Source organism: Lapidilactobacillus gannanensis, from assembly GCF_003946675.1.
GTDB lineage: Bacteria > Bacillota > Bacilli > Lactobacillales > Lactobacillaceae > Lapidilactobacillus > Lapidilactobacillus gannanensis.
In genome coordinates, this window is sequence record NZ_RHOT01000020.1 from 1 (window position 1) to 43,461 (window position 43,461).

General features: G+C 41.1%; 47 protein-coding genes and 1 other annotated feature. Of the genes, 2 read left to right on the top strand and 45 right to left on the bottom strand.

Features of this window, described 5'->3' with window-relative positions; all coding sequences use genetic code 11:
- Positions 1-318: 318 nt before the first annotated feature.
- The 13 genes from EKM81_RS06575 to EKM81_RS06635 all read right to left on the bottom strand — a co-directional run bounded on the left by EKM81_RS06575 (position 319) and on the right by EKM81_RS06635 (position 12,707).
- Positions 319-627 carry a HesB/YadR/YfhF family protein gene (locus tag EKM81_RS06575; RefSeq protein ID WP_125650080.1) on the bottom strand — a complete coding sequence of 103 codons (309 nt, stop codon included), beginning with the start codon at positions 625-627 and terminating at the stop codon, positions 319-321.
- Positions 628-662: 35 nt separating this feature from the next.
- Complete coding sequence (locus EKM81_RS06580) at positions 663-1,295, bottom strand: response regulator transcription factor (protein WP_125650082.1); 633 nt, start codon at positions 1,293-1,295, stop codon at positions 663-665.
- The gene (locus EKM81_RS06585; RefSeq protein ID WP_125650084.1) at positions 1,288-2,352 is read right to left on the bottom strand and encodes a sensor histidine kinase; all 1,065 of its coding nucleotides are present in this window, start codon (positions 2,350-2,352) and stop codon (positions 1,288-1,290) included. The genes EKM81_RS06580 and EKM81_RS06585 overlap by 8 nt, the downstream gene beginning before the upstream one ends.
- Positions 2,349-3,086: a cell wall-active antibiotics response protein LiaF gene (liaF, locus tag EKM81_RS06590; protein ID WP_125650086.1), complete on the bottom strand. Its 738-nt coding sequence runs from the start codon at positions 3,084-3,086 to the stop codon at positions 2,349-2,351. Before liaF ends, EKM81_RS06585 begins: the two co-directional genes overlap by 4 nt.
- A 216-nt stretch (positions 3,087-3,302) precedes the next feature.
- The gene (gene greA, locus EKM81_RS06595) at positions 3,303-3,776 is read right to left on the bottom strand and encodes a transcription elongation factor GreA (protein ID WP_125650087.1); all 474 of its coding nucleotides are present in this window, start codon (positions 3,774-3,776) and stop codon (positions 3,303-3,305) included.
- Positions 3,777-3,996: 220 nt separating this feature from the next.
- Entirely contained in the window at positions 3,997-4,629 is a 633-nt protein-coding gene (udk, locus tag EKM81_RS06600) for a uridine kinase (protein WP_379880851.1), read from the bottom strand.
- Positions 4,630-4,645: 16 nt separating this feature from the next.
- Positions 4,646-5,743, bottom strand: a complete 1,098-nt coding sequence (gene mltG / locus EKM81_RS06605) for an endolytic transglycosylase MltG (protein ID WP_125650135.1) — start codon at positions 5,741-5,743, stop codon at positions 4,646-4,648.
- A 669-nt stretch (positions 5,744-6,412) separates the two neighbouring features.
- Positions 6,413-6,865, bottom strand: a complete 453-nt coding sequence (locus EKM81_RS06610) for a GNAT family N-acetyltransferase (protein WP_125650091.1) — start codon at positions 6,863-6,865, stop codon at positions 6,413-6,415.
- Positions 6,866-6,915: 50 nt separating this feature from the next.
- Entirely contained in the window at positions 6,916-9,330 is a 2,415-nt protein-coding gene (pheT, locus tag EKM81_RS06615; RefSeq protein ID WP_125650093.1) for a phenylalanine--tRNA ligase subunit beta, read from the bottom strand.
- A gap of 2 nt (positions 9,331-9,332) precedes the next feature.
- A complete protein-coding gene (gene pheS, locus EKM81_RS06620) occupies positions 9,333-10,382 on the bottom strand; it encodes a phenylalanine--tRNA ligase subunit alpha (RefSeq protein ID WP_164509238.1) in 1,050 nt (349 codons plus the stop codon).
- 51 nt (positions 10,383-10,433) lie between these two features.
- Positions 10,434-10,657 (bottom strand) — a binding site (T-box leader).
- A 264-nt stretch (positions 10,658-10,921) separates the two neighbouring features.
- On the bottom strand, positions 10,922-11,269 hold the full coding sequence (locus EKM81_RS06625) for a winged helix-turn-helix transcriptional regulator (RefSeq protein WP_125650095.1): 348 nt from the start codon (positions 11,267-11,269) through the stop codon (positions 10,922-10,924).
- 40 nt (positions 11,270-11,309) lie between these two features.
- Positions 11,310-11,822 carry an HD domain-containing protein gene (locus tag EKM81_RS06630; protein ID WP_125650097.1) on the bottom strand — a complete coding sequence of 171 codons (513 nt, stop codon included), beginning with the start codon at positions 11,820-11,822 and terminating at the stop codon, positions 11,310-11,312.
- 102 nt (positions 11,823-11,924) lie between these two features.
- Positions 11,925-12,707: a TrmH family RNA methyltransferase gene (locus EKM81_RS06635; RefSeq protein WP_125650099.1), complete on the bottom strand. Its 783-nt coding sequence runs from the start codon at positions 12,705-12,707 to the stop codon at positions 11,925-11,927.
- Positions 12,708-13,072: 365 nt separating this feature from the next.
- Here EKM81_RS06635 and EKM81_RS06640 point away from each other — a divergent pair, with 365 nt between their 5' ends.
- Positions 13,073-13,351: an acylphosphatase gene (locus EKM81_RS06640; protein ID WP_125650101.1), complete on the top strand. Its 279-nt coding sequence runs from the start codon at positions 13,073-13,075 to the stop codon at positions 13,349-13,351.
- 175 nt (positions 13,352-13,526) lie between these two features.
- A complete protein-coding gene (gene yidC, locus EKM81_RS06645; protein ID WP_125650103.1) occupies positions 13,527-14,504 on the top strand; it encodes a membrane protein insertase YidC in 978 nt (325 codons plus the stop codon).
- A gap of 320 nt (positions 14,505-14,824) precedes the next feature.
- Here the strand turns inward: yidC and EKM81_RS06650 are convergent, their stop codons facing one another.
- From EKM81_RS06650 to EKM81_RS06805, 32 genes are all read right to left on the bottom strand, one after another.
- A complete protein-coding gene (locus EKM81_RS06650; protein WP_125650105.1) occupies positions 14,825-16,399 on the bottom strand; it encodes a HAMP domain-containing sensor histidine kinase in 1,575 nt (524 codons plus the stop codon).
- A gap of 12 nt (positions 16,400-16,411) precedes the next feature.
- A complete protein-coding gene (locus tag EKM81_RS06655; RefSeq protein ID WP_125650106.1) occupies positions 16,412-17,116 on the bottom strand; it encodes a response regulator transcription factor in 705 nt (234 codons plus the stop codon).
- A 641-nt stretch (positions 17,117-17,757) separates the two neighbouring features.
- Positions 17,758-19,050 carry a LysM peptidoglycan-binding domain-containing protein gene (locus tag EKM81_RS06660; protein WP_125650108.1) on the bottom strand — a complete coding sequence of 431 codons (1,293 nt, stop codon included), beginning with the start codon at positions 19,048-19,050 and terminating at the stop codon, positions 17,758-17,760.
- Positions 19,051-19,059: 9 nt separating this feature from the next.
- Complete coding sequence (locus tag EKM81_RS06665; protein ID WP_125650110.1) at positions 19,060-19,491, bottom strand: phage holin; 432 nt, start codon at positions 19,489-19,491, stop codon at positions 19,060-19,062.
- Positions 19,492-19,502: 11 nt separating this feature from the next.
- The gene (locus tag EKM81_RS06670) at positions 19,503-19,829 is read right to left on the bottom strand and encodes a hypothetical protein (RefSeq protein ID WP_125598240.1); all 327 of its coding nucleotides are present in this window, start codon (positions 19,827-19,829) and stop codon (positions 19,503-19,505) included.
- 33 nt (positions 19,830-19,862) lie between these two features.
- Positions 19,863-20,111 (bottom strand): hypothetical protein, encoded by a 249-nt coding sequence (locus EKM81_RS06675; RefSeq protein ID WP_125650112.1) that lies wholly within the window; start codon positions 20,109-20,111, stop codon positions 19,863-19,865.
- The gene (locus tag EKM81_RS06680) at positions 20,112-20,387 is read right to left on the bottom strand and encodes a DUF6275 family protein (protein ID WP_125598234.1); all 276 of its coding nucleotides are present in this window, start codon (positions 20,385-20,387) and stop codon (positions 20,112-20,114) included. It lies immediately after the preceding gene.
- On the bottom strand, positions 20,387-20,842 hold the full coding sequence (locus EKM81_RS06685) for a DUF1617 family protein (RefSeq protein ID WP_125598231.1): 456 nt from the start codon (positions 20,840-20,842) through the stop codon (positions 20,387-20,389). The genes EKM81_RS06680 and EKM81_RS06685 overlap by 1 nt, the downstream gene beginning before the upstream one ends.
- Positions 20,843-20,853: 11 nt before the next feature.
- The gene (locus EKM81_RS06690) at positions 20,854-24,294 is read right to left on the bottom strand and encodes a hypothetical protein (RefSeq protein WP_125650113.1); all 3,441 of its coding nucleotides are present in this window, start codon (positions 24,292-24,294) and stop codon (positions 20,854-20,856) included.
- A 13-nt stretch (positions 24,295-24,307) separates the two neighbouring features.
- The gene (locus tag EKM81_RS06695) at positions 24,308-24,667 is read right to left on the bottom strand and encodes a DUF6711 family protein (RefSeq protein ID WP_125598225.1); all 360 of its coding nucleotides are present in this window, start codon (positions 24,665-24,667) and stop codon (positions 24,308-24,310) included.
- A gap of 15 nt (positions 24,668-24,682) precedes the next feature.
- Positions 24,683-29,797 carry a phage tail protein gene (locus EKM81_RS06700; protein ID WP_125650115.1) on the bottom strand — a complete coding sequence of 1,705 codons (5,115 nt, stop codon included), beginning with the start codon at positions 29,795-29,797 and terminating at the stop codon, positions 24,683-24,685.
- 31 nt (positions 29,798-29,828) lie between these two features.
- Positions 29,829-30,179, bottom strand: coding sequence for a hypothetical protein (locus tag EKM81_RS06705; RefSeq protein WP_125598220.1), 351 nt, complete (start codon positions 30,177-30,179; stop codon positions 29,829-29,831).
- Between the two features lie 14 nt (positions 30,180-30,193).
- Positions 30,194-30,598, bottom strand: coding sequence for a DUF6096 family protein (locus EKM81_RS06710; protein WP_125650117.1), 405 nt, complete (start codon positions 30,596-30,598; stop codon positions 30,194-30,196).
- Positions 30,599-30,676: 78 nt separating this feature from the next.
- The gene (locus EKM81_RS06715) at positions 30,677-31,135 is read right to left on the bottom strand and encodes a phage tail tube protein (protein ID WP_125650119.1); all 459 of its coding nucleotides are present in this window, start codon (positions 31,133-31,135) and stop codon (positions 30,677-30,679) included.
- A 6-nt stretch (positions 31,136-31,141) separates the two neighbouring features.
- Positions 31,142-31,504 carry a hypothetical protein gene (locus EKM81_RS06720; RefSeq protein WP_125650121.1) on the bottom strand — a complete coding sequence of 121 codons (363 nt, stop codon included), beginning with the start codon at positions 31,502-31,504 and terminating at the stop codon, positions 31,142-31,144.
- Positions 31,505-32,047 (bottom strand): HK97 gp10 family phage protein, encoded by a 543-nt coding sequence (locus EKM81_RS06725; protein ID WP_125650123.1) that lies wholly within the window; start codon positions 32,045-32,047, stop codon positions 31,505-31,507.
- Entirely contained in the window at positions 32,047-32,388 is a 342-nt protein-coding gene (locus EKM81_RS06730; RefSeq protein ID WP_125598208.1) for a hypothetical protein, read from the bottom strand. The genes EKM81_RS06725 and EKM81_RS06730 overlap by 1 nt, the downstream gene beginning before the upstream one ends.
- 8 nt (positions 32,389-32,396) lie before the next feature.
- On the bottom strand, positions 32,397-32,741 hold the full coding sequence (locus EKM81_RS06735) for a phage head-tail connector protein (RefSeq protein WP_125598205.1): 345 nt from the start codon (positions 32,739-32,741) through the stop codon (positions 32,397-32,399).
- Positions 32,692-32,883, bottom strand: coding sequence for a conjugal transfer protein (locus EKM81_RS11260; protein WP_191987272.1), 192 nt, complete (start codon positions 32,881-32,883; stop codon positions 32,692-32,694). The genes EKM81_RS06735 and EKM81_RS11260 overlap by 50 nt, the downstream gene beginning before the upstream one ends.
- Positions 32,883-33,914 (bottom strand): major capsid protein, encoded by a 1,032-nt coding sequence (locus tag EKM81_RS06745; protein WP_125598201.1) that lies wholly within the window; start codon positions 33,912-33,914, stop codon positions 32,883-32,885. Before EKM81_RS06745 ends, EKM81_RS11260 begins: the two co-directional genes overlap by 1 nt.
- A 19-nt stretch (positions 33,915-33,933) precedes the next feature.
- Positions 33,934-34,272 (bottom strand): hypothetical protein, encoded by a 339-nt coding sequence (locus EKM81_RS06750; RefSeq protein WP_125598198.1) that lies wholly within the window; start codon positions 34,270-34,272, stop codon positions 33,934-33,936.
- Between the two features lie 19 nt (positions 34,273-34,291).
- Positions 34,292-34,963: a capsid assembly scaffolding protein Gp46 family protein gene (locus EKM81_RS06755; protein WP_125598195.1), complete on the bottom strand. Its 672-nt coding sequence runs from the start codon at positions 34,961-34,963 to the stop codon at positions 34,292-34,294.
- Between the two features lie 235 nt (positions 34,964-35,198).
- On the bottom strand, positions 35,199-35,507 hold the full coding sequence (locus tag EKM81_RS06760; RefSeq protein WP_125598192.1) for an ImmA/IrrE family metallo-endopeptidase: 309 nt from the start codon (positions 35,505-35,507) through the stop codon (positions 35,199-35,201).
- A 60-nt stretch (positions 35,508-35,567) separates the two neighbouring features.
- Positions 35,568-35,750 carry a hypothetical protein gene (locus EKM81_RS06765; protein WP_125598189.1) on the bottom strand — a complete coding sequence of 61 codons (183 nt, stop codon included), beginning with the start codon at positions 35,748-35,750 and terminating at the stop codon, positions 35,568-35,570.
- Positions 35,750-37,483: a minor capsid protein gene (locus EKM81_RS06770; RefSeq protein WP_125598186.1), complete on the bottom strand. Its 1,734-nt coding sequence runs from the start codon at positions 37,481-37,483 to the stop codon at positions 35,750-35,752. Before EKM81_RS06770 ends, EKM81_RS06765 begins: the two co-directional genes overlap by 1 nt.
- Positions 37,484-37,488: 5 nt before the next feature.
- Complete coding sequence (locus EKM81_RS06775) at positions 37,489-37,806, bottom strand: ribosomal-processing cysteine protease Prp (protein ID WP_125598183.1); 318 nt, start codon at positions 37,804-37,806, stop codon at positions 37,489-37,491.
- Positions 37,757-39,226 (bottom strand): phage portal protein, encoded by a 1,470-nt coding sequence (locus EKM81_RS06780; RefSeq protein ID WP_225420206.1) that lies wholly within the window; start codon positions 39,224-39,226, stop codon positions 37,757-37,759. The genes EKM81_RS06775 and EKM81_RS06780 overlap by 50 nt, the downstream gene beginning before the upstream one ends.
- A 16-nt stretch (positions 39,227-39,242) precedes the next feature.
- Entirely contained in the window at positions 39,243-40,535 is a 1,293-nt protein-coding gene (locus tag EKM81_RS06785; RefSeq protein ID WP_125650127.1) for a PBSX family phage terminase large subunit, read from the bottom strand.
- Positions 40,510-41,328 carry a terminase small subunit gene (locus EKM81_RS06790; RefSeq protein WP_125650129.1) on the bottom strand — a complete coding sequence of 273 codons (819 nt, stop codon included), beginning with the start codon at positions 41,326-41,328 and terminating at the stop codon, positions 40,510-40,512. Before EKM81_RS06790 ends, EKM81_RS06785 begins: the two co-directional genes overlap by 26 nt.
- A 209-nt stretch (positions 41,329-41,537) precedes the next feature.
- Positions 41,538-42,350, bottom strand: coding sequence for a hypothetical protein (locus EKM81_RS06795; protein ID WP_225420207.1), 813 nt, complete (start codon positions 42,348-42,350; stop codon positions 41,538-41,540).
- Positions 42,351-42,427: 77 nt separating this feature from the next.
- Positions 42,428-42,640, bottom strand: a complete 213-nt coding sequence (locus EKM81_RS06800) for a hypothetical protein (protein WP_125650131.1) — start codon at positions 42,638-42,640, stop codon at positions 42,428-42,430.
- A gap of 304 nt (positions 42,641-42,944) precedes the next feature.
- Positions 42,945-43,412, bottom strand: a complete 468-nt coding sequence (locus EKM81_RS06805; RefSeq protein WP_125650133.1) for an ArpU family phage packaging/lysis transcriptional regulator — start codon at positions 43,410-43,412, stop codon at positions 42,945-42,947.
- Positions 43,413-43,461: the final 49 nt, after the last annotated feature.

Below are 43,461 nucleotides of genomic sequence, written 5' to 3' on the forward strand. Positions count from 1 at the left end.
CATACAAAAATCCCTCCGTAATCATCAAATGAATTATTGTATTTCATCTGACAACCATAAAGGGATTATTGCATTCTAACGAATTGTTCGGCATTTTACGTTAATACTCACCGGCTGACCGCCTTTTGGCACACGCTCTATTTTACGTTAATGCTTAGCAACTGACTGACTTTTGGCAGATACTTTTTTAATATTTTACTGACGATTAAAGATCTGTTCTTGAATCGAGCAACTTTTGAATAATAGCAGTAAACAGGCAAATTCGTCATAATAAAAAACGGAATGCAATCAAATTGCCTAGCACCAGCCAGTGTTCAACTAAGCAACTTGTGTGATAAATTCATAGCTAGGTTCAGCTAAATCCTCATCAAACTGAATTTGCAAATCATAGCCATTAAAAAACCATTCATCATCCTTGGTAGCAAAAAATGTTAATTCATCTTGCTGAGTTAATCCTAAAGACTGTTCTCGATCAGGAAGTGGGGCCAGCTCAATCCCAACAGAAAAACCATCATGTACCGGCGTACTGCCATATACCTTACCAAATAAATGAATTCCCTGTTGTGCAGTTAAATTAAATTCTTGTTTAAACCAAGCGGTTGCCGCTGGTGAAATAGAAATCTTCATCAGAATATCCTCCAGTTATGTCAATTTAGTAACGGTTACTTAGCTAAATGATGTTGAAACGCATAAATGGCTGCTTGAGTCCGATCTTCAACTTGTAATTTTGCCAAAATATTAGAAACATGCGTCTTGACTGTTTTCAAAGTAATGAATAGTTCATCCGCAATTTCTTTGTTACTTTTGCCTTGAGCAATTAATGAGAGGACTTCACGTTCGCGAGCTGTTAAATCTTCATATAATTGCGGTTGATTTTTTTCGGCCATCCGATTCATCATTTTGGTTGTTACTTCCGGCTCTAGCACAGACTCACCCTTAGTTGTGGCGCGAATTGCTTGAGCTATTTCTGCAGCCGTTGAGGTTTTCAAAATATAACTTGCCGCACCAGCTTCAATCGCCGGGTAAACTTTTTCATCATCAATAAAACTAGTCAAAATAATAATTTTTGCTTGGGGCCATTTTTTCAAAATTTCTTTCGTCGCTTGAATGCCATCCATTACTGGCATCACGACATCCATTAGAATCGCATCGGGACGTACTTCTAGCGCCTTAGTCACACCCTCGACACCATTTTCTGCTTCTGCGACAACTTCCATATCAGGTTGGACTGACAAGTACGATGAAATACCTAGCCGCACCATTTCGTGATCATCAACAATCAAAACTTTAATCATGTTTTTCCTCCGTTACAATTGGCACGCGTATTTCTACACTTGTCCCTTCATTTTTGAAGCTAATCGTCCGCAAAGTACCCCCAATTGCTTCAGCACGTTCACGAATATTCGAAAGCCCATAACTACCAGCCTTCTCTTGCTGCTTCATATCAAAACCGACCCCATTATCCACAACCCTTAAAACAACCACTTGATCAACTTGTTTTAAGAAAACTTGCATTTGATCCGCATGCGCGTGTCGCAAGGTGTTCGACAATAATTCTTGCACGATGCGGAAAAGATTATCCTCCACTCCAGAATTCAAGCGAACATCGTCCATTTCCCAAGTAATCTTAATTTTAATCTTGGTTTGTAATTCTTGCAACAGTTGGATAATGCCCTCTTTAAGAGAACGCCCTTCCAGATTGGTTGGTCGTAGGTGTAATAATAAGGCCCGCATTTCAGATTGAGCCTCGTTGATCACCTTTTCAATTCGCGTAATCATTTTTTGATAATTAGGATCAAGATTTGTTTGTTGTGCAGTTTCACTCAGGGCCGACAACATCATCATGGCCGCAAATAATTGTTGTGAAACCGAATCATGAAGTTCACGTGCTAAACGATGACGTTCGCCTTCAAGAATTTGTTCACGTGTTTCTCCTTCAAATCGCAAAGGTTGATTAGAAAAAGTTTGTAGTTCCTGTTGTAGACTGGCAATTTTCTCATTAAGTTGAGTCAGCCGTTGATCAATTGCTTGGGAACGACTATCCTCACTTCCTAATTGCCATTGCTGTTCCACATAATGACCCTGAAGAATACTATCCAGAACTTTTAAATGATGGCGTTCAGTTTTACGACTTAAATAATTGATCAAGCTCATCATTAAGAGCCCAAACAATGCTGCTCCAATTACCAAATAACCAATTAGTGAAATCGACCAATAGGATTGGAACAACATGGTGCCTAAACTGGACCAATTACCACTAGTATAAGCAACCATTAACAACGGCACAATTGCAAATAATAAGGCGCCCAGCATGGTTAAGGCAAAGACCCAAAGATTACGAAAGTGGCTCATACATAAACCACCTCCAAATCACCTAGTAGGCAGCTCGTAACGATGCGAATCCGCCGCTCACTTTTTAAATACTCAGGACTCTTTAAACTAAATGTTTGATTTTTTAATTCATGCCGCTGACCGGAGATTCGCACTTCCCCCAAGAAGGTCGCATGTTCCAAGTAAACACCAGTGCCAAAAGGAACTAGAATCCGGGTGTCACCAAAACCTTTTTGAAGAATCACAACATTTTCACGGTCAACTGGTAATAACGTATTGCCAAGATCAATAATTGTATCGCCGCCAAGTTCTTTTAAATTAATATCTTGCCATTGATAGACTTGGTTGCCAATTGTTTGATCACCCCACCACTGATTCTTCTCAACCTGACAGTGCTGATTATTTTCAGCATCAGTTGTCACTTGCGGGGCTAAATATTTCTTTTTTTGCCAGAAGAAATGACCACCCTGCCCTAACGAGGTCGGCGCAAATAACACTAGACCTAATAAAATGACAAACAGAAATAGCCAAAACGAACCTTGACTGGCCAAAGAAATCACAATTGCGATAATCGCTACTAATTTAATAAAATTGCTAACACGTTTGCCTTGTTGACGGCGACGGTTTTGGAGCAACAAAATTAAAATTCCAAGAATTAAAAAAATCAACGCTGCTGGTGTACTGAATACTTGCCAACCCAGTAAGATTAGGCAGCCAATCAGGACAATACCAAAGAAGGGAAGAAATTTACGCATAGTAACCCTCACTCATTTCATAATTTAAACCAATTATAACAAAATCTAATCAAGACGCCATCTGTCTCAAGTCTGAACTCTTTTGATTTTTTTACCAAAATAAAGAACAAAAAAACAAGTTGATTCCAAGCAATCCTGGTCAACAAACGCTAACCGCTGATCACTTTGAACCAACTTGTTAAATCAAACCAGTTTAACTGGCCTTTTTATTGTTAATTAGGCAACTGAAACAATCACTACTTTGAAAGAACCACCGGGGGTTTCAATTTCAACATTGTCGCCCTTTTTATGGCCAATCAGGGCCTTGGCAATTGGTGAATCATTGCTAATTTTGCCAACGCTGGGATCTGATTCGGCAGCACCAACAATAGTATATGATTCTTCATCATCTTCGCCGTCTTCTTTGAAGGAAACTGTTTTGCCAATTGTCACTTCATCAGGATCCGTATTGCTAGCGTCAACGACGTCCGCATAACGTAGCATTTCCTCGATTTGGCTAATCCGCGTTTCAACAACACTTTGCTCATCTTTTGCAGATTCATATTCTGAATTTTCTGATAAGTCGCCAAAACCACGGGCAATCTTAATACGGGCAATTACTTCCTGACGCTTAACCGTTTTTAATCGTTCTAATTCGTTTTGTAATTTTTGTTGACCTTCAGCGGTCATTGGAAAAGATTTGTCAGCCATACTATCTAACACTCCTGATTCATTATTTCACTAATATTTTTGTATACAAGACAATATAATATGTTTTCTGATTTAGTTTGTCAATCATTGACCACTAAAACTTCTGTTAAAATAGCCTAAATCATTTTCAGAAAAGACGTTTAATAGGTGTATCTCTAAAACATGACAGTAAAAATCCGCAGAATTGAAATCAGTTCTACGGATTTTATTTAAAAATAACTTATTTATCAGCAGCTGCCTGTTTTAAAACTGAACGAACTTTGGTGACTAGTAAATCAATTGCCACACTATTTTGGCCACCTTCAGGAATAATCACGTCAGCATAACGTTTAGTGGGCTCCACAAACTGATGATAAGTTGGCTTGACTGTTTTAATGTATTGTTCAAAAACACTATCAACACTGCGACCACGCTCGTGAATATCCCGCTGAACTCGCCGTAGCAGCCGAATATCATCATCTGTATCAACATAAACCTTGATATCCATTAAATCTCGAATCCGTGGATCATCCAAAATGAGAATACCTTCAACAATAATCACATCACGTGGTTCCTGATGCCGTGTTCGCGTTGACGGATTATAAATTTCATAATCATACAGTGGCACATCAATTGCTTGATGCTGCAACAACGCCTGTAAATGAGCGAGTAATAAATCATTATCAAACGCTAACGGATGGTCAAAGTTGATTTGTTGGCGCTCTGCTAAGGGCAAAGGCGAATACTTATAATAAGCATCCTGTTGTAACATTGCCACTGAATGCCCAGAAACACTTTCGAAAATGCGCTGACTAACTGTCGTTTTTCCACTACCGGAGCCACCGGTAACACCGATAATTATTGGCTTTTGCAAAATAAGAGGCCTCACTTTACTGATCTAAACTTGCATTTGTTGCCAGATGTTCGTCATAAGTGTGTGAATAGTAAACTTTACCCGTCTTCAAATTAGCGACAAAGTAGAGATAATTCTGATCACGATCACTTGGCTCAAGAACTGCCAAAATTGATTGCATACTTGGTGAGTTAAACGGACCAGGACCATAACCAGCATTTTTGTATAAATTATATGGTGATTTAACGGCAGTATCCTTATTTGTCAAACTCTCTTTATGTGTATTTAACGCGTACATCACGGAAATATCAGATTGCAATGGCATCTCAATCGCCAAACGGTTAAAGAAGACACCGGCAATTTTTTTCCGATCACTTTCCTTGACCCCTTCACGTTCAACTAAGGAAGCTAGTGTCAACACTTGCTGAACAGTCAGCTTTTGTTCTTTGATTGTACTGTAAGAGCCACTTAATTTTTCATCAGTCGCTTTCACCATACTAGTGACTAAATCTTTCAATGTGTCACCATCATAAACACTATAAGTCAATGGGAACAAATAACCTTCTAAGCGATAACGAACATCTTTTGCTGCCATTGCTGAGGTAAGCAATTCAGGATACTTCTTAGCCAATGATTTCATGAAACTTTCATTCTTCATCAACGCCAGGAATTGTTTCTTCGACCATTTCGTGTTCTTGGCAACAACATCACCAATTTCCTCAACAGTCACCCCTTCTTTAACCAGCACTTTACCAGTAACTTTCCGGTCGGAGTAACCCTTTTGTAATTGGGTGACAATTTGATCTAAAGTCATTGAAGGGCTTAAATAATAATCCCCGGCTTGAAAATTAGTGTAATTATGCGTCTTAATATAATAACTAAAGACTGACGCACTTTTAATGATTTTACGATTTTGCAACTGCGCCGCAATTTCTTTATTGCTGGACCCAATTGGAATCTTAACCTCAACTTTAGTTTTATCACTCGTATTAAATGGTTCTAACGATGTGTGGACGTAACGATAAGTCATAAACCCAATTACTACGATTAAAATGGAGATGATACCCACAATCCAGTAAACAATTCGACTGGCTGCTTTTTTTTCCGCATTGTGACGTGCGTGCTTTTCCTCCATCTCACCAGCAATCTTAGTCTGTGTCTTTTGGTCTGGAGACTGATGATCTGCCAAAGTAAAAAGCCCTCCTCTAAAAATACTTTCGCATTATTATACCAAAAAGTGCCTCTAAACACTCCTATTTTCCTAAAAATTAACTAAACTGCAATAGTCGAGGCATTTTTAACAACTAAAATGAGCTAATTAGCGACTGATTTATTAGTTTACTTTGCATTTGCTAGTAGAACTTGCTGGAAAGTTCATGAACTTAAGATACGCTAAAAATATTCTGCCAGGGGGGGAGAGAACCCTGCGACCAATTGCAGCACTGTTTAAAGGCCAGCTGGACCACCAAGAAAAGGTTCATGATTGTCGTATAAAAAATAAACTGATTTTTAGCTACCAAAACGTGTGCTCAAATGGCAACCGGCGCCGCTTAACTCAAAATACCGCGCAATTCTGACGAATTGCGCGGTATTTTGAGTTAGTGTCCACCTTTTGTCATGCGCTATTGAGATGACGACTCCCTGGTTAAGCATTATTTATCATCCGCCGATTTATGTTATGAGGCCATATTTTCAACCGAAATAACAGTCGCACTGACCATTTTTTTTACAAAAGTACGGCTAAGTTAACACTGAAAATCACTTTTTCACTGCTTACTAACTAATTGAGTCAACTAGGACGCAATTATGACAAACGATGTTGATAATGGTACCAGCCCGTTTCGCGCTCTGCTAACTGATTGTATAGCTGTTGGGCACTAAGATTGCTAGTTCGTGTCATCCAATCAACGCTAACACAATCATGAGCTTGTGCCCAAGTAAACGTTGCCTGAATCAGCTGGCGAGCAATACCTTGGCGCCGCGCCTGCTGTTGGACAAACAAATCATTTAAAGTTAGTGTTCTTTGCAAGGCGCGCGTATCGAACCCGAAATAATTTAACGCGAACCCGACAATTTCTTGATTTTGCACCGCAACCAATAATCCACCGACCGAATTAGACTGGCTCAATCTAACTAAATGCGCCGCCATTGCCGTCTCTGAAAATTGATGTGGCACTGGGCTGTCCCCATAATAAAGCTGCATTAGTTTAACTAACGTTGGCGCATCTGCCGATGTTGCTTCACGAATAGTGACCATCCATAACCTCCATTAAATCAATCAACTTAGTGGGTATTACTTTCAGAAAATCAGCGAACTTGAGCCTTGAGATTTTCAGTTAAAGCTGATGTCACTTTCAACATCACCTTATTGATTTGTTCGTCTTGCAAAGTAGCTGCTGGATCTTGAAAATGCAGGCGATAAGCTAAGGAACGTTTATGATGACCAATTTTTTCACCAGCAAAGACGTCGAAAATGCTAACATCGGTTAAATACTTGCCACCATTTTCCTTAACTAGGGCCACAACCTGGGCATTACTAATATTCTGGTCTAGAATCAAAGCCACATCTCGCTCCACAGCCGGATACTTAGCCGCTGATTCTGAAACGATTGTTGGTAACTCAGTATTCAAAATAGCCAATAGATCTAATTGCATCACATAAGTGACTGGCAACGCTAACGCTTGTTGTTCATTAGGATGAATTTCGCCGACAAAGCCAATCACCTGATCTGCTAAGATAATTTTAGCTGTCCGACCAGGATGTAGTTGGGCAATCGTATCATCAGCGACGAACTGTACCTGATCAGCCACTCCTAAAACTGTTAATAAATTAACGACTTCACCTTTAGCATCATAGAAATCATACTGGCGAGTCTTAGTTAACCAACTAGTTGGCTTAACCTGACCACTCCACAAGGCAGCTACCATTGGCACTTCCTTAGGCTGATTTTGATTGTCAACGGTTTGGAAAACATTGCCTTGCTCAAAAATTGCCACGTCATTTTGTTGATGGGCCAAATTATATTGCAAATCCAACAATAAGCCACTAATCAAGTTTTGTCGTAAATAAGCATGATCTTGAGTCATCGGCCAAGCCAACTTAATTGCTGGTTTTGGTGTGTGAGTGAAGGCAACTGCTTGTGGCTCTGTCAATAATGAATAGCTAATGACTTCATCGAGACCATGCGCTAATAAATTCTTGCGTACTGTCCGAATTAATTGTTGCCGCCGATTGAAACTTCCTTTGGTTTGAATGCCAGTTGGGAGCGTGCTAGGCAACTTATCGTAACCATAAAGTCGCGCAATTTCTTCAATTAGGTCAGCTTCAATGCTAATATCCCAGCGACGTAACGGTACTGTGACTAAAATTTTATCAGCCTGATCTTGATAATCAAATTGTAAGTCTTGCAAAATTGCTAGCATTTCTTGGCGACTAATTTGTGTTCCCAAAACATGATTAACTCGTGCAGGGTCAAGTTGCACTTGCAACGGTTGCCGAACTTGTTGATTACCAATGGCAATCCCCTCGCAAACTTGACCACCTGCTAAATCAGCTAACAGTTGGCTCGCACGTCGAAGTGCAGTCTCAACATCTGCAGCATTAATACCTTTTTCAAAACGAGTCGAGGCTTCAGTGTGTAAATTCGTCCACTGAGCTGTTTTACGAATTGACGTTGGATCAAACACTGCAGCCTCTAAAACAACCGTTTGCGTTTGATCAGTAACTTCACTATTCAAGCCACCCATCACACCTGCAACGCCGACAGGTTTTGCCCCATCAGTAATAACTAAATCAGACGGACGTAAATGCCACTCTTCCCCATCTAAAGTTACAAATGGCTCGTCAGCTTGAGCTAAACGAACGCCAATTTGCTTACTTGATAGTTGGTCGTAGTCGTAAGCATGAAGTGGCTGTCCATATTCCAGCATGACATAATTCGTCACATCAACCACGTTATTAATTGGCCGGATACCATTATTCCATAAGCGAATTTGTAACCACAATGGGCTAGGCTTAATGGTAATATTTTCAACAACTTTCAATAAATATTGTGGGACTAATTCGGGTTCAGCTACGCTAACTTTAATTAAATCACTGGACTTTGCGCCACTTTCATTTAAGTTAACTTCTGGGAACCGTGGCTTTTCATGGATCATGGCACCAACTTCATAAGCGGCACCATGCATCCCCAAAGTATCCGCCCGATTAGGTGTAATATCAAAGTCAAGTAGACGATCGTCCATGCCTAAGAATGAGAAGACTGGTTGGCCAACTGGCTTAGCCTCAGGAAAAACATAAATACCATGCAAATATTCTTTAGGAACAACGCTATCGCTGAAACCAATTTCCTGTAAGGCACAAATCATACCTTCAGAGGCTTCACCACGCATTTTGCCGCGTTTGATTTTTTCATTATTAGCGATGCGTGAACCAGGTAAGGCAACAATGACATATTGATCTGCTGCTACATTAGGGGCCCCACAAACAATTTGAACTGGCTCTTCGGCACCAATATCAACTTGACATAAGGTTAAATGATCAGAGTTTGGATGTGGACGTGTTGCCAAAATATGACCGACAACAATTTTCTTTAGACCAGCATCTGGCGCAATCACACTGGCAACCTCAATCCCAGTCACAGATACTTGGTCGGCTAATTTTTGTGGTTCAATTTGCTTTAAGTCAACGAATTGGCTTAACCATTGGTATGAAATTTTCATAATTATTTAACCTCCCGTTGGAATTGATGTAAGAAACGTAAATCATTTTGATAAAATTCTCGAATATCATTAACACCATATTTCAACATGGCAAAGCGATCGGGCCCTAAGCCGAAAGCAAACCCACCATAAACTTGTGGATCGACCCCAGCTCGTGATAACACATTAGGATGAACCATTCCGGCTCCTAAAACCTCGATCCAACCCGTATACTTGCAAACACGACACCCCTTGCCACCACAGGCAAAGCAAGAAATATCCACTTCAATTGAAGGTTCCGTGAATGGGAAGTAGCTTGGGCGTAATCGAATTTCCCGTTCCTCACCGAAAACATGGCGAGCAACAACCTCAAGCGTCCCTTTCAAGTCAGCCATCGTGACATGCTTGTCAATCACTAGGCCTTCCAGCTGATTAAACTGATGTGAATGAGTGGCATCATCATTATCGCGACGATAAACACGCCCTGGGCTGATCATCTTCAAAGGCCCCTTAGAGAAATCATGCTTTTCCAAGCTACGAGCTTGATTAGGTGAAGTATGCGTCCGCATCAACAAATCATGCGTAATATAAAAAGTATCCTGCATATCGCGTGCCGGATGATTCCGAGGAATATTCATCATTTCAAAATTATAATGATCAGTTTCCACTTCAGGACCATCAATTACTTCATAACCTAAGCCAATAAATAATTCTTCCAAATCATCAATTGTTTGATTCAAAATATGTGGCGTCCCCACTGGTGCTGGTCGCCCAGGCAAAGTCACATCAATCGTTTCGTGCGCCAAGCGTCGTTGCAATGTCTTCTGATCTAAAACTTTTAATTGATCATCAATCGCGCTACTTAAGTCGCCTTTAATTTTATTTGCAAACGAACCGACTTGTGGTCGTTCCTCATTACTTAAATCCTTTAGACCTCTTAAAACCTCAGTGATTGGTCCCTTTTTACCTAACAACTTAACTCGGATATCGTTTAGCTTCTGTTGATTATCAGCAGCTTGAATATCTTGCAAGCCCTGATCTTTTAACTCTTCTAATCGCTGTTTCAAACTCATGAAACCAACCTCCTTCAACTATTTTGACCAACAAAAAAAGCCCGCCCCCAACAAAGGGACGAGGCAACGCGGTACCACCCTAATTCAAGTTCACCATTATCAGTAAACTTGCACTTAAGTCGTAACGCTGACTAGCGTGATTTCCTACTAACATTCGTATTCAAAAATCAACTCAGAAAGGAATTCGTCAAACCGACCTATTAACAATCTTGCAGCAAATGATTGTTTCTCTGTATCAACATGGCTTAACTACTGGCTTTCATCATCGAACTAATTATTCAGTTGATTGATATAGTCATATCTTACCTTTAGAAAAAATTGAAGTCAAGTACTGGTGCTAGCACTTGAAAGACAACCAGCCGACAGTATCCGACCTTTTTACTCAAAAAAATTTTTTAGCCACTAAAACGTGTTCTCAAAAAGCCACTAGTTCTGCTTAACACAAAAATAACAAACAATCCTAGCGCAGAATTGTTCGTTACTTTACGCTAATGCTCAGCGGCTAGAATGCCAAAATTATTAATTACTCAGCTGAATTTCTACAATTCCCATTGGTCGGCCCAATCATGAACAGCATCCATAACTGGTAATAACGCTTTGCCTTTTTCAGTTAATTTGTAAGTCACTTGATGACCTTCTGATTCAGAGAAGCGATCAATTAAACCAGCTGACTCTAATTCTTTCAGTCGTTCCACCAAAACTCGATCAGAACAACGGGAAATTGCTTTTGCCAAATCTTTAAAGCGTAGTGCTTCATTCTCACAAAGAACACTGAGAATCAAACCATTCCACTTTTTTCCTAGAAATTCAAACGTCCGTTCAAAACGTGGACAAATTTGACAAGGTTCATCAGCAACAACATTCGTTGCAAAAACATGCGTCGTCATAATACTCTCCTCCATTGATAATGCGACCACTAAAAGGTCATTACAATAATGTCCGTAAATAGGCTAAAGGTTTCCGTAAACGTGCCTTCATCAGAAAACGCCAAGGCCGCGCAACTTCTTGCACAGCAACTTGATCATCAACCAATGAGACAATCCAGCTTTCGCGATACTTAGGCAAAGCCAAAGTCGCGCCAAACATATGCTTAATAATAATATCTTTTTCCTTGGCCGATAACTCAGTCAACCGCTCAGCATTACGTAAAGCAATCCGCGGATGAATATAAGCATGCGTGCCCGTATCAAACTTCACTTGTCGCCAATCATAATAAAACAAGTCATGCAGCAACCCTGCCCGTGCCGTCGCACGATAATCCAAATGATGTTTCTTGGAAATCAGGTAGCTAAAATATGAAACCCGTAAACTATGATCCAAACGATTCGTGTAATGATGCTGAGTGTACTCAGCTAACTTTTGAACTTCCGGCCGGTCCAATAAATCTTGAACAATACTCAGATATTCTTGGTCATGACGCCAAGAAGAAAAATCTACCATGCAAAGGCTCCCTTACTATTCGTTAACTGACCATCGATTAACCCAATTCTACCAACTTTTTTTAGAAAAATAAACTCAAGCGACTTACAAATGATAAGTTGTCTAGTTTAGTTGTAACTGATACATCAAAATTGCGGCAGCAATCGCAACATTTAAGGACTCAGCATGTCCAAAAATTGGTACATAAAGATTAACATCCATTACTGCTGCCAATTCTGGTGCCATGCCATGGGCTTCATTACCTAAAACTAAGGCATAAGCACCCGAAGCTGGCTGAAAGGCGCGCATATCTGTGGCCTTAGGATCTACTAACGTGCCTAAAAGTTGATAACCAGCCGTCCGTTGAGCCAACAACCAATTCTTCAAATCAGGCACTTGTAAAACCTGTAAATGGAATTGACTCCCTTGCATGGAACGTACGACTTTGCTATTCCAAGGATCAATTCCGCCTTCGCTAAAGACAACCCCAGCAAAACCGGCCGCATCTGCTGTTCGCACCATTGTCCCCGCATTACCAGGATCTTGCACGCGATCTAGAACCAGCCAGGGTTGTGGTTGTTCCGCCGATGTTACAACGGTCTCTTGCTGGGCAATAACAGCAAAAACACCTTCAGGATGAACAGTTTCACTTAAAGTCTCAGTCACCCGAGCCGTGATTTCAATTGTTGGCCCAGCTGAAACTTGATTTGCTAAAGCTGTTACCAACGGTAAATAATCAGCCTCAACTAATAAAAGTTTGATCTGCTCAGGTCGATTATTCAGTGCTTCCTTAATTGAATGCCAGCCTTCCAATAAATATTGGCCTTGTTGCTGACGATACTTTTTCTGTTGTAATTTTTTAATTTGTTTGATTTGCTCATTTTTTGGTGACTCAATTTTTTGCATTTAATATCGACCTTCATTTTCTAATTACTTCTATCATAGCAAATTTTCGGCCAAGTTAAGGAAAAAAAACAGAAATATCTCTGCATTTGTCAGCACTTAACGTTTTGAAACATTCATCCTTTGGTCCAGAAATTTTACTAAGTGTACCCAAAAAGTAAGTCTAAAACAAGTAAAAATCGTGATTTAAGTTAAATTTTTAAGAATACTGTTAGAAGTTTACAAATAATGATCGGTGTTTAGCAATCAATGGTTTATTCCATGGTGACAGTCTAACGATTTAAAACAAACTACTAAGCGCAAGACTGGCATCCTTTTCAATTGACCTGTTCTAAAGGCTTTATTATACTGTAAGAGAGGTGATTGCGATGCGTCGTGGTGTTGCATTGACAGTGCATGGCCGAGTTCAAGGAGTTGGCTTTCGCTGGATGACTAAAATGGTTGCCGATCGTTTACAAATCGTTGGTGAGGTTGCCAATAACGATGACGGTTCTGTTTACATTGAGGCCAGTGGTGAAGAAGCAAATTTAACCGAATTTATTGCTGCTATAAAAGCTTCCCCAACTCCTAGTGGTCGTGTTGATCAATTAGATGAAAAAACAATTCCTGCAGCTCCAGCACTAGGAAAATTCCACGTAACTGGTTAATTTTCTAAGACCGTAGACTGATTATTACCATTCAGTCATGGTCTTTTTTGATAAAGACTAGAAATCAGCGTCCAGATTAGGTATAGTGTTTTCTGTGAATGCTTTTTATATTCCGCATTCGCTTTAATATTCATATCTTATTTTTGAAACGATAATGAAGGAGTTTTTGCGACAAATGCGTAATAAAAAGAAATTACTTTTGCTTTTAGGTTTAGCAGCGGTCATGATGTTGGTGCTCAGTGGTTGTGCCAATCAATACCAAAATCCTAAGGTGCCAACTGGATTCTTCTATGGGTCAATCTATAAATATCTTGCCGTCCCAATGCAGAAATTGATTGTCTGGTTTGGTCAATTAGTTGGTGGGTCCAACGGCTTTGGCTGGGGCGTTATTCTGATCACGTTGATCGTCCGTTTGATTCTATTACCATTAATGTTACATCAGACTCAGAAATCAACGCGTCAAACTGAAAAGATGAAGGCTGTTAAGCCCCAAATCAACATGATTCAGAAGGCTCGTGCTAATGCGCCAGCAGCTCAGGCAGCACAATTAAGTCAGTTGACCATGGATGTCTACAAGAAAAACAATTTAAGCATGACTGGTGGTATTGGTTGCTTACCATTACTACTGCAATTACCAATCTTTGCCGGCCTATACCAGGCCGTACAATATTCACCACAAATTGCTAAACAGGCTTTCTTCGGTATTCCTTTAGGCAAACCAAGTATTGTGATTGCCATCATTGCAACACTTTTCTATGTTGGCCAATCTGTCTTATCGCTGGTTGGTATTCCGCCAGAACAACGTAAACAAATGATGACTATGATGGTTGTTGGCCCGGGAATGACTTTATTTATTAGTTTAGTTGCCCCCGCTGCCTTAGCACTTTATTTCTTAGCTAGTGGGATCATGGCACTAGTGCAACAAGTCATCACCACTTATGTGATTATGCCAAAAATTAAAGTTGACGTTGATCGCGAGCTGAAAGAGAACCCGATCGTAACCGTTATCGATGAAGCGATGCTAGCTAAAATGACACAGACAGCCACGGCCGCAATTGGTAGTACTGGCAGCGTCAAGGGTGTTGAAAGTCAAGCAACACAGCAAAATAATCGCTCACGTAATGCTGGCAAACAACAGCGTCGCCCTAAATAACGATTAGTTATAAGTAAATACAACGAAGCCTTGACCAGTCTTTTACCAAAAATAAAATGAACTTTAGTAGCTGAATTTTATTCTCAAAAGATACTTAAAGTCCTTAAACGAAAAGAACAAGTCTATTCTCAAAAATTAATACGAACTTTCGTTGCTGAAACGTGTTCTCAAAAGCAACCGGTTCCGCCTAACGCAAAAATGCCGAGCAATTCTAACAACGATTGTTCGGCATTTTTCGTTAATGCTCACCGGCTGACCGCCTTTGGTGATACCTTAAATGTTCAGCAGTCCTAAATTTTGTCAGTCACTTTTTTCAATCATTAATGTAACCGTGTGACGCCATCCGGTAAATCTAGTTTAGATTGATCATCCTGATGCGGTAAATTCTCTGGTGAAATTGGCCCATTGTCCCGAGGTAGGCTCACTTTAAATTGAGACCCAGAATCAACGACGCTTTCAACCGTCAAAGTGCCACCATAGGCTTTAACTAAACGAAAAGCGATAGATAAGCCTAAACCATTACCACCACGTTCACGAGAACGAGCCTTATCGACCCGGTAAAAACGATCAAAAATTCGTTGTTGATCCTGCGGAGAAATACCTAAACCAAAGTCTTGAACGACAATATTAACATGTTGTTGATCACTATCAGCACTCAACAAAACTTCTTTACGTGCTGCTGAATACTTGACGGCATTGTCCAACAAAATAATAATAATTTGTTCCAAATGATTACGATTCATGCGCACAAAAGTTTGTGGTGCTAATTCAACATCAGCCTGAATCGCAAAATCTTGATGCAACATTTGAATATTATCAACTGACTGTGAAATAACAGCCTGAACATTGGTTTGTTCATGAACGGTTTTGATTTCAACCTGTTCTGCACGAGTTAATTGCAGCATTTCTTCGATCAAATTATTCATTCGTGCTGTTTCTTGCGTGGCAGCTGCTAAAGATTCTGCTAAAACTTCTGGGTCATCTTTTCCCCAGCGATTTAACAGTTGCAAATGGCCCTGAATCACTGCAATTGGCGTCCGTAATTCATGAGAAACATCACCAACAAATTGTTTTTGCTGTTCAATATATTGTTGAATTTGATCCAGCATGCCATTAAATTGCCGAGCTAGGTCACTAATTTCATCATTACCAGAAAGTTGTGGAATTCGCGCCGTTGATTCTGGTGATTGATCAATTTTATGAATCGTTACCGCAATTAAATTGATTCGCTTCAATAAACGATGCACAATCAAATAGCCAATAAATCCACTAAATAGCACTGCCACCACGATTAGAATAATCATCTGCCAACGCAATTGTTGTGTGGAACGGTATAAACTATCCATTCGATTAACAACAATCACATAACCTGTCAACCGATAATTAGGCTGTTCATAAACTGGCATCGTCGTGACCACTACCCGGCGCCCATTTTCTTTAACAATTTTTTGAGTTTGACTCGAAACCGGTTTAAATTTGACACTAGTATCACGCGAAGTAAACACCTGTTCTAATTGCCGATTATAAATACTGACCGATAAATCAGAACGCGATAACTGATTAAACACTGAATCTTGATAAAAAGGATCCGAATTATTTTGCGAATCACTATTATCAAGTTGGTTGTCACTTTGATAGTATTCAGGTGTCATCAAAGGCACCACTTTAGCAATCGTCAAATTTTTCTTAACATTCCCTAAGCGGTCAACTACTAATTTAGCCGTTTCAGCTGTCGTTTTTTTCTCCTGAGCCAAAAGATTATTATTAAATGTCGCATAAATAATACTGGCGAAGATCACAAAAGTAAAAAAAATGGTCAGACCAACAGCGGCGGACCATTTTACCCGTAACGTTAAACGTAAACTTTTTTTAGTTGCATTTGTTTTTTTAGACATTAGGCCACACCCTTAAGAATGCATGACATAACCTGTTCCACGGACAGTTTGAATGTAGCTTCGGCGGTTAGGCCGGTCAATTTTATTCCGTAAATAACGGACGTACACATCCACGACGTTAGTTGCAACCTGCTCGTTGTAACCCCAAACTTGGCGCAATAATTCATCACGCGGAACAACTGTATTGGCATTCTCTACCAAAATTAAAAGTAACGAAGATTCCCGCTTTGATAATTGAATGATCTCACTACCGCGGATAACTGTCCGCGTTTGTGGTTCAATAATCAAATCACGGAAAACAATTTGCTTCTGATGTGCTGCCCGTGACTGACGTTCCATGTCAGAACGCCGAATCAAAGCCCGTAACCGCGCAAGCAATTCTTCAATGGCAAATGGCTTAACTAAATAGTCATCAGCCCCATCATCCAAGCCAGCAACGCGATCTAAAACTGAGTCCTTAGCCGTCACCATAATAATTGGTGTTGACTTTTCTTTACGAATGCGTCGACAAACTTCGAACCCGTTCAAGTCTGGTAACATTAAATCTAATAAGATAACATCCCAGTCTTGGCCCAGTGCTAAATCTAACCCAGCACGGCCGTTACCCTCAACCGTGGTGTCATAACCTTCATGAGATAATTCTAAGTCCAAAAATCGGGCCAAGTTTTTCTCATCTTCAATAATTAAAATCTTTTTACTCGCGTCTAATTTAGACACCCCCAGTAATATTTTCAAAACGTTCAGAGCGTAAATTCGCACATTAGTTAGCGTGCATGAAATCGGTCAAGAGAAATTCTCATATTCTTCTAATATATTAGAATCTCATCAAAATGTCAACCTTGAATTAAAAGTTGTTCGCAACCACGTTCAGCTAATATCAGCCGCCACTTTTAATGCCAGTGCAGATTAAAGAACAATCTCTGAATCAGCACTAATTAAGTATCATTACTTAATGATGATCCCAAACTATCAGGCACTACAACAAGTACCACAATTCTAATGAAAACTACTGAAGATTAAACTAAAAAAAGCTTATCCCGAAGTTTAGAAATCGCTCTAAACGTGGGATAAGCTTAATTAGTTTACTTTAGTTTTTCTATTGTTCCTCGTACCAAGTATAGTGAGATTTCAGTAGTGCCAGCTCATTGACGTGGCATGTACCGTATTTGTACCATATTTTAACTTTTTAAGATTACATTTTATTAAAATGCGGCTATTTTCTTCCTATATAACAGGACCCAACTTTTAAAATATTGCTAAAACTTTAAAAGTTTAGGATGTATATTTAATTTAGTTCGTAAGTCTACCGATTTAAGCCAATAAAAAAGCCTACCTCCAATTTAGGAAGTAGGCTTATTTTAATACATCAATATTTGATTAGGATGGATCATTGAGTTAATGGTTTTACCATTTTTGGCAGCTAGTGTATACATGCTAATACCAAGTTTAGATCCAATCAACCACCAACTATCTCCGTACTTAACCGTGTAAGTTAGAGCGGTGTTGGCAGTTGTCGAGCCGATAGTTAGACGTTGTCCGGGATAAATCATTGCGTTAATGGTTTTGCCGTTACGTGCAGCTAAGTTATACATACTGACGCCAAACTTATTAGCAATCGCCCACCAGCTGTCGCCGTACTGCACGGTATAACTATTGGTAGAGTTGACCGCCGGTGTACTTGTATTGCCGACACTTAACAGTTCAACGTCAGATTTATTGGCCCAGCTCATGATACCAGCAAGTAAAACTTTATTGCCACTAACCTGCTGCACTTTATAGGTCTTACCACGCACCCAGCTAGGAATCCCAACGCCATTAGCCCAACGGTTGGTAGTTAGATTTACTTTAACAGTGTCGCCAACCTTGATGTTAGCTTTGGCTGTATTATTAGCCGCCTGGCCAGCATTAGTTGCAGGTGTCGAAGTATCCGGCTTAACAACAACTTTACCTGTGTCAGTCTTATGACTTGAGCCATATCCATTGTCGGTAATACCAGTTAAATCAATATTACCATCGAGGCCGCCAGCAATATAAGTCGATGTAAACTGGAAAATCCCAATATTATTGAAGCTCGGGAAGTAATTGTAATTAGGTGTCGGTGTTACAGCATAGTTAGGATATTCTGCCATCCAAAGTGGGTACTGATTGGCAATTGTGCTTAAGCTTAAATGCGAAGTTAGGAAAGACTTGTAACCATATAACATTGCTGTGTAACCAGCAGCTTTAACTCGGCCTAAAGCATATAAAACCGAGTCTGTATCTGGATAACCATCCTCAACGTCTAAGGCGACAATTGAGCCTTTAGGAGTCTGTACCTTTGGCAAATAGTAATTAAGCATCTGATCGGCTTGCTGACGTCCAGTAAATCGACTGTAGATATAAGTGTGAGCTCGCTTACCCGCAGCGATTGCCGACGATACTTGCGTCTTGTAAGTCCATTGATCAACAAAGCTACCGTTGTAGTAGCCGCCAACTTGGCTAATTACGAATTTATCACGCTGGTAACCGTAAACGCCGTTGGCACCCTGGTATTTAGACCAGTCAACTCCCTGATCACCTTTTGCCGCACTCGCATAATTAGCAGGCACAGCCATAAAAACAGCCGCCACAATTAATGTGACGGCCAAGACTAATTTCTTTTTAAATTTCATAACTTCCTCCTATCGGTCGTAACCTGTGGCATGAACTGCAGGCGAATTGGCTACAGTCTTTGAAAGATTATCAACTTGGGATTGTAAATTGAAACCACTTTTAGTCTGAGTGTTGTAGACTGCTTCAATTTGTTCCTTAGACTCTGCGAATGCCTTTTCTACAGCGTTGCAGATAGTAGCTCTATCAGCATCGGTAAAGCCAAGTGACTTTAGCCCATCAATAACAAATCGGACCGCCTTGTCCTTTTTAGCGGCACCGGTCAGCTTTTGAGTTACGCCAAGTTTTTCAGCAGCAACCACCGCTGATTCGGCCAACGGAATTAGTGCCTGCGTGAATGCCAATGCCTTCTTGTTCTTGATAATTTGCTGGGATAACCAGACTCCTACAACTGGAATCACTGCTACCGCAATTGATAATACTAACTGTGCTAAATCTTTCATTATTTTTCCTCCTAGTGGAATAACTTCATCAGTAAGTTGATGATTAAAACAATGACCCCGCCTGTACCAAATATCATGCCAAACATCTTGATCTGATTGTCTTTGGCTAATTTGGTAAGAGCGAAGTCATGTTGTTCTGATGTTTTATTTTTTGTGATGACCTCTTTCAAGATCACGTTGTTCTGTTCACGCAAATATCGATTTGACTGATCAACACGATCAAGTCCGACACGCAAATCTTGCTTTAATTCTTGCACGTCCTTTTCGACATCATTAAGACGCTCAGTGTGCACGTCAATTTGCTTACCGTGCTCTGTCACGGTCTTTTCTAAGTCCAATTAACCATCCCCTTTTTAAAAAAGTTAAACGACCTAGGAGGCCGTGTCAGCTTTATCTGCTTCTGCCATCTTATCTTCTTGATCATAAACTAAATCAGTAAAGTCCGCGGCGTCTTTACGAACTTCGGTCTTGTTTGAATCGTACAAGTCCTTGTTTAAAACGGCCTGTGTGATATTGCTACGACCGTTACTCTGGTCAATAGTAGCGGAGAAATTCATCACCTGTTGCCCACTGATTGATGATTGGCCAGAAATGCTTAATGATTTGCTAGTTATTAACATTTATTTTTCCTCCCAATTTTTGATTGCTTTATTATCAAATTTCTTATAAGCGTCTAGGTAAAATTCGTCTTTGTCACCGTTAAAAGTCAGCTCATAATACATTCCGTCAAGCAAAGTCGTGCTTAGCAATGCCTTACTGTTTTGGAGAGTCTTGCTAGACCAAACAATGTAAACGTTATCTGGTGTGATCTGTTTACCGTCACTTTTATCTAGATGATCATTAACATAATCAGTGACCATTTGTTTGCCCTTACGGAAGAATTCATCAGCATTCATTACTTATCCTCCTTAGTTGCGTTAGAGAATGCTTCTGTCAATTCGAGATAGGCTTCAGCATCAGCATTACTTAATTCTGTTTTATCCCCGTATTCTTTAAGAATTCGTTTGATATCGTCGATGTGATTAACATAAGTACCGCCTTGGATTTCAGCTTCTTGACTCAGCAAATCGGCATGCACCTTGTTGAATTCTAATTTCTTGCTTGGCTGAATTTCTGCATTACCATCTGGTTTTGTAATCAAAGGATTATCATCACTAACTGGCAGCGAGTTATCTTTTCGGGCACCGTACTCATTCACCAATTCTTGCTCCGCTTCAGCCAAATCATCTAAAGATTTCTTGAGCAATTTTACAAACTTCGAACGAGCCAAGGTGTCCTGACCTTTCAAGCTCATCTTCTGTAACAGATTAATTGATGGCACCAAATAAACATTTTTTAAAGTAATTTTCATGTTTTATCCTCCTAAGAAATGGCAGCAAGTTGCTGTTTTAATTCTTTATTTTCGCGCTCTAACTTTTCGATTCTTGTTTCGTGGTCTTTAAGGATAACATTGTGATACATAGGGATACGGTCATACGCAAGGCTATCTACTTCTCCGTTCTTGAATTGGACAACTTCGTCAAGTCCAGCAGCGTGAAAGTCGTCGGCGATAAAACCGTAATATTGTTGAAACTTATAATCAGTCATTAATTGCGACTCAGTGGAATTGGTTAACGATTGAGAAATCGTCTCAACTTCGGCCTTATCGAACCATTGTTTAGGGTTGATATCTAGGATGCGTTTAGCATGATCGATTACCGTTTCTGCGTCATGATCGAGCAGCTTATACTTACGGGCTGATGTTACCCGACCATAAACACCATTTTCAGTAATAATCATATTGGCACTACCGGAATAAGTTCTCTCGTAAGTCGTTGCACTTAATACATACCCTGAACGGCCATCACAGGCTAGTGCAAGACCTCCCATCTTGACGTTACCCAATTCGTTACCACCAACTGAGTCTTCCACATTAAGAACAATGGATTTGGCTAGTAAACTTATTCCATTTCCCGCCGGATCATTAGAACCTCCCGCAGTCCAGTCGCCGGGTGCAGTGTAGCTATTGGTTGTTCCCACCATTATTGTTGGCTTATATATGGCGGCCCCTGCAACATATTCCTGACCACTTCCGATGACGACTTTTTCCGAAGAACCAAGCGCCAAACCTTGCTGACAAGCGGACATTCCTGATCCACTAATAGACCAACTATATTGAAAAGGACTGATTATTGTGTAATTTGATGTTCCGACAACGATACCTTCACTTCCATATATCATCATGCCGGGCACATCATTAAGAAATGAGCTGCTATATCGGACTGTTCCGTAATCAACTTTACCCTTAACTCCCTTATTATCAGACTTCCAATCGAGAACATCTCTAGTCATATAAATGCTGCCATCCTGAAATCGAACACCATTACCTCGGTAATCAGCCTGAGAAAATGTTCCATCTTCAATTTCAATATCAAGGGCGTTATTCCATCGGCCCGGTACAGATTTAATAGATCCCTTTTGAAAAAGAATCTCACCCGAATCAAGATTAATACTCAAGTTATCTCCGGTAATAATCCCGGCTGTGATACTGTCGGCATTAACACTGATCAGATTAACCTTGCTGGCGTCTAGCGTGCCAGTCTTAATATAATCAGCTGACAAGTCTTTGATTGAGGCTGCGGGGATAAATGCTTCACCGCTAAAATTAACAGTTGCAGCAGAAAGATTAAGAACACCTTTGCCTGACGCAGACTCTATCAGTGTCTCGCCCGATTCAACGTTGATTTGGCTAATTAAATCACCTGTTTTGACGCGGAGGTTAATGTCGTCTTGCATCTGGGTAAATTGCGATGACACGTCTGCTACAGTTGCTTGATCTTCCGGCGCCGGTGTCCAGCCTAAGTCAGCCTTGCCTTTTTGCACTGTGACATTGTCAAACCAAAAATACGCCCAACCTAAATTACTGATATCGATAAAATTATAAACATCGCTATAGTTGGTGACATTAATAGAGACCGTGCAGCGTTTTACGTCTTTTGTCACTTTAACGGTGGTCGGCGATAAACCGCAAAAATCAACTATTATGCTGGTGGCTTGGTTTGCGTGTAAATCAAAACTAAACGTCCACCAACCGTTACTTGTAATTACATTTTTTACGCGCACGCTACTAAGCTGACCGGATATACCCGTAATTTTAAAACCATTAACGGTCTCATTATGATTAATTACTGGCGCTCCAGTAAGCACATTGATTTGCGTATTTACTTGATAATAATTTCGAGCACTCAAATTAGCTAGAGTATCGTTGACACCCGCTATTGTGTTAGTGAATGTGTTTGCGGTTAGGGATAACTGTGCTTGTGTCACCGCATTATTAGCTGTTACCTGTACACCATCTAGCGTTTGTTGCAGCTGAGTATACTTCGTTGTTAGCCCATCTTTAACACTTGATATTTGACTAGTTAGGCTACTAGCCGTTTTGGTTGCCAAGTCACTGTTTGATACCGCTGTATTAGCGTTAGCTACTGCGCCGTCAATCTTGGTTGATTGATCAGTAATATCCTTTTTGACCTGATCCATTTGGTCAGACAACTCACGGCTTGGCTTGGTTGAGCCAACCTCAACCCACGAATAAAGTCCTGTGTCCGGATCAAACTGATAAACCTGCATGACTGTGTCCGGGCCAACTGATTGATACCAGAGGTCGCCCTTTTTGGCGAATATTGGCTGATCAATACCCTTGTAGATATGATTGCCAGCAATCGTTGCAAAATCGTTATGCAATCGAGTCACAACTTGATTAAACTGACCACTGTAAACAAATGTTGCCTGCGAGGTCACGGTCGTATCAGCTTTAAGAGTTCCAGATAAACCACCGTTAAAACTCAACGTCAAACCTAGTGCCGGCGCCTTAAACTCATTGCCTTTGTTGTCGACAATCGTTACCCAGTCGCCAGCCTCAAGATTTGGGTCAGCAAACCATTCCAAGCTATACGGGTAAAAGTTGATATCCGCATACTGATCGTATAGCTGATCAAGCAGCTGCTGACTCATTGCAGGGTTGGTAAGCTTAATCTGTGAACCGCTTGGGCTCCCAGACTGCAGGGTAACTGTCTCCTGATTCTCGTTGCCATCATTGTCTGTCTGAGTCGTTGTGACCTCAGCTTGCATACCGCCAATGCGATAAAACGTCTCATTTTTGGTCAGGCCTTTGGACATATAACAATCAGATGTGATCCTAAAGTTAGGGTCTTCCAGTCCACGGATATCCAGCAGCCCGTCACGATTAAATTGAGCGAAGCCACCAGCGATTTGCGCCACATAACCAATGGCCTGTCTATAGGTAACCTCTTTGCCTAAAGCACCAATAGTGGTGTCAGTCAGTCGGGCAATGTTTGCCTCATTGAGTTTGACACCGGCCTGATTAGCAATATCCGTAATGGACTCAATAACGCCAGTTGGATAAGCAATTTTAGACGTGTAATTACCGCTAAGCATGACCATGTTGTCAGTCGCTGATAATGACGTTTGACCGTTGTTACGGTCTTGTTTTACCTCTGAGTCGATAATAAAAACGCCCAGTTTGGTGTAACTCCATGTATCATCTGGGAGCTTAATACCAATTTCAGGCGTTATTTTGTCTTCAAGCTTTAACTTTTCAACAATGTGGGAAAAAGTAATTTTAATTGAGTTCGCGTAAGTTGAGCCAAGTGTTAACGACTCACCATTCATGGCTCCGGCATCGTAACTAAAATCAGTGACATCTTCCGCGTTAAAGACCTGGTCATTAATGGTAATTCTCAACTGTAATTCTCGTTCACTTGCGGCCCATGCGTTACGGACCGCGGTTGTTTCGCTTAACAATCATTATCACCTCCTACTGTTCGATTAGGTCAAAACTCAGGCCCTGCCACATGATTGACTGATATTGCTCGTTCCAACTATATGATGGTGCACTTCTGTCACCAGCATAAAACTGGCCAGTCCGCGAGGCACCGGTCATTGGGTCAGGATAGGTCACTGACACAAATTCTGCTGCAGACGCCTGCAAGATTTGCGCACACTCTTTGTTTGATAGTGGCCCCCAAGCAATCGAGAGCTTACGCTTTCGCGTTACACGATCACGATGCATGTTGCCTTTAGCATCACGAGTTGTATTACCGTCAATATCTTGTATTGCTGCATTAAATGTTTTAGGCGTTTTAACCTGCACACCGCCAATGGCAAAAGCCACCATAAGCACCACTCCCTTTTATATATTCAATGGATTAATTCCAAGTTTCTGGAACCGTTTGTTTAATACTTTAATGACAATTTCGGCAAGACGGTCACCGTCAACATTCATGTTTACGGTTTGATTGTCATCAGAACCACTCGTACGTTTAAGCTCGGCCATGGCCTCCAAGATAGCAGCGACAATAATCGACTGCATGTCTGCAGTTGATGTCATGCTGCCAACACCTGATTGACTACCACCATTAAAGCTAGTGCCAATCGAATCAGCTAAATTGTTAGTTGCCATGTCAGGAGCTGCAAGTTCCATGCCGGATAAGTTCATGACTTTCAATCCTTGCTTCATCAACTCAACTGCACGTGCTGGTTTGGTTAATGGCACTACCATCTCTGATAGATTGCCCTCACCCATTTTGTACAGACCTTCTTTATTCAAGAAGCCACCGTCTGCAAAGCCAAACAAATTTTCAAAGTCGAAGTCAAAATCGAATAAGCCGCCGGATTTACCAGACGACTTTTTGGACTTTTTCTTTTTCTTGGGTGCGTTCGATTTGATGAAATCTCTAATCCAGTCAACTGAACCGTTCTTAATCAAATCCATTGCACCACCAGAAATACTACCTGCAAGTCCAGCTGGTAACGTGAAGAACTTGCCAATACCCTGAGATATCAAGTCAATCGGGTGAGTAACATATTTCCAAATACCCTTGGTAAAGTCTTTGACGTCATCAATGGCTGAGCTAATGCTTGAGCTGACTCCGCTAAAGATGTTACCAAAATCAAGGTTGAAGCCCTTCATGAAGTCGGAGCCAAAGATTCCGCTAGCATAATGTGGAATTTGAGCTGTACGATTACCATCTAACACTTGAGTGCCAGCTGGTAAGTCAACAAGCATATTACGTTGTGCAGGAAACATTCCACGTCGACCATTTGGAAGTTTAAACATCTCTCGGTAGTTTTGCCCGGGAGCGTCGTTGACTAGGGCGAGACCGCCTTTGTGATAGCCACCTTGAGCAAACTTAGGAACATGCCATTTACCTAAAGCGTGACTGCCGGCGCCAACTTTACCCAAGACCCAGTTAATACCAGATATTACACCATTAACAGCAGTACCAACTGGGCCAATAATGCCATTAGCAATTGATGCGGCACCTCGTTTAACTGCTTCGAAGCCTCTAGATAAACCGCCGCCAATTTTTTCACCAAGACCGCTTGCCCAGCCGCCTACAGTATCAAAAGCAGATTTGGCAGTATCTTTAATACCCTTGAAGTAAGGGTCACCCTTGGTCTTCATAGTTTTCCAAGCGCCGATGACTTTATCTTTGGCCTGACCCGACCAAGTTTCCATGTTGGTTTTGATGTTGCTACCTGCTGTGCCTATACCGGTCTTGATATTAGACCAAGTGGTTTCGGTATTGGTTTTCGCATCGTCCCAAGTTTTCTTGAGCTTCGAGCCAACCTTTTCCCAAGTCTCGTCCCAGCCCTTTTTGAAATCTCTACCAAAGTTTGAACGCCACTTGTTGAAGTTAGTACCCCAAGTTGAAGTAGTCTTTTTGGTATCGTCCCAAGTCTTTTGAACCTTGTCACCAACATCACCCCAGAAACTGTTCCAGCCCTTAATAAAGGCCGCATTCTGCCGATCAGCATCTTTTTGTTGTTCAGCACGCTTGGTATCGCTGTTCTTCTTCATGTCGTCCCACCAAGCAACGACCTTATTAGACATAATACGAGAGTTCCAGCCAAGCTCACCAAGCCAGTCGTCAGGTTTCTTGCCTTTGCCAACGGCACTCCATCCGTCACTAAAGCCCTTGGCAGCGTCACCGCCCCAAGTACCGATAGTTCCGCCAATTTGAGAGCCTACTGCCGCGCCTAGTGGACCACCAAAGAATAATCCAAGGCCACCACCGATAGCTTTGCCGATACCAGAACCATACGATTCAAACTTTTTAGTAGGGTTCTTAGTCGTAATCGCTGAATAGATATCCATTCCGGCGTCAACTGCGACCGCTGCACCAGTTAATCCAGTTGCAACCTTGCCGGCCTTGGTCAAACCACCGCCGAGCTGAGCGCCAGTGCCATTTTTGGCAGTTCGAAGTGAGTCGAACATTCCACTTGAGTTCATACTACCGAAGGCCTGGAACATCTTTGATTCTTTCCAGTTCGCACTAGCAATCTTCCAAATATTCTGCAGTGATGTAGCCGCTTCTTTTAACTTATCAATACCAGTTATTGACTCAAAAAGGTTTTTCAATACATTTTGTTTTCCACCGATAATGACAGCCTTATCTGCAACCTTGCCCAAAAGACCGACGCCCTTATCTAATCCGGACATTGCAACCTTAAAAGCAAACATCGCTATTAGAACTTTGGCCATTGCCTCAACTGCCGTGTGATGATTGTCAACCCAATTAGAGATTGCAGTTAAAGCATCAGCAAGTTTCTTGAGCACATCAATAATCACGCCACCCGTCCACTTAGCGATAGGTGCCAAGAATGAATCCCAAGCCCACTTAAATGCGGGCTTCGCTGCTTGGATAATACTATCCAATAATTTCCAGTAGGCACCCATTACTTTTAAGAAATTTGGTATGAGATCAGTAATGGTGAATTTTGCTAATGGCAACAAGACATGCTCGTAACCCCAGTCCAATCCGTCCCAAATATCCTTAGTGTAGGCTCTTAAGCCTTTTAGCATAGTGTCAATTGATTTAAGCAGTGGCGTAAAATCTAGCTTTTCCGCCCACTTAACGGTGGCGCCACTCATCTTATCGATTGTCTTTAGTGCATCATCAATAAAACCTAGAATAGTTTTAAAGATTCTCTCGCCTAAACTTGCATGCTGCCAAGCTTCAGAAAACTTACCAGCTAAAGCGCCGACTGTCTTAAAGATGTTAGTGATTATATTTAGGATGTGCTCGTTGATTGAAACGCCCACGCCGGAATTCCATGCGTCCCGAAAAGCCTGATTAATCTGATGCAGTAACGTCAAGATACGATTAAACGCATCAAAATATGACTGAATTAATCGAGTACCTCGACCGTCATCATTCCAAGCCTTCCTAAATGCCCTAGCAATATCACCAACGATATTCAAGACATCAGCAAGTAACACAAGTAAATTCTCGATAAACTTCTGTCCGGTACCATTGTCCCAGACTTCGAGGAATGATTTGCCAATGTCTTTGACTAGGCTATTAACTTCGGACAAAGCATACTTAAACGCCGCGATTACCTTTTTACCAGTCGTATCCCAACCAGCTTTGATAGGGTCCCATAAATCTTTTGCAAGGTTTTTGAGCCATATAGGTGTTTGATAATTAGCAGTAGCACCACCAAAATCAAGGCCAGTTGGAGCATCGAGGCTTGGAGTTGAACCTGATGTATCTGGCGTTGAAGACGTGCTCGAGTCATTGTTTTTTTGCAGCGTGTTGATCTCATCAAACCCGGCCAATGACTGTTGCAATTCCTTAGCCTTATCGGTCGCATCTTTAGCGTTATCTGCCAACTTTTTAGCGCCGCTAGCAGTTTTTGATACACCACTGCCATCAGCAGACTGATTGAGTGCTTGGATACTGCTCTGTAAACCAGCAGCACCTTGCTTAGCTTTGCTAAACGTTGTCCCAAACAGCATGCTGATAAAGCTAGCTAAATGGCCGGTAACTTTAGCAAGACCGTTCATTAGTGTATTTAACGCTGGCATGATTGCGGTATAGATCGGATAAAAAGCAGTAGCTAGATTAACCTTGATCTGATTAAGAGAGTTGGCAAACTGTCGATTCACCATCAAAGAGTTGCCTAAGCTACCCATTAAATTCTGTAAGCCCGAACCTAAAATGCCAAAAATTAACACAGAACTCCACATCATCTTAAGAGTCCGATTGATACCAGATAGTCTGGACGTAATACCAGAAGAATCATTCTTAATTGACGACGAACCAGACTTAAATTTATTTCGGAAATTGGCGAAGTTATCGCCCATTCTTCTAAATAAGCTTGGCCTTTTGCTAGTGCCGGTATTTTTACCTGAATTTCCAACATTAGCCATATTTGATCTGGCCTGACGACTAGCAGCAACTTGGTCCTTAAGTTCAGTATTAACACCTGACAATGCTTTCTTTAGGCTTTTAGAACGGTCCTCAGCGTTAGCGTAAGTACTGGCTAAAGAATCGTTCTCAGATATCAATTTATTCATCGATGTCCGGAGCTTGTCAATTTCAGCTTTAGTTTTTAAAGATGTGTCATTATCACTCGTCTTAAATCCTTTAGCAAAACTGCCAATCGAGCTCTTTTGCTGTTCGTAAGTATTCCCAAGCGACTTAATGCGATTTCTCAGTGTGTCTATTTGGGCTTCATTGCGTGTCATTTGAGCTGATATTTTCTTCAATTCATCTGGAACAGCACCAAACTCGTCACGCATATTTGCTGCTAATTGTTTGGCGGTATTCTGATATCGATGCATTTGTGCCTGAGCACTAGCAATTTGACTGTCAAATTTATAACTCTCAGAAGTACTAAGGTTGGGTATCGAATTCTTCTTAGAAATAATAGACTGAATTTTCAGTTGCGCAGCCTTTGCTTGTTCCATTTTAGAATTGATATCTTGAACCATTTTAGTAATTTCAGAATTGGCCGCGACTCTTTGCCTTTCAATGCTTTTTCGTAAACTATCGTCTTGTTGAATACCAGACTCCGAAAGCTTAGGTACTTTTGTATTAGTCTTAATGGTTGCTTTAACAGGTTTTTGAACGCTGGCTGCTAACGATTTTTGTATTCTCTGGCCTGCTTTAGTCGCTTCCTGCACAGCAGCTCCGAAAGATTTTTCATATCCATTCTTAGCATAATCGGCCATTTTAACTGTCTTGCCATTAAAAGAAACAAGAAAGTCATCAACTTCATCTTCAGCCTTATCGGTTGCTTCCTTAGTTTTCTTTTTAAGATCTTCTGCTCCCTTACTAGCATCAAATGCCTTATTTATTTTTTCGTTCATTTTACTGGCACTATTTGCTGTTGTTTCGTCTATCTTAGTAGTCATTGACTTAATCATTTCGGTAGCCTTGGCAACTTGACTTGCTAAGTTACTTAAATCAATACCAAACTTTGCTTGTAAGTCACCAACATCAATATTACTTGCCATTTATCCACCTCCTTTTACATAAAATGTAAAACTATTTTTGAGACTCTTTTGCAAGTCTTGCCTGCTTAATTCGATTTGCGGCCATAATTAGATTGGCCTGATCAACTTGCCATTGCTGCTGTGGTTTCGGTTTTGCCTCGGTAAACAACCCTTTCAAAAATGGGTAGGTTTCCTGGATTGACGGCATCTTGGACGGGTCATTAAATGCAAAGGCTATTAGTTCAGCCTGTTTATGATCCATGACGCCTTTTTCGCGCAGCTTATCCATGTCTCGCTTACGATAAGCATGCATTTGGTCGAGTATTTCGCTGAGAGTCATCGTTTCAAACTCATCAGCACGAATACCAGACTCAATAGCTGGACCCCGAATTTCATTGATCACATCTGTGACAGTTTCTAGTCGAGTGGGCTGGTTTCTTCCGGAGCGTCCAGTGGAATTAATTTCTTCCCAGATTCCTCTTTCCCCGATTTTTCCTTGTCTTTTTTTCCCAAATAACCACCATCTTCAAGTAAGTCGTTAATTGTTTCCATCAATTCCATTGTGGTGTGGCCTTGGTCGATGAACTTGCCAAACGCTTCAACAATGTCATCATCTGAGACACCATGTTCTTGATTAGCTCCTTGTAAAACAATTAATAACTTGTTTGCAGGAGGCAATTTTGTGCCGCCGTCTGATGATAAAAATAAGCCTACAATTGACTCATTTAGACGACGTTCGATTTGGATAATCGCATTACCATCCAATCGTAGACCCAATGTTAAACCGCCGAACGTTACTTTCTTAGTTGCTTTTGTTGTCATAATATAAAACCTCTTTCCAAATATTTTTAGGTACAAAAACAAGCCACCCTTCGACAGGCGACTTGCTGAATAAATCTATTATGCTTTTGCTGGAACATCCACAAAATCAGGTCCGTCAGAAACAACGATTGTCACTGTAAAAGTGATTGGTTCATTAATTCCAGCTTGCCCAATTTTAATAGAGGCTTGTCCCGTAAAAGTACAAGTCATTCCATCTGGGTAAGTTACAATCCAGTCGTAGATTTTGCCATTGTCGGAAATACCATTAGCGGCCTTGAAATTCGCACCTTTGTAAACACACGCAAAGGCTAAACTAGATGAGTCTTGCAGACCATTAATTGCCTTTTTCTTCTTGTCAGTTAAGACTGTCACGTCGACCTTTTCAGGTGATTGGCCGATTTCTGGAATTGTCTTAACATCCTCCAAAAGTGTGTATTCCATGGATGAATCGCCGTGCACTTTATAGCCAAGTGTCGTGCCTGTAGCAAGCAGTCCTTGGCTAGCATCGGCCGCAAACCGTTGTAAATCTAAATTCATATATAATTACCTCCCGTATACGCGCCGTGTATCGTTATCAATCACGGCGTTAAATTGACAGACAACGCGGCTCAATCCTGCTGTGTTCGCATCATTGGCGACACAAGAAAAGCCGAGCTCTGCAAACGCAGCACTCAGCTTATTTGTGATGGTTGTTAGGCTACCGTTGTCTGTATATAATTCAATTGTCACTGACCAGGACGTCTGTGATTCATGGTGATCAGCGTTAATAAAGACCGGTTGATGAGATGTCCTGTAAATCGCCATGGGATATTGCGACCAGACGGCCGGATAAGATGGCGACTTAAGTTTTAACTCATCAACCGAGTTCAGGATATTCATGATTACGGGCTTAAGATTAAATATCATTTAGTCCAACCCCTTCTGGATATCATTTTGGAAATGCTGCTTAATGATGTCCAGCAATTCATTTTCGGCCGTAACACGCAATGCAGGTGTAAGAAATTGCCTAGCAGGTTGGCCAGAACTAACATAAAAGCTCTTCCCTTTTATGACTACTTTTCGCATACCATATATTTCAGTTAAGTCTAAATCAACATCCCCAACGTAAATAAACCAAGGTAACTGGTGATACGTTGGAACAAAGCCGCTGGGAATATCTTTCGATGATTCCTGGCCATGAATGCCTGTTCCCAATTCGCGATAAGTTGCTATTGGGTTTTTGGAAAAGACCATTCCAGTAACCCTTCCATCAGAATACTGTGGATCTGCAACTTCAAGACTTTGTTGAAGGTCATTACCGTGTCTCATGTTCGATCTCAAGTTATCAACTGCGCGAGTTTTAACCAATTCAGACGTTTCATTAGTAGCCTTCATCATTGCTTCAACAACCAAGTCAGGCAGCTTAGCAAGGTTACCAAGTACCTGACTAGCGTCGATTTCGACTTCCATTAGGCATCATCCCTTTCTATCATCACTATGAGGTGATCTGACCAAGTCCGAATTGCATTGATCTTGTAATCGGGCTTTTTTGCGTCCTTATCTACATCGACGCAAATTCCAGAGGTCTCGTCTTTACCTTCTTTAATCTCATTGCCAACATAAAGGCAAGTTTTGATGTATGCCAGTCGTTGACCATAAGTCTGAGCGTTAACCTGACCGCCAGCTGGTTGGATAACCATCTGCAGTTCAATGGGTTCACCGTAGCCAGTGATGACATTTCCTTCTTCATCCGTACCATTTAACCGCCGCCGCAAATAAACAGTCCGCAATTGTCTTGGATTTAATCTCAAACAACCACCTACAATCTAGCAAAACGACCCAGACGATAACGGCCTAGACTATTGCGGATAGCTAAGGGGATACCTACCTCAAAACTGCGAGTAACGCTGCCTTCGGTCCGCTGAGTCTCACCTTCGTTCGATTGCTGATTAAAGTAGACAGTCGCGAGCTTTTTAGCGTAAACAAATAGGCCAGTTACCATTTCAGTTCGATTCGTGTAATCAAGCACCGCTTGAATTGCATCATCGAAATAGTAATCGAGCGATTTATCATCTTCTTTAACGCCCAGTTGAGTTTTTAATTGACTAAGCTGGTCACTTTTTAACTTCTTTAGCGTCTCCTGATCCAGTTTTGCCTGAGTCATCTGTATCACCACCATCATCGTTCTTGTCTAAACATTCAAACAGTGATTCTTTAAAGTAATCCTGCTTAATTGTCAGGGTTGCCCCTGGTTTATAGACGCTGCCACCATACTTTAATGGCATTGATTTAACCTTGACCTTCATTATTTAGCCACCCCCGCAATAGGTTGCGCCAAGAATACTTCATCAGCTGCAGCAAAAGATGGTAATGCAACTGCAGAAGCTTTCTCAAAGGTTGCAACAGGGTCATGTGTTTCAGTGAAAACAGTATTGAAAATATTACCAACCTTGGATACTTTAACACCGTCCATGTTTTCTGCCTCGTCGGGATTTGGCCCAAACAGCTTATTACCCTGTAAATCATCGTTAAACAAAGTGATGCGATCTTCTGGATAATAGCGATGCGAAGCGTATTTACCGTTTGGCAGTTGGATATTGTACTTAGCATCATAGGTCCGAATTACTGGTAACCCAGCTGATTGCATAAATTCGTCCAATGCTGCTTGTGTTACTAGACGGCCGGAATCCTTACCCCAAATTGCAGCAATCACTTTAGGGTTCTGTGTGAATAAACGATAGATCTTCTTTGAAGTTAATGCACGAGTTGGCGTAATGTCCAAAGCATCACACCAATTCTCTAGATCCTTAATTGGGTCGGCACCGTCCTTATCCCAAGCAGTATCGGTCAGAGCTTGCTGATGCTTTTCTGGAATCTGATAATCAATGACGGCTGTGGTATCACTATCATCATCCCGTAAATGAATCTTACCAGTACTGAACATTTCCATGGTTTGCTGCTCAATACGGCCTAAAATACCTTGATTGAGCACATCGAAATCATTAAATACTTTATCTTTAAGATAAGCTGCTTCTTGCGGTGTCCGTGGATTTCGCATAGCAATGATATCTTCTTCATCAATTTTGTATTTACGCTTAATCAAAGCAAGCTCCAAAGCCGTCTTGGATGCTGTCCGACTGCCAATTTCAGCTTCACTGTTAAATGCAGCAACTGATGCAAGAATTGGAATCTTTGAACCCCGGCTTAATTGTTCAACCTTAAGGGTTTCAACACGTTTTGCTGGAAATAATGAGTCTCCTAAGAAAGGCTTATATTGTCGGTTTGCTGAGTAATCAATCAAATCGGCCTGTGTAAATAAATCATAAATTGTTGGCATTTAGTTTTCCTCCTTTAATTTAGGCTTCAGTTGGTGCTTCATCACGCCATTTAATACCTGCCAGTGCAGTTTTAGCTTCTGCAGTCGGTGCAGCTGCCAAACGTTGCGGTAAAACATAGCCTTCGACCATGACTGCGACTGGGACAGCGCCATTAGTGACATCAGCAGTGCTCAAAGTAATACCTTTTGCCTTGGCATCGTTTGATGGGAAGATAGAGCCAATTGGCAGAATCTTGCGTCCACCTTCTTCAACAACACCATTGGAATTGGCATCTGCGTACTCGGTGAAACTTTGATATCGGCCACTGGCCAGAAAATTGATTTGTGATACGTTTTGTGTCTTGTCTACATAAACCATAAAAAATTACCTCCTCGTATTAGTTTGTTTCCCATGGATCCTTAACCGATTTTGTATCGGCATCATTGCGGCGCTTGGCTAATGTTTCGCCTGCAGTATCAATGCGGCCTGGTGCTCCGTTACCACCCGGCTTATCGGCTGAACCAGCAAGGCGAATATCGACCGCAGATTGCACGGAAGCATTGAACGTCTTGACTAATGAGCCATAAGCCACATCAACGTCTGCTTCATCCTTGCTAAGCACGCTGTCAAATAAACCGATTAACCCTGTAGGTAATTTGTCGGCACCAAGCTTGGCTAAAACATGCGAGCGATTAGCCATTGACTTAGTTTTAAGTCGTTCGGCAGCGAGTTCTTCACGAGCTTTATTCAAATCAAACTGGGCTTTTTCGGCGTCGTTCATTTTGTCGTAATCTTTTTGCTGTTGTTGGCTTTGTTTGGATTTTTCGACTGCTTCAGTGACGTGTTTGTTGATAACAGCATCTAATTCGGCCTGCGACGCAAAGGTGATCTGACCTGCAGGCGGCGTTACTGGTTTTCCATCATCCCCAACGCCACCATTAGGGTCACCACCAGCACCGTTGTCGCCTTGCCCTTGACTGCCATTGCCCTGGTCACCAGCGCCAGCACCATCTGATCCGCTGTCATCCGCGAAACGCTGCAAATCCAGTAATAAGTTGTATTTCTTCATGCTTAACCTCCTATGAATTTTTAGGTATAAAAAATAAGCAGTTTAAATTGTCATACTTAGGACAATAAGACTTTTAAAAAGCATATAACCAAAACCACATCACTAAACAGATCGTTGCTAAGATGATGGAACCAAATTTACCAACATTATCAACATTCTGATCTGTAATACTACATCCAAAATACAAATAGCTGACAAAGAGCAATATCTTAACCCATACCACGAATGCTACCTCCTAGCTCTTCTTCAAATTGGCTAACTCATTTTCCTTAAAAACTTGATAAAGCATTAATCCAGTCGAATCAACCAAACGTTCATCTGCGGCTTGATCTGAGTTAGATGACTCAAAGAACACGGCGTGCATTAATTCATGGAAAAATGTTTGTTCTTTTCTTTCTTGAGGATAATCAGAATTAATTGTAATGACGGCATTTAAGTAATCGGTGACACCAAATTGGTATAAACCATCATCTGTCTTATCGATATGCTCTTGCTTGACTTGATAGGTGATGCTGCCAACTTTTACTTTATCTGGGATTAACATAAGTCCCTCCTTGATTTTTGAGCATAAAAATAGCACTCAATCACCGATAGTGACCGGGTGCTATTTAGTTGCACTGGATCTGGTTGTTACTTTTTGTATATCATCAATTGTAATGTCAATGATTCCCCACTCTTCGGCAGTCTGTGCTGCATCGACCATGAAATGCGTATCATCGAATTTTTCGATTATAATAGCTTCGCGTCCATCTTTCAATAATACTCCGTCATATTCATTGACTTGCATCACTTGACCTCCTTAATCATTATTGTTGTTAATTTTGTTTGATTTCCATCTACTAACCATCCCGCAACAAGGTTATAAGGTTTACCTTTGGGTGTATAAAAAATCATTTTTTGCTCGTATGAATCGCCATATTTATTTGTACCTCTACATTTCGCCGGATAGCTCTTACTTCGTTTGAGAATTTCTTTCTTAAAGGATAAATAGTTGTCTTTGCTATATCCGAAGCGTTCAGAAATAATTTTGCCTTTTGGATAGCCAGACTTACTATTCTCATTAAATAAATACTCGGTGAATTTTCGATTATCGATAGTCGCGCCGTCAGCATTGGGCAATCTTAAATCAGAATTGTTCAATAGCCTTTCCTTGCGCTGATAGTCAAGCTTCGTCAACTGCCAATCTCTGCCACCATTATACCTCAGATCTTGCCACGCTTGGAAGTCTTTAGTCATGTCATCCCCAAGTATTGGTGTATATTGGTCAAATAATGCCCTATCTTCAGTCTCAGATTGCTTTTCAGCAAGCAATCGGTCGTAATTATCTCGACCGCCATACTTGTTGATCAGAGCTTTCTCCCACTGCTGATACGTCGTTCCAGCTGGCATCTCGAATGAGTGTCCGATTGGGTTATTGACCAAATGCTGGCCTACAAAGGTGTCTTTACCAAAATATGCTACAGCAACAGTTCTGCAGAAGCTATGAAACGGTGGATAATTCCCATCGGGTCCATCACAGACAGCATCTTCAATTGGAAAGTGTTTGCCATCCTTTAAGCGACAAATCTTTGATGTCCGCTCATCAAGAACGGCATTCAATACATAAGATTTAACCCCGTTCTCTCGCCATCCCATTAGCCGTGCCTGATTGCTGACGAAAGCTGCTTCGGTTCTGATTAAGCGTCGTGCATTAAACATTGAGACCTCAAATCGTTCCTGCAACGCTTTAGCCATATCTCGTTCGGACATTCCTGACATTTCCCTGGCCGTAAACAACTCCTTGAGCTGATCAGCAAGCAAATCAGTGTTCTTCCAGATACGTTTTGAGTAATTGCTACCCTTCCAGTTCATCCGCATTACTTTATCAACTTGGCTAGTCGACATACGTTTAAACTCAGTTATTGGCTTGTCTGGGACGAGTTCAACTGTTTTAACAGTCTCATTAGTCTTAGGGTCGATAAATTCAACAGTCGGCGTTTGTTCGTCAATGGTGGGGATGTTAGGAACTGCATCAGGATAATGCAACTGCACATCATGAGTAGTCTGACCAATCACTGCTTCGACAGCTGCTTGATCATACGCCTGCTGAATTTGAGGGATGAAGAACTTATCCATTTGGTCTTGTTCAACCTGAGCTACTTGCTTGGAAACAATCTCCACCTTGGCTTTAAGCAATTCAAACTGTGTGATACGCGACTTGGCGGCATAAGCGCTGATAAATTGTTGCAGCTGCTTTTTAACTGCTTTAGACTTCGTATCTTTGATCAATTGGATGAGTTGAACTATTTCCGAATTGGAAACAGTTCCGTTCAAGATTTTCTTGGCTTGAGCCTCAGTCATATTTGGAGCACTAAAATAGCGTCGATAAATTTGATTGACCTGATCGGTTAACCAATTTGACGCTGCGAGATGTGCCTTATTTATGACTTGCTCCGGTTTATTAAGAGCCTTATGCATGTCTGAATCTTGCTCGATTGCGCGACGCTCCCAGTAACCGAGGTTATCCTTTTTAGCTGCCAATTACATCACCAGCCGCCAGTCGCATCATTAACTGCAATAAAGCCACCGTAGTCTCGTTCCATTGAACGCAATCCATGTTCTAACGCGTTGATTAGGACATTATTCTCTGAACAATCCTTGAATTGAGTAACACCTAATGTGTTATCTGAGTGTGACTCAATGACTGGCGCTTCAAGTTCATCAGTAATCGTCACAGACAAAATAGACACTGCAGCGCACACAATATCTTGACCTTTCTCAGCATAGTTTGCATGGCCATAGATTCGATAACCATCAATCGGACTTGCTAGATCCGTTTGATGATGAAATACTACTTGAATCATTGTCATTGCCTCCCTCTCTGTCAAAGTTTGATGTGGTCATTGTGCCCATAGCATCAGCAGCACGTTTAGCCTTTTTCTCGGCTTCACTGTCTAACATCTTGATCATGTCAGCCGTTGAATAGGTCGTGTTCGTTAACCAGCTTAAGGTTACTGGCTGCGGAACAAAGCCATCAGCATTCTTGATATTGTTGATCACATCGGTCATGTTAACCGGGATGTTAGGGATGATATGGATATCAGCACCGTCAACATCAACTTGTTCGCTCTTAATCAGCATGATGTTTTGCAACAACTTAAGCCGCCGTCGAATTCCGCTAACTAGGTAACGCTCCTTAGTGACAAGCAACTGCAATAGGCCAAACAACTTATACTTCATAGCCTCACCACTAACATTTCCCATAAAGTTCTCGTCGTTCATGTTTGGGACGTAAGTTGACTTATGGATATCGTTCTCGATTGATTTGGATAAAATGTCAATCTCCGACTCGTTAAAGGTCTTAGTAAGCCACTCTACATAACCACCACCATCACTAGCGGTCCCACGTGCAGGAGCCTCCAGAATACCTTTGCTGGTTCCACTTTCATTTATTTCATCAACTGTAAAACCATAAATGACCAGCAATGCATTAACAAAGTTCTCTTTGTCAGCAAGCCGGTCGCTTTGCAAAACGTTATAAGCATCCATAATCTTGATTGATTGTTCGAAATCACCTTGACGTTCCTCATTGTTACGATATTCGATTACTGGAACATCCCCAAAGTAATGTTCTTTTACCTTGGGTGGACTCTTCAGATTTGATGCGCTTAAATTGGTTCCAGATTCGGTTCTATACTTGATGATGTATTTCTCGGTGTAAACAGTAATCAAAAAGCCATTCTGATTACCCTTTAGGTCATACTTTTCTTGGAAATGAATGCCGAACAATGGGTTCTTTTCAGCAGTATCGTCAGTTACAAGCACAATGCCACGTGGGTCAATCTTTTCGATACGTTCGTCCGTTTCAGCTTCGGTAATCTTCGACAGATAAACAAGCTCATAAGCTTCGCCAAAGACTGAAAGGTCTTTTTCCATTTCCGCATCGTGCTTGTTAATGTCCATGCGCTGCAGAGCATCATCAATCGGCTGGATATCTTTACCTTTTGCCGCTGAAATGCTAATCGGATTACCTGTTGTAAAGCCCACAACCATATCCGTCACATATTTGGCATGATTCACCATAACGTTAGGCTCTTTACCATTTGCAGCACCAACACGCAAGTTATTACCGTCAGGCTTAAGCGGCTGTTTGCCATTGTAATAGTTAAACAATCGGTCTAACCGAGGGATGTCATTCTTACGCTGATCAATAGCAAAGTTAATAACTTCAAAGCTTGGATTATTGATATCACCTGCAAGCTCTCTATCAATTGCAACTCCCAATTTATCACCCCTTCCATTAATGCAGCCAGCTTGGCCGCTTCTTGATTTTTGCTACTGGATTACGATAAATCACCATATAAACGAAATAACGCATTGCATCCATAGTGTGGTCGTGTTCCTTAACTGGCTTGTCTTCGCCACGTTCCTCGGCCTTTGCATCCCAAATATAGGACGAAAACTCTGCGAAAAGATGCTTGAGCGTGCTCGAAAACTTAATCTTGCCGGTATTCATTGCAGTTTGAGTCGCACGAATACCGTCAATCACATCATTATTAGCCTTAATAACCTTATAGCCACGTGCCCGCAACAATGTAATAAACGATGCGGCAGACGGGTCAACGATGAGTGTCGGCTTGAGTTTACCGACAAACTTATCCATGGCGTCAACATACTGTTCATCTGTCCATTGTCGGGATGACTCCCGACCAGAATAGTAAAACTCTTTGGTGCAATACCATGTGTCGCCTAATTTTCCCCACAATAAAAAGACTGTAGGATTTAAAGTCCCATAGTCCACGGATACATAATACTTTTCATACTCTGTGTTTGCTGGCAGGTCCTCAATCATTGTTTCCTGCGAGAAGTTATCGTAGATAATACCCTCGGACAGCACCCACATCCCCAAAATATACCGCTGGTAGAACACTCCTGAGTACATGCGCTCATATCGTGCCCTAATAGCATCAGATAGGGATGGATTATCCCGCATTGTAAAGTGAATTTGGAGCGCATGCTTTTGCTCTAGCTTGTCAATCCACTCCTGCTTGAACCAGTGATAAGGTCCGGCCGGATTACAATTAAACCACAGTTTTGAACCCTCCACAGAACACCGAGCTGTTGCCTGATTAACGAACGACTGTGGCATTAAAGCAACCTCATCAAAAAAGAACCCCGCCAAGGTAATACCTTGAACTAGGTCCTGACTTGACTCGTCTTTACCACCGAATAGGAAGTAATAATTGGTTTTCTTACCCTTACGGATGATCAGCATGTTATCAGTTCTGGCATCGTGCACGGAATATCCGCGACTTTCAAGCATTGTCTTAAGGGGACGGATTACATTTCGTCTCAACGATCCAATCGTTTTACCCGCAATACCAAACTGCTGGTCATTAAACATGATCATACTCCACAGCACATAAGACAGTGACATGATAACCGTTTTGCCAGCACGCACTGAACCGTCGCAAATGATTGCTTCTTTATCTTTAGTACCTTTCCAACGCCACCAAGTCAGGACTTGCATTTGTTTTCGGGAAAATGGTGAAAAATGAAATGACGTCTTACGTACCTTTAGCTTCATGTTCATCCCCCCAAACTTTATCCATACTCTCATCTATCGCCTCTAGGAAATCATCTTGACTATCATCATCAATATCAGGCTCAGGCAGACGATCTAGCAATTCCTTCATGGCCTTTTGCTTGTCATAAAGCTTAACGACTAAACCATCTTTGCCCGTGTGAATGTCCTGAATCAGTGACCAATCAATCTCGTCACTAGGCTTAAGGAAGATGTCAGAAACATGGCGTTCAACAGGATTATCATCAGTATCAAGGCAAGGAACACCATCCATAGTCATGATCATCTCTTTATGAACCCGATAATCAAGCACATCATCAAGACTAGCGAACGCCTGCTTAGCATACTCCCGCAAAATATTATCGGCGGTCAAATATAGGCCTGATTGTTGCTGCTGTTTAATGATTGACAATTGCTTTTGAATACTAGCATTTACTAGCAATCTACTTCCGTTAACATTGGCAGTTTCATAATCGCACTGATAAGCCTTTCGATAAGCCCAAGTAGCATTGAACCGCTGTAAATAAAGCAAACAGAAGAGTTTTTGTTTCTCAGTTAGTTCCTCATTAGCAGCCAATTCATCAACAACTTCAGATGCAACTTTGTGTGCACCCTTTTTTGGTTTTGTGTGCACCCTTTTTTTAGGTGGTGCATTCTTTTTGTTTGAAACTCGCTGCCAATCGTACCTGGTCTTCCAGGACTTCACGGTGTTGATTGAGACATCATACTTAGCAGCAATGTCTTTATACTTCATTCCCACAAGATAATCTTTCTCAGCAGCCTCTTGATTAGTCTGCTTCATTACATATTCACCACACCTCCTGATCAATAATTAAATGAATTACTTTTTCTTTTTGGCTTTTTCATCTTTAAGCCATTTTTCGAGTCTTGCATCCATTTTGGTTTCCTCAGGTGTGCAGTACCCAAACTTCGAATGAATCCTCATTGCCAATGACACCACCTCCTTTCCTAAATTTGGGTATAAAAAAAGACGCCTAAGCGTCTTTTTCATCAAGAATTAATCGCATCCGCAACCATAAAACCAGTTTCTGTGGGTCTTTCCATATACATCTGTCGATTGTTCAACTGATTAATGCCTTGAACAAACTGGGCCATACCGTTAACTTGCAAATCAAGAATCGCCATCTGAATAGAACTTTCTTCTACATTTTGAAGTACTGAAATCGTACTAAAACTCTTTGCAACCAAAGCACTATTATCGCCCTGTACCACTCCACCGATTGAAATAGAATTCTGTGGGCTTGGAATAATTGGCCACGAACGGTAATTTTTCAACACAATTAATGCAAGTGGTGAAACTTTATCTATCAAGTTTAAGATAGTCTTGCTCTTTGAAAATGCTTCACCTAAGTTTTGTTCATTAGACAACTTAGCTAAATACTCCGAAAGTATTGAAATCAAGTCATCATCAAATGGAGAATCGCTTAATAGTGCAGTTATTTTGGAATAAATACTTAAACCGTATGGATCTGTTATCAGATCAGCAAGCTTTAATAGTCCCTGTTCTTGATTATCGACTTTTTGTAAGTATTCGCTTATCAGAGCCGCTTTTTTCGCATCATCCAAATTAGATTTAAGTCTGTCACCTGTTTCAATTACATCTAACAGAATATCCCCGATATTCATATCAACAATATGAGACACTATACTCCTCCCTTGAGACTTTGCAGTTTCAATGGTTGCATCTTTTATCTCATCTTTTGTTATCGTCTGTTTCTGTATGCGCTGTTTTAGCCCTACACGCTCCGAATTCATCAGATACTCAGGATGTTCAACCATTGCTTTCAATGCCTTTTTGTCCATTCGTGTCACCCCATAATATATTTTTATAATTAAAGTAACACTTATTACTAAAATATCAATATAGGGTGTGACGGTTTCTACTTTCCTAACTTATCTGGCTTAAATACTGCTGAAAATAAGGCCTGTGCCATTTTTACTGCTTCAACGCGATCATATCCATCAACAATATACTGATTAACAGACTCGCTGAACAGTCGACTTAGCATTCTGATACTTTGTGCAGACTCATCATTTGGTACTAATCCAGCCATATCAAATTTAGTCATCTTTAATACTTCTTTTTTATCCACACGATCATCCCTTAAATTTATTATATGTATATCCCGCTACATGACTGATGGGTAGCGGGATGTTTGCTGTGCAATTATGAAAGATTTGGTAGGAAAAATTACTATTAAAGGAGTTATTTGCAAAACATCAGTATTGGAGGTGCACAGCAATGGCGTGTACTGGAATCGAACCAGAATAATTACCACTCACGCCGCCCTATGGAAGGGTTCTTTTGAAATTAACCACAATATCACTATAACGCATTAATTCGGACTTTTTTCCGAATTATTTCCGAATGATTTCTTGACGATTTCTTAACGAAATCTAGTTTTGCTTCCACACCAGCAAGGATTGCCCTGGATATGCTTCAGCGAATTGTATTAGGGCCTTTGCTTTTCGATAATCTACTGTCTTATCAGTCGCAACCTTAATTAATTTAGATATCTCATCGTTAGACAGTGGCTTCGGTGTGAAATACGAATAATACAACACCCAATAATTATCGAAAGACAGAAACGACATTGCCTGTTGGATCTTATCTATTTCGACTTGAGCATTAATAATACCAACAATCCTTTTTTCTGCTGAATTACCGTAAGCTTGAGCCTTTGGCATATCATCAATCGTGGGCGATTTGATTTCAACTAATGGGCGCCCAGCCATTCGAGCATAGCTTCTAAATCGATTTAAAACTGCCCGTGCATTCCTTCTAGTAGCTTTGTCATCTAGTTCTGGCAACAGTACCACTCGCTCACCCCACGTGTTATAATTAGATTTGTCAAAATCATTCATAAGGGGCTGCTTGCGGGCGGCCTTTTTTTATGCAAGAAATTTGTTGATA

Coding starts and splice junctions, on each gene's coding strand:
- EKM81_RS06575 (WP_125650080.1), bottom strand. CDS start 627: ATGAAGATTTCTATTTCACCAGCGGCAACCGCTTGGTTTAAACAAGAA.
- EKM81_RS06580 (WP_125650082.1), bottom strand. CDS start 1,295: ATGATTAAAGTTTTGATTGTTGATGATCACGAAATGGTGCGGCTAGGT.
- EKM81_RS06585 (WP_125650084.1), bottom strand. CDS start 2,352: ATGAGCCACTTTCGTAATCTTTGGGTCTTTGCCTTAACCATGCTGGGC.
- liaF (WP_125650086.1), bottom strand. CDS start 3,086: ATGCGTAAATTTCTTCCCTTCTTTGGTATTGTCCTGATTGGCTGCCTA.
- greA (WP_125650087.1), bottom strand. CDS start 3,776: ATGGCTGACAAATCTTTTCCAATGACCGCTGAAGGTCAACAAAAATTA.
- mltG (WP_125650135.1), bottom strand. CDS start 5,743: ATGGAGGAAAAGCACGCACGTCACAATGCGGAAAAAAAAGCAGCCAGT.
- EKM81_RS06610 (WP_125650091.1), bottom strand. CDS start 6,865: ATGGTCACTATTCGTGAAGCAACATCGGCAGATGCGCCAACGTTAGTT.
- pheT (WP_125650093.1), bottom strand. CDS start 9,330: ATGAAAATTTCATACCAATGGTTAAGCCAATTCGTTGACTTAAAGCAA.
- pheS (WP_164509238.1), bottom strand. CDS start 10,382: ATGAGTTTGAAACAGCGATTAGAAGAGTTAAAAGATCAGGGCTTGCAA.
- EKM81_RS06625 (WP_125650095.1), bottom strand. CDS start 11,269: ATGACGACGCATGTTTTTGCAACGAATGTTGTTGCTGATGAACCTTGT.
- EKM81_RS06630 (WP_125650097.1), bottom strand. CDS start 11,822: ATGGTAGATTTTTCTTCTTGGCGTCATGACCAAGAATATCTGAGTATT.
- EKM81_RS06635 (WP_125650099.1), bottom strand. CDS start 12,707: ATGCAAAAAATTGAGTCACCAAAAAATGAGCAAATCAAACAAATTAAA.
- EKM81_RS06640 (WP_125650101.1), top strand. CDS start 13,073: ATGCGTCGTGGTGTTGCATTGACAGTGCATGGCCGAGTTCAAGGAGTT.
- yidC (WP_125650103.1), top strand. CDS start 13,527: ATGCGTAATAAAAAGAAATTACTTTTGCTTTTAGGTTTAGCAGCGGTC.
- EKM81_RS06650 (WP_125650105.1), bottom strand. CDS start 16,399: ATGTCTAAAAAAACAAATGCAACTAAAAAAAGTTTACGTTTAACGTTA.
- EKM81_RS06660 (WP_125650108.1), bottom strand. CDS start 19,050: ATGAAATTTAAAAAGAAATTAGTCTTGGCCGTCACATTAATTGTGGCG.
- EKM81_RS06665 (WP_125650110.1), bottom strand. CDS start 19,491: ATGAAAGATTTAGCACAGTTAGTATTATCAATTGCGGTAGCAGTGATT.
- EKM81_RS06675 (WP_125650112.1), bottom strand. CDS start 20,111: ATGTTAATAACTAGCAAATCATTAAGCATTTCTGGCCAATCATCAATC.
- EKM81_RS06680 (WP_125598234.1), bottom strand. CDS start 20,387: ATGAATGCTGATGAATTCTTCCGTAAGGGCAAACAAATGGTCACTGAT.
- EKM81_RS06685 (WP_125598231.1), bottom strand. CDS start 20,842: ATGAAAATTACTTTAAAAAATGTTTATTTGGTGCCATCAATTAATCTG.
- EKM81_RS06695 (WP_125598225.1), bottom strand. CDS start 24,667: ATGGTGGCTTTTGCCATTGGCGGTGTGCAGGTTAAAACGCCTAAAACA.
- EKM81_RS06700 (WP_125650115.1), bottom strand. CDS start 29,797: ATGGCAAGTAATATTGATGTTGGTGACTTACAAGCAAAGTTTGGTATT.
- EKM81_RS06710 (WP_125650117.1), bottom strand. CDS start 30,598: ATGACAACAAAAGCAACTAAGAAAGTAACGTTCGGCGGTTTAACATTG.
- EKM81_RS06715 (WP_125650119.1), bottom strand. CDS start 31,135: ATGAATTTAGATTTACAACGGTTTGCGGCCGATGCTAGCCAAGGACTG.
- EKM81_RS06720 (WP_125650121.1), bottom strand. CDS start 31,504: ATGATATTTAATCTTAAGCCCGTAATCATGAATATCCTGAACTCGGTT.
- EKM81_RS06725 (WP_125650123.1), bottom strand. CDS start 32,047: ATGGAAGTCGAAATCGACGCTAGTCAGGTACTTGGTAACCTTGCTAAG.
- EKM81_RS06735 (WP_125598205.1), bottom strand. CDS start 32,741: ATGACTCAGGCAAAACTGGATCAGGAGACGCTAAAGAAGTTAAAAAGT.
- EKM81_RS11260 (WP_191987272.1), bottom strand. CDS start 32,883: ATGAAGGTCAAGGTTAAATCAATGCCATTAAAGTATGGTGGCAGCGTC.
- EKM81_RS06745 (WP_125598201.1), bottom strand. CDS start 33,914: ATGCCAACAATTTATGATTTATTTACACAGGCCGATTTGATTGATTAC.
- EKM81_RS06750 (WP_125598198.1), bottom strand. CDS start 34,272: ATGGTTTATGTAGACAAGACACAAAACGTATCACAAATCAATTTTCTG.
- EKM81_RS06755 (WP_125598195.1), bottom strand. CDS start 34,963: ATGAAGAAATACAACTTATTACTGGATTTGCAGCGTTTCGCGGATGAC.
- EKM81_RS06760 (WP_125598192.1), bottom strand. CDS start 35,507: ATGTTAATCCCAGATAAAGTAAAAGTTGGCAGCATCACCTATCAAGTC.
- EKM81_RS06765 (WP_125598189.1), bottom strand. CDS start 35,750: ATGCAAGTCAATGAATATGACGGAGTATTATTGAAAGATGGACGCGAA.
- EKM81_RS06775 (WP_125598183.1), bottom strand. CDS start 37,806: ATGATTCAAGTAGTATTTCATCATCAAACGGATCTAGCAAGTCCGATT.
- EKM81_RS06785 (WP_125650127.1), bottom strand. CDS start 40,535: ATGAACATGAAGCTAAAGGTACGTAAGACGTCATTTCATTTTTCACCA.
- EKM81_RS06790 (WP_125650129.1), bottom strand. CDS start 41,328: ATGAAGCAGACTAATCAAGAGGCTGCTGAGAAAGATTATCTTGTGGGA.
- EKM81_RS06795 (WP_225420207.1), bottom strand. CDS start 42,350: ATGGACAAAAAGGCATTGAAAGCAATGGTTGAACATCCTGAGTATCTG.
- EKM81_RS06805 (WP_125650133.1), bottom strand. CDS start 43,412: ATGAATGATTTTGACAAATCTAATTATAACACGTGGGGTGAGCGAGTG.